This is a genomic window from Streptomyces sp. F63 (genome assembly GCF_018070345.1).
Lineage (GTDB): Bacteria > Actinomycetota > Actinomycetes > Streptomycetales > Streptomycetaceae > Streptomyces.
Window position 1 is genome coordinate 6,168 of sequence record NZ_JAGPXX010000025.1, and the last position, 57,671, is coordinate 63,838.

Below are 57,671 nucleotides of genomic sequence, written 5' to 3' on the forward strand. Positions count from 1 at the left end.
CGGTGCGGCGGTGCGGCGGTGCGGCGGTGCGGCGGTGCGGCGGTGCGGCGGTGCGGCGGTGCGGCGGTGCGGCGGTGCGGCGGTGCGGCGGTGCGGCGGTGCGGCGGTGCGGCGGTGCGGCGGTGCGGCGGTGCGAACGTACTGGGCGAGCTGGTCGCCCGGAACCAGTGCGCCGGCGAACGTTCGGCCGGTGAACAGGCCCCGCAGCGCCACCTGTTGGCGGCGTGTGGTGACGGGCGGCGCATCAGCCGTGGGGCCGGAGCGAGGGGACCGGCCCCCCGGAGCTCAGCGGCCCCGAAGGGGCCCCGGGCCGAGGCCCCGGGCCGGAAACCCCGCCCCCGGAACCGGTGGTGTCACCCGGGGTCCCCGGGGCCGGGCCCCGGCGGGATCAGTGCCCACCTCCGTCCGGGAGTTCGCTGATCCTGATGTTGCGGAACGACACCTCGTCGCCGTCCCCGTGGTTCTGGATGCCGATGTGGCCCTCGGTGAGACTGCGCGCCGGGTCGGTGTTGGTGAAGTCGTTGACCGGGACGCCGTTCAGCCGGACCCGCAGCCGTTCGCCCTCCACCCGGATCTCGAAGGTGTTCCACTCCCCTGGCGGGTTGAGCGCCGCGTCCCGGGCGGCGATGTCGGCGGACTGCACTCCGTAGACGGCTCCGGTGGTCCGGTCGGGTGCGTCGCTCGCGTCGATCTGGATCTCGTATCCCCGCTCCACGGCCGTCCAGGGGTCGTCGGAGGCCGGGAAGCCGACGAAGACACCGGAGTTGTCGTCGTCGGCCATGCGCCAGTCGAGCTTGAGCGAGTACGAGCGGAACGGGCGCTCCGCGTACCAGAGGAGGCCCATGCCGCCGGAGGAGGTGATCGTGGCGCCGCCGTCGGCCTCGTCGCGGGTGAAGGAGCCCGGGCCGGCCTGGCGCCAGGCGTCGAGGCCGCCTCCGGTGCGGTCGAGAAGCGGGGTGTAGCCGGTCTCGGGGCGGCAGTCGGCCCGCACGGCACCGGTGGCGTAGCGGATGCCGCCCAGGAGGTGGGTGAGGAAGGCCGGTTCGGCGTAGGACTCCCGGGTGTGGCCGAGGCCGGTGTAGAAGGCGCGGCCGCCCTCGTACTCCTGGCACCAGGCGATGGGGTGGTCCCCGTCCATGGTGCCGCCGCTGTACGAGGACTCGTCCAGGCTCGCCAGCACCCGGGCGGTGTTCCGGGGGTTGGTGCGGTAGTTGTACCACTCGTCGGTGCGGTCCCAGGCGGGGCCGAGGTGGGCGGTGGCGGGGTGGGCGCGGTCCTCGACGAGGACGGTGGCGGGCTGGATCTGCGGGTGGCTCGCGAAGTAGGCGCCGGCCAGGCCGCCGTAGAAGGGCCAGTCGTACTCGGTGTCGGCGGCCGCGTGGATGCCCACGTAGCCGCCGCCGTCGCCGATGTAGTCCTCGAACGCCCGCTGCTGCTCCGCGTCGAGGACGTCGCCGGTGGTGGAGAGGAAGACGACGGCGCCGTAGCGGTCGAGGTTCCCGGGGGTGAAGGCGGTGGCGTCCTCGGTGGCGTCGACGAGGAAGTCGTTCCGGGCGCCGAGGTCCCGGAGGGCGGCGATGCCGTCGGGGATGGAGTCGTGGCGGAACCCGGCCGTCTTGGAGAAGACCAGGATCCGCGTGCTGTCGTTGTCGGCGGCGCGCTGCGGCGCCGCGCTGCCGGGAAGGGCCATGGCGCCGAGCATAAGCACGGCGGAGAGCAGAAGCGCGGCGCAGCGGCCGGGGGTGGCCCGGCGCACTCCGGTGGGCGGCATGGCGTGGAGCAGGGCGGTGCGGGGGCCGGCGGGACGCCGCGGGACGGCGTACCGCAGGGCGGTGATGACGCGGCGGACGGCGGCGCGGGAGAGGACGCGGGCGCGGGCGCGGGAGAGGGCGGTGGCACGGACGGGGGCGGGGGCGGGGGGACGTGAGCGCCGGTCTCGGGGGGTGCGCATGGGGGGTGCTCCTTCCTCCGGGCGTCCGGGAAAGCGGGGGCCGGCGCGCGGCCCGGGGCGTTCCCGGGCCGGTGGCCGGGCCGTCCTCCCGGAGCGCGGGGTCGGCCGGTGGTGCGGTCGGCGGCCCGCCTCCGGAGGGACGGCGGACCGGATCGTCGGGTCGGGTCGGGTCGGCGGTACGACGCTGCGGGCCGTGCGGTGGTGCCGGTGCCGTGCGGTGGTGCGGTGGTGCCGGTGCCGTGCGGTGGTGCGGTGGTACCGGTGCCGGGTGCCGTGGTGCCGGGTGCCGTGGTGCCGGGTGCCGTGCGGTGGTGCCGGTTCTCCTGGGCGGCCCCGCCGGCCCCGCCGGCCCCGCCAGCCCCGCCGGCCCCGCCGGCACGCCGGGACTGGCCGGCCGGGCCCGGGGCACCCGGGGGCCGCCCGGCCGGCCCGCCCGGTCAGCCGGTGCTGAAGGTGAAGTCGTCCACCTCGAACAGCGGTCCGTCACCGGAGCCGGAGCCGGAGCCCTTGGCGACCAGGTAGAGCGTCGTGGTCGTGTCCGGTGCTCCCGACAGTTCGGCGGTGACGTCCTCGAAGCTCTCCCAGCCGCCGGTCGCCGGGACCTCCGCCGAGCCGAGGAGAGTGCCCGCCGGTGAGCCGCTGCGGATCTCCAGCGTGCCGCCCGCGCCGCCGGAGGCGACCCGCGCGGTGAGGGCGGTGGCGTCGGCGAGGAGATACGGCTCGAAGGAGATCCAGTCGCCGTCGTCCAGCGAGCCGGCGGTGCGGCCGCCGTGGGCTCCCTCGCGTTCGGTGGCCTCGGCGCCCTGTGTGTCGCCGTAGTGCTCGGCCTGGCGGTTCCTCGGCTGGACGACGTTGCTGTCGCTGCCGGTCAGCGCGGGCTGGCCGCCTCCGCCGTTGTCGGTGTACTCGGCGTTGAAGACCCCGAAGATGTTGGCGTTGGGGTCGTGCTCGCCGTCCGCCGTGGTCTTGAGGGTGCCGGAGCAGCCAGTGGCCGAGGTGATGGGGTGGCCGTGGTTGTCGTGGCCGAGGACGTAGGTGACCTCGACCTTGGAGCAGTCGATCTCGCCGTCCTCGGGGTCGGTCACCGTCACCTCGAACGGGATCTCGTCACCGAAGGCGAACAGCCGCCCGTCGCCCGGGAGTTCGAGGGTGACGGTCGGGGCCGTGTTGCCGACGGTGAGGTGGACGCTCGCGGAGCCCGTGCGGCCGGAGGGGTCGGTCGCGGTGACGGTGGCGGTGTAGGTGCCGTTCTCGCGGTAGGTGTGGGTGGGATCGGCGTAGTCCGAGGTGGTGCCGTCGCCGAAGTCCCAGTGGTAGGTCAGCTCGTCGCCGTCGGCGTCGGTGGTGCCCTCGGCGGAGAACGTCACCTTCAGCGGTGCCTGGCCGGAGGTGCGGTCGGCGGCGGCCTCGGCGACCGGTGAGTGGCCGTCGGTGGCGTTCTCGATGCGGTAGAGGGCGGAGTTCTCGTCGCCGCCGAACCAGGAGAGGCCGTAGTCGAGGACGTACAGGGCGCCGTCCGGGCCGAAGGCCATGTCCATGATCTGGGTGCCGGACCAGGGGAAGTCGTTGATCGACTGGACGGTGCCGTCCGCGCCGTGCTCGATCCGCTTGATCCACTGGCGGCCGAACTCCCCGGCGAAGAAGTCCCCGTCATAGGCTTCCGGGAACTTGACCGGCGAGTCGAGGTCCGCGTCGTAGCGGTAGACGGGGCCGCCCATCGGGGACTCGGAGCCGTAGCCGAACTCCGGTACGGAGCCGTTGTCGTACGGGATCCAGGCGGGCTGCGCGGCGGGCAGCTCGGTGAGGCCCGTGTTGTGCCGGGAGGTGTTGCGGGGCGCGGAGCAGTCGAAGCTCCCGCCGGGGGTCCGGGTGGCGAAGTCGTAGTCGCGGTAGGGCTCGTTGTCGCCGACGCAGTACGGCCAGCCGAAGTTGCCGGGGGCGGTGACGCGGGTGAACTCGACCATGCCGGCCGGTCCGCGGTCCGGGTCGGCGGCGCCCGCGTCGGGGCCGTAGTCGCCGACGTAGACGGTGCCGGTGGGCTGGTCGACGCTCATCCGGAAGGGGTTGCGGAAGCCCATCGCGTAGATCTCGGGACGGGTCTTCTCCGTACCGGGGGCGAAGAGGTTGCCGTCCGGGATCGTGTACGAGCCGTCGTCCGCGACCTTGATGCGGAGGATCTTGCCGCGCAGGTCGTTGCTGTTGCCGGAGGTGCGGCGGGCGTCGTAGGCCGGGTTGCGGCGCTCGCGGTCGTCCAGGGGCGCGTAGCCGTCGGAGGCGAAGGGGTTGGAGTCGTCGCCGGTGGAGAGGTAGAGGTTCCCCTCGGCGTCGAAGTCGATGTCGCCGCCGACGTGGCAGCAGATGCCGCGGGTGGCGGGGACGTCGAGGACCTTCTTCTCGCTGCCGGTGTCCAGTGTGCCGTCCTCGTTGAGGACGAAGCGGGAGAGCCGGTTGACGCCCTCGTACGGGGCGAAGTCCTCGGGGTCGCCGCTGTTGGGGGCGTCACCGCCGGGGGTGTCGAGCTTGGGCGCGTAGTAGAGGTAGACCGCGCGGTTGTCCGCGAAGTCCGGGTCGATGGCGACGCCTTGGAGGCCTTCCTCGTCGTGCGAGTAGACGGGGAGCTTCCCGGAGACCTTGGTGTTCCCGGCGGCGTCGGTGATGCGTAACGTGCCGTCGCGCGAGGTGTGCAGGACCGAGCGGTCGGGCAGCACGGCGAGGGTCATGGGCTCGCCGGTCTCGGCCGCGCCCTTGGCGAGGGTGACCTGCTGGAAGTCCTCGGCGGCGGGGGCCTGCGGGGCGCGCTCACCGGAGGCGGAGGCCGGAGCCGCGGCCGGGGCGGGGGCGGCGCCCGAGGGCGGGGCGGTGAGGGCGAGGGTGGCTCCGGCGAGCAGCGAACTCGTCAGCAGCGCGAGGGACTTGCGGAGTCTGAGCCGTTTCCTGTGCACGGATGTCCTCCGGAGGATGACGGTGTGTGACAGGCGCGCGCCGTCGCGCCGTGGGGGGCTGCGGTGCAAGTGCGGGCTGGTGCGGTGCGGTGCGAAAGCGGTCGGGCGTCGGCAAAGTGCCGGCCCGGGGGCCGCGTCGCACCACCGGGATCACCGTGACCGATACACCTCAAGGACCGTAGCTTTGTTCGTCTTTTTCGGAAACCCCTTCGACACACATCAGCCATGTCTTCTTCCTGACGCTGGACAAAGGGCGAGGAGGGGCGGACGGGGCCGACGCACCATCAGAATGTTCGCGGGACAGAGCATGGGCCGGCCCACCAGGAGTTCATCCGCATCATCGAGGAAGGAGAGGTGGAGCGATGAGCCACAGCCGCTGGAAGACCCTGCGTGAGCGCAAGCTCGCCGAGGGTTTGACCGAGCCGGAGGACGTGGCCGAGGCCCGTCGCGAGATCCGGCTGTCCATGGCCCTGGCGCAGGCCGTATACGACCGGCGCACCGAGCTCGGGCTCACCCGGACCGAGCTTGCCGACCGTGCGGGCCTCACCCAGGCGAAGATCTCCCGGATCGAGGGCTCCGACACCGTCCCCACGCTGCCGCTCCTCGCCAAGCTCGCCAAGGCCCTGAACGCCACCCTCAACATCGCCCTCGACAATGACGACACCCGGGTGAGCTTCACCGGGCACCACACCGACGCGGCCTGAGCCGGGCAGGCATCCTCCCCTGCGTCATCCGCCGGCCTCGCTCCCGCTCCGGTCAGCCTCTCCTCCGGACCCGAGGTGCGAGGGGGCCATCGCTCCAGTGCCGAGGACAACGGCGCCCCCGGCGACCGGTGAGGAAACAGACGCCGGGGTGCGGGCGGCCGAGTCGTGGTCCCGGCACCCTCATTGACGTTTCAGCACCCCACGAACCGGCACCCGAACCAGCCGCTTCGCAGTACTTCGCCCCGCCGGTCCTCAGACCGACGGGGCGAGGCAGACGGGCCCCAATGGCCCAGCAGCGTCCGGTGCTCGGGCTGCCGGGCCGCTCGCGAGGCCGGATACTCAGGGCAGCCGGCGCCCCATCCTGGCCGACTGCCGGTTGTGGGCCTTGGTGTCCCACCACTCCTCGAGCAGGGCGCGCACCACGTGGACGAGTTGCTGGAGTCGAACGGGATCAGGGGCGGGCGAAGTGAGCACATCGACAAAGGACTTGTCGTCCCAGGGCAGGGTGACCGCCCACGCCTCGTCCTGGTGGCCACGACGCGCCACAGTGAGCCGGTACGTCAACGTCGCACTACGGTCGGGATGATGCTCGACCGACAGGCCAGTGACATTGAACCTCGTCCCGCCGTCACCGGTGGTGTACGAACGGGCCAGTTCCCGCTCGGCAGGTGTCCTGGCCGCCATGTCCGCCATACGTACCATCCGCCCTCTCATCTCGTCCGCGCCTGCGCCGCATTTTCTAGCACCTGACGGCGGCGGCAGCAGTGGTGTTGACCTTGTACGCGGTCAGGAGGTCATTGGATCCGGCGGGAGTTCCGATGATGGTGCGGAATTTCTCGATGCGCGGGCATGAATTGGTGTAGGTGGAAAATCCGCCGCGGCCATTGGAGTCTCCGGACCAGATGGCTGATTTTATCTTCCTGTCCATCGTGTTGTTCCAGCCGTGGCGTTGCTTGATGTGCTTCCAGCCCCACGTCCTGGTGCCACAGCGCAGGGTGTACTTGGCGGGCCCCCGGAAGTACTGCCGTACCACGTAGTTGCGGCTGTGGTTCCTGCACTTCGCAGCGATGCTCTCAGCGGCGGCCTCAACGGCTGTGCCACTCGAACGGGCCGCGGCAGACGCAGAACCGGCTGTCGGTAAGACCAGAGCGGACGCGACGACGGCGGTGGTCAGCACCGCGTTAACGGTGCGGGATGTGTCGAGACGCAAGAGTTCCCCCTATCATGCATCCCCCGTGGTCGGCGGGGGCGTGAAGCGGCAGCCTCTTCTCCGAGGCCCTGATGACCACACCATGTCCGCCAATCCACGGTCAACGGAATAAGGCCGTTTCTCCCTCATCGCCGGGAAGAGGCAACCGGCCTTCCGTTTCTCACCGCGCTGTTCGGACGGCGCCCCACGGTGGGACCGCCCCGCCGGGCCCGGTTGGCGTCACGCGGCAACCAGGCCGGGTCGGAGCGCCGTTCAGTCGTCGCCGCCGAACGCCGCGTCGAACGAAGCGGACGGCGGGTCGAAGTCGTACGCCCTGAGCCGGCGCAGGGCCTCGGGGGCGCCGGTGAGACGGTCCATGCCGGCGTCCTCCCACTCGACGGATATCGGGCCGTCGTAGCCGATGGAGCGGAGCATCCGGAAGACGTCCTCCCAGGGCACGTCGCCGTGGCCGGCGGAGACGAAGTCCCAGCCGCGGCGCGGATCGCCCCAGGGGAGGTGGGAGCCGAGGCGGCCGTTGCGGCCGTCGAGGCGCTTGCGGGCCTCCTTGCAGTCGACGTGGTGGATCCGGTCCCGGAAGTCCCAGAGGAAGCCGACCGGGTCGAGGTCCTGCCAGACGAAGTGGCTGGGGTCGAAGTTGAGGCCGAAGGCGGGACGGTGGTCCACGGCCTCCAGGGCGCGGTGGGTGGTCCAGTAGTCGTAGGCGATCTCGCCGGGGTGGACCTCGTGGGCGAAGCGGACGCCCTCCGCGTCGTAGACGTCGAGGACGGGGTTCCAGCGTTCCGCGAAGTCCTCGTAGCCGCGTTCGATCATCCGGGCCGGGGCGGGCGGGAACATCGCCACCAGATGCCAGATGGCGGAGCCGGTGAAGCCGATGACGGTGCGGACGCCGAACGCGGCGGCCGCCCGGGCGGTGTCGGCCATCTCGGCGGCAGCCCGGCGCCGCACGCCCTCCGGTTCGCCGTCGCCCCAGATACGGGCGGGGAGGATCGCGCGGTGGCGCTCGTCGATGATGGCGTCGCAGACGGCCTGGCCGACGAGATGGTTGGAGATCGCGTGGCAGGTGAGGCCGTACTTCTCCAGCAGGGCGTGGCGGCCGGCTAGGTAGTCCGGCTCGGCGAGGGCCCGGTCGACCTCGAAGTGGTCGCCCCAGCAGGCGAGTTCGAGGCCGTCGTAGCCGAAGTCGCGGGCGTGCCGGCAGACCTCCTCCAGGGGCAGGTCGGCCCACTGGCCGGTGAAGAGGGTGAACGGTCGGGGCATCGGGGCCTCCGGAAGTCGTCGGGCGGCCCGGGAGGGCCGGATGTGGCGGGTCGGATGTGGCGGGTCGGATGTGGCGGGTCGGATGTGGCGGGTCGGATGGTGCCTGCGGTGGCTTCTGGGGAGCGGACGTCCGGCTCTCCGGGGCGCCCCGTCGGCTGCGGGAGGCTCCTCACGCGGGGGCGGTGACGACGGGTGCGGGTTCGACGGGGGTGTAGCGGCTGTCGTGCCCGGCGCTGTCCTCGACGGCGGCGAGGACCCGCTGTACCTGCAGCCCGTCGGCGAACGACGGCCGGGGGTCGGTGCCCGTGGCGATGGCGTGCACCAGGTCGCGGGCCTGGTGCACGAAGGTGTGCTCGTAGCCGAGGCCGTGGCCGGGCGGCCACCACGCCTCCAGGTAGGGGTGTTCGGGTTCGGTGACGAGGATGCGGCGGAAGCCGGAGACCGCGGCCTCCTCGGTGTGGTCGTGGAAACCGAGCTCATTGAGGCGTTCGAGGTCGAAGGAGAGGGAGCCGAGGGAGCCGTTGAGCTCGATGCGGAGGGCGTTCTTGCGGCCGGCGGCGACGCGGGTGACCTCGAAGGACGCCAGTGCTCCGGAGGCCAGCCGACCGGTGAACAGGGCGGCGTCGTCCACGGTGACCGGGCCGCGCCCCGCGCCGTCCGCCGCCGCGGACAGGCCGTGGGCGGCGCCCGGCAGCGGCCGCTCCTTCACGAACGTCTCGGTGAGCGCGGAGACACCGGCCAGCTGCTCGCCCGCCAGATGCTGTGCCAGGTCGACGATGTGCGCGCCGAGGTCGCCCAGCGCGCCGGAGCCCGCCCGCTCCTTCCGCAGCCGCCAGACGAGGGGGAACTCCGGATCGGTGATCCAGTCCTGGAGGTACGTGACGCGGACGTGCCGCAGGGTGCCGAGCCGGCCGGAGGCGACCAGCCGCCGCGCGAACGCCAGGGCCGGCACCCGCCGGTAGTTGAAGCCGACCATGGCGAGCTGCCCGCGCTCCCGGGCCCGGCGGGCCGCCTCCGTCATGGCCTCGGCCTCGGCGACCGTGTTGGCGAGCGGCTTCTCGCACAGCACGTGCTTGCCGGCCTCCAGCGCGGCGATCGCGATCTCCGCGTGGCTGTCGCCCGGGGTGCAGATGTCGACGAGCTGCACGTCGTCGCGGGCGATCAGGGCGCGCCAGTCCGTCTCGGCGGCGGCCCAGCCGTGCCGGCGGGCCGCCGCCCGCACGGCGTCCGGGTCGCGCCCGCAGACGGCGGCCATCACCGGCCGCAGCGGCAGGTCGAACACCCGGCCGGCGGTGCGCCACCCCTGGGAGTGGGCGGCGCCCATGAAGGCGTAGCCGACCATGCCCACCCCGAGGGTCGGCGGGGTGGCGGCCGGGTCCGGGGTGGCGGGCGCGGGGCCCGGGGTCGCGTCCGGATCGGGGCCCGGGGCGGCGAGGGCGGGGCCCGGGATCGCACCCGGTGCGGGGTGCGCGGGTTGCGGGCCGGGGCGCGCCGAGGTGTGCGGGCCGGTGTGCGGGGCCGAGCCCGTGCCCGGGTGCCGGTTTGTGCCCGGGGCCGCGTCCGTGCCGGTGTCCGCGCCCGGACCGGCGTCCGCGTCCGTGCCGGTGTCCACGTCCGTGCCGGTGTCCACGTCCGTGCCGGTGCGCGGGGCCGTGCCGGTGTCCACGTCCGTGCCGGTGCGCGGGGCCGTGCCGGTCTGCCGGTCCGGACCGGTGTGCGCGGCCGTGCCCGTGTCCGCGTTCGTGCCCGGGTGCGCGTCCGTGCCGGTGCCGGTCTCGCTCTCGTCCATCGATCGCTCCTCCTCGTCGTCGTCGCGCTGCTGGCGGGGCGCCCTCTCCCGGTGTGCGGGGCGGGGGCGGCGGGGCGTCAGCTGAAGCCGGTCGGCAGGTACTCGTCGACGTTCTCCTGGGTGACGACGGCCGAGTAGAGGGTGAGCGAGGCGGGGATCTCCTGTTCGGCGAGCCCGCCGACGCCCTTGCCCTGGCCGAGGGCGCGGGCGAGGTCGATCGCGGAGGCGGCCATGGTCGGCGGGTAGAGCACGGTGGCCTTGAGGACGGTGTTGTCCGCTTTGATGGCGTCCATGGCGTGCTTCGAGCCGGCGCCGCCGACCATCAGGAACTCGTCACGCCCGGCCTGCTTGATGGCGCGCTCGGCGCCCACGCCCTGGTCGTCGTCGTGGTTCCACAGCGCGTCGAAGGACGACTGGGCCTGGAGCAGTTGCGCCATCTTGGCCTGCCCGGACTCGACGGTGAACTCGGCCGCCTGCCGGGCCACTTTGCGGATGTTCGGATAGTTCTTGAGGGCGTCGTCGAAGCCCTTGGTGCGCTGCCGGGTGAGCTCCAGGTTGTCCATGCCGGCGAGTTCGACGACCTTGGCGTTCCGCTGGTCCTTGAGCTGCTCGCCGATGTAGCGGCCGGCGTTGAGGCCCATGCCGTAGTTGTCGCCGCCGATCCAGCAGCGGTACGCCTGCTGGGAGTCGAAGACGCGGTCGAGGTTGACGACGGGGATGCCCGCCCGCATGGCTTTCAGTCCGACCTGGGTGAGGGCCTTGCCGTCGGCCGGCAGGATCACCAGCACGTCGACCTTCTTGTTGATCAGGGTCTCGATCTGGCCGATCTGCTGGGCGGTGTCGTTGGAGCCCTCGGTGGTCTCCAGCGTCACGTCCTCGTACGCCTCCGCGCGGGACTTCGCCTGCTCGTTGATGGCGTTGAGCCAGCCGTGGTCGGCCTGCGGGCCGGCGAAGCCGATGGTGACGGCCTTGCCGGGCTTGTCGTCGGTGCCGCCCGCGGGCTCCTGCGCGCCGCCCTTGTCGTTGCTCTCGTTGCTGGTGCAGGCGGTGAGGAACGCGCCGGCCGAGACGGCGGCGGTGCCGAAGAGGAGACCTCTGCGGCTGGGGACCGGTGGTGTCATACGGGCGGACCTCCATGGTGAACGGACGCCGGGTCGCGGCCGGTTGTGGGCGGACGGGCTGCGGCGGGTCCGGATGGGTTGGTACGGGCGGGGTGGTACGGGCGGGGTGGTACGGGCGTGCGAGGCGCGGGCGCGGGCGCGCGGTGACGGGGGGGCACAGCGGCGGCGTGCGCGGAACGCGAACACCTGCGCGGTGGCGCGCCCCGCTACGCACTTCCGCCGCGCGCCGTGCGGTGCTGGACCAGGACGGCGGCGACGATGATCGCGCCCTTGGCGATCTGCTGGACGTCGCTCTGCAGATTGTTGAGGGCGAACAGATTGGTGATCACGGTGAAGACGAGGACGCCGAGCACCGAGCCGGTGATGGTGCCCCGGCCGCCGCTGAGCAGGGTGCCGCCGATGATCGCGGCGGCGATGGCGTCGAGTTCGTAGAGGTTGCCGTTGGTGTTCTGGCCGGAGCCGGTGAGGACGATGAGCAGGAACGCGGCGATGCCGCAGCACAGCCCGGAGATCAGATAGAGCATCAGCCGCTGCCGCCGCACGTCGATGCCGGCGAGGCGGGCGGCCTCCGCGTTGCCGCCGACGGCCACGGTGCGGCGGCCGAAGGTGGTGCGGTTGAGCACCAGCCAGCCGGCGGCGGTGACGGCGGCGAACACCAGCACGAGCGGCGGTATGCCCAGCACATAGGCGTCGGGCAGGCCGAGTTCGAGCACCGGGTCGACGGTGACGACCTGCGTCCTGCCGTCGCTGATCTGGAGCGCCAGCCCGCGGGCGGAGGCGAGCATCGCCAGGGTGGCGATGAACGGCACCATGCCGCCGTAGGCGATCAGTGCCCCGTTGACCAGGCCGCAGCCCAGGCCGACCAGGACCGCGCAGAGCAGCATGCCGCCCAGCCCGTACTCCTGGGTGGCGAGGGTCGTCGCCCACACGGAGGCGAGCGCGACGATCGCCCCGACGGACAGGTCGATGCCGCCGCCGATGATGACGAGGGTGACGCCGACGGTCACGACCCCGATCACCGAGGCCTGGGTGAGGACGAGCTGGAGGTTGTCCCCGGAGAGGAACTGCTCGGGCCGGGTGACCGCGCCGACGACCACGAGGGCGGCGAGCACCCCCAGCAGGGAGAGATTGCGCAGATCGGCGAACGCGGCCGGGACGGCCCGGCGCCCGGGACCCCCGCGCGCTCCGGGGGGCGGGGACGGCTCCTTGCCCGGCGGCGGCCCCTGCGTCCCCGGCCCGGGAGCCGGCGGGGAGGCGGCGGACGGCGCCGGGGACGGCGGGGGCCCGGCGGGCCCGGGGCTGGCACCCGTGCTCATCGCGACGGGCTCCCTTCCATGACGAGGTCGAGGACACGGTGCTCGTCGAGCTCCCCGGCGGGCGCCGTGTGCACGACGCGGCCCTCGCGGAGGACGAGCACCCGGTCGGCGAGGCCCAGCACTTCGGGCACCTCGCTGGAGACCAGGAGGACGGCCACGCCGTCGTCGGCGAGCCGCCGGATCAGGGCGTACAGCTCGGCCCGCGCTCCGACGTCCACGCCGCGGGTCGGCTCGTCCAGCAGCAGCACCTTGCAGCCGCGCAGCAGCCAGCGGGCCAGGACAACCTTCTGCTGGTTGCCGCCGGAGAGGGTGCGGACGGGGACGGACGGGTCGTCGGGCCGCAGCGACAGCTCGCGGGTGGAGCGGTGCGCGGCGGCCCGCTCACGCGCCCGGTCGAGCCAGCCGCCGCGGGCGAAGCGTGCGAGGGAGGAGACGGAGACGTTGCGGACGACGGACTCCAGCATCAGCAGCCCCTGCGTCTTGCGCTCCTCCGGGGCGAGCCCGATCCCGGCCCGGACGGCCGCCCGGACGCTGCCCGGTGGGAGCGGGCGGCCGCCGGCCAGCACCCGGCCGGCGTCGGGCCTCCGCGCGCCGAAGACCGTCTCCAGGATCTCCGAGCGGCCGGAGCCCACCAGCCCGGCCAGGCCGACGATCTCGCCGGGGCGCAGTTCCAGGTCCACCGGCTCGAACTCGCCCTTCCGCGCGAGTCCTTCGACCGCGAGGACGGGGGCGGGGGCGGCCGGCGGGGGCTCCTGCGGTGCGGTCGCGGTCCCGGCGGGCTCCGGCGGGGCCGACCGCTCGGGAAACGCGTACTCGACATCCCGTCCGGTCATCAGCGCCACGACCTCCCGGGTGGGGGTGGTGCGCGCCGGCAGGCCGCGGGCGGCGGCGCGGCCGTCCTTGAGGACGGTGACCCGGTCGCCGATCCGGCGGATCTCCTCCAGCCGGTGGGAGATGTAGACGACGGCGACCCCGGCGGCGGTGAGATCGCCGACGATGCGGAAGAGGTTGTCCACCTCGTCCGGGTCGAGGACGGCCGAGGGCTCGTCCATCACGATCAGCCGCACGTCGTGCGAGAGGGCGCGGGCCATGGAGACGATCTGCCGGCCGGCCGCGGACAGGTCACGCACCAGGGTGCCGGGGGCGATCTCGGGATGGCCGAGCCGGGCGAGGAGCCCGGCCGTGGCGGCGCGGGCGGCGCGGGAGCGGACGAAGCCGGCGGTGGCCGGCTCATGGCCGAGATGGACGTTCTCGGTGACCGACAGGCCGTCCACCAGGTCCAGTTCCTGGTAGATGGTGGCGATGCCGAGGTCCATGGCGGCCGTCGGGGAGGTGAGGTGGACGCGTTCGCCGCGCCAGCGGATCTCACCCGCGTCGGGGCGGTGGGCGCCGGACAGCACCTTGATCAGGGTGGACTTCCCGGCCCCGTTCTGGCCGAGGAGGCAGTGCACCTCGCCCGGCAGGACGTCGAGATCGACGCCGTCGAGGGCCCGGACCCCCGGGAAGGACTTGGTGATGCCCGTCATGGCGAGCAGCGGGGCGCCGTCCGGCGCGGGGCCCCCGTCCGGCGGTGCGGCGGACGGGTCCGGTGAGGAGACCGGTGACGGGTCCGCGGACGGCGGCGGTGACGGCGGCGGATGATCGGGCACAGGTGCCATGGCAGGGCCTCCTCGGCGGGTGCGCCGGCGGCGGGCAGGGCGGAACGGCGGTACGGGCGTGCGGAGGTGCGGCCGGGCCGCGGTTCGGGGCGGCCACGGTTCGGTACGGCGGTGCGGTGCGGTGGGGCGCTGTGTGCGGTCCGGTGCGGCGGTGCCTGCGTACGGGTGGTGCGGGGCGGTACGGGCGGTGCGGCTCGGCCGTGCCCGGTGTTCTCCGGGCGGCCGCGGCATCGCGGTCGCGCTGGTCCTCGGCGTCCCGCGCGTTCGGGGACGGTGCTGCCGTCACCGCACCGCGCCGGCCGGGGGCGCGGCGCGGTCCGGTCGTCCGGTCCGGCGTCGTGCCGCGCCGGGCGCGGTGCGCCGGTCCCGGCGGCGCCGCGGCTGCGGTCGGCCCGGGGCCGTGGGCGAGCTCGGCGGAGCTGCCGTCGCGGGCGGCGGCCTCGGCGTCCCGGGCGAGCGCGGAGCCGCTGAAGTACGCCTCCAGACAGCCCCGGTTGCCGCAGGCGCAGGGTCGGCCGTCGGGCTCGACGCGGATGTGGCCGATGTCGCCGGCGCTGCCGGTCGTCCCCCGGTGGACCTCGCCCCCGGCGACGATGCCGCAGCCGATACCCGTGCCGATCTTGACGCAGAGGAAGTCCTGCACGGAGTTGGCGACCCCGGCGTGCTGCTCCCCCATCGCCATCAGGTTGACGTCGTTGTCGACCATGACGGGGCAGCCGAGTTCCTGGCTCAGCACCTCGCGCACGGGGAAGCCGTCCCAGCCCGGCATGATCGGCGGCGCGACGGGGACGCCCTCGGGGAAGCGGACCGGCCCGGGGACGCCGACGCCCGCGCCGTCGAAGCCGTCCGGCGCGACGCCGGTGGCGCGCAGCTTGCCGGTCATGGCGAGGACCTGCTCGAAGACGGCCACCGGTCCGTCGCGCACGTCCAGCGGCTGGTTGAGGTGGCCGAGGATCTCCAGCTCGGCGTTGGTGACGGCCACGTCGACCGAGGTGGCGCCGATGTCCACGCCGAGGAAGCGCAGCGCGGGCGCCAGCCGGATGTTGTGCGAGCGGCGGCCGCCGCGCGAGGCGGCGAGCCCGTCGGCGACGATCAGACCGGTCTCCAGCAGCCGGTCGACCTCGACGGCGAGCTTGGACCGTGACAGGTCCACCCGGTCGCCGAGCTGCGCGCGGGAGTGGGGGCCGCCGTCGCGCAGCAGCCGGAGCAGCCGCGCCTGGTGCGCGTTCGCGGGTCGTGCCGTCATGCGCCTCACGCCACCCCAACCTCCCCTCGCCCACGGCATGGGAAGACACTGGAAGACACCGTCTTCGCCGGTCATCGGCCTCACCCGGCGGTCCGTCTCCGGCGCGCCGGGCTTTAACGGGGAAGTTAGCAGCGGTCGTTGGGACTGGGAAGAAGTTCGGCAGGAATCAACGGCAACTTTCTCCTGACCGTGGACAAAGGATCGGCCCGGAAGATGAGAACGCGAAGAGGAGGACGGGCGGTTGCCCTTCGCTCTCCCCCGGACGGAAGGCGCTGCGGTGTCCGCCCCCAGGGATGCCGCTGCCGGCGGAGCGGAGTCGGCCGAGCGACCTGGGGTCGGTACGCGCGCCCAAACTGTCCGCCGGGCCGGAGGCTGCCGCCGGGCCGAAGTCTGCCGCCGGGCCGGAGGCTGCCGTCACGGAGGGCCCGCACCCACGGGATCGACGGCCACCCCGCGCTCCGTTGGCAGCACCGCCTTCTCCGGCGCGACGCAGTTCCAGGCCCCGGGTGCCCGACCGTTCCCGGCAGCCCCGGACGTTCAGGGGCGCCGCCCCGCCGCCCGCGCGAGACCGCGGTCCCGCCGCTGTCACGAAGTTGCAGCCCCCCGTGCAGCAAGCTGACATCCATCCGCCTGTTCGAGCCCCCGGGCGGCTGGCATCGTCTCCTGCACCGCAGAGATCAGCAGGACCTTCAGCGAGGCACCGCTGAACAGCTCGTCCAAGGGGGAAGCCATGTCCGGGAATCGCCGTGAGAGAACGCCCGTCCGCCGGCGGAGGACCGCCGCCGTGTTCGGGCTCGCCCTGGTGCTCTCGCTTCCGGCCGGAGTGGCGGCGGCCGCCTCCCCCCAGAGCTACTCCCCGGGCTCCGCCCAGACCTCCGCCGCGGCCGCCCGGAACAACCCGGCGGCCCACGGGACCGGCGCCCCCGGCCTCGGCGGGCTGCCGTCCGTCGTCGTCGACACCGTCTGCGCCCAGTGGGAGCGGATCGCCGCCGCGGTGCCCGTGCCATCGGAGCCGCCGGAGGTCTGCAAGCTGGTCAACGGCTGGGACTAGGCAGCCCGGTGCGGTTTCAGCTGCTCGGGCCGCTCAGTGTCACCGACGGCGCCGACGCCGTCGTCCTCCCTCCCTCCAAGCCGACGATCCTCCTCGCCGTGCTGCTGCTGCACGCCAACTCCGTGGTGTCCGCGGAACATCTCCAGCGGGCCGTCTGGGGCGAGGCGCGGCCGGCCACCGCGAAGGCCGCGCTGCAGACCTGTGTGCTGCGGCTGCGGCGGCTGCTGCCCCGGCACGGGGTCACCGAGACGCCCATCGAGGCGGTTCCCGGCGGCTACCGGATCACCGCCGGGCCGCAGACCCTCGATCTGCTCGGTTTCCGGGCCGCCGTGCGCCGCGCCGCCGCCGTGCCGGCGCACGCCCCGGAAACCGAGCTCTCCACCCTCAAGGAGGGGCTGTCGCTGTGGCAGGGCCCGCTGCTGGCCAACGTGCGGTCCGACACGCTGCACCGGGACGAGGTGCCGCGGCTGGCGGAGGAGCGGCTGCGCGCCGTGGAGCGGGCCTGCGACCTGGAACTGGCCCTGGGGCGCTGCGGGGAGGCGCTGGCCGAGCTGTGGGCGGTGACCCGCGCGCACCCCGGGCACGAGCGGTTCCACGAGCAGCTGATGGAGGCGCTGTACCGCACGGGACGGCAGGCGGAGGCGCTGGCCGAGTACCGGCGGGTCAAGCAGTACCTGCGGGAGGAACTGGGCGTGGACCCGTCCCCGACGCTCCGCCGGCTGGAGCTGGCCATCCTGCGCGGCGAGGACCTGCGCGGCGAGGAGCCGGCGGCGTCCGGACCGGGGCGGGGGCATCCGCCGGCCGGGCCGGTGATCCGCGTCGACCGGGAGTCCCCGGGAGCGGGGCCCGCGGAGCCGGGGCCCGCGGCACCCGCCGCCCTGGCCGCCGCTCCTCCCCCACCGGCCGCGCTCACCGCGCGGCCCGCAGACCGGCGGTCCGCCACGGCCGCCGCGACCTCGGAGCCGCCCGGCACCCCCGCCGTGCCCTCCTTCACGGGCCGGGCGGCCGAGGTCGGAACCATGAGGGAGAGCCTGGCCCGTTACGCGGAGCACGGCGGCGAACCCCCGCTGATCCTGCTGTGCGGCGCCCCCGGGATCGGCAAGTCGGCCCTGGCCCGGCACGTCGCGCAGCTCGTCGGGGCCGCCTACCCCGGCGGGCCGCTGCTGCTGCCGATGACGAACCCGGACGGCGCCCCGCGCGAACCGGCCGATGCCGCCGCCGCGTTGGCGACCCGCCTGCGGGAGCGCGGAGACGGCGGGAACCGTGAGCGGACGCTGCTGATCCTCGACGACGTGGCCGACGCCGCGCAGGTCCGGCCGCTGCTGCCGGCCGGGGCGGGCGGCGCGGCGGTCGTCACCAGCCGGATGGGGCTGGCGGGACTCGTCGCGACGCACGGCGGGCGGGTGCACCGGCTCTCCGTCTTCGACGAGGACGAGTCATACCGGCTGCTGTGCGCGGTCCTGGGCACCGGGCGGGTGGAGGCCGAACCGGAGGCGGCCCGCCGGCTGGCCGCCGTCTGCGGTCACCATCCGCTGGCCCTGCGCATCCTGACGGCCCGTCTGCTGACCCGCCCCGGGCTGCGGCTGACCGACGCCGCCGGCTGGCTGGCCGGGGACCCGCTCGGCCGGCTCTCGCTGGCCGACTCCCCCGGCATGTCCGTCCCGGAGGTGTTCGGCGGCGCCCTCGACCGGCTCGACCCCCGGCTCGCCGAAGCCTTCCTGCGGCTCGGGGCACTGCCCGGGGCGGCGGCGTTCCGGGCCGCGGACAGCGCCCCGGCGCTCGGCATGGACGGTGCCGAGGCGGAGGCCGTCCTGGAGCGGCTGGCCGACGCCGGGCTGCTGGAGGAGGGGCCGCCCGGCCCGTACCGGATGCATCCGCTGCTCCAGCTCTACGCGCGCGCAGCCGCGACCCGAACCCGACCCACAGAGAAGGTGTGACCGATGGCAGCAGACGTGACCGGCACCGCGCCCACGACCGGGACCGCGACCGCACCCGCGACCGGCACCTTCGAGGCGCTCGCCGGCACCCGGCCGCGGGTGCGGCGGGACGTGCTCTTCACCGAGACCCCGGGCGGGGTGCTCTTCCACAACGCCGACGGCGGGTTCCACCTCACCGGCCGCGCCGCCTACCGCTTCGCCGCGCTGATGGTGCCGCACCTGGCCGGGCGGAACCGGCTCGGCGAGATCTGCGAGGGCTTCGGGCCCGCCCAGCGCGCCATGGCCGCCGAGCTGGTCAAGACGCTGTACGAGCGCGGCTTCGCCCGCGATGTGCCGGACGCCGACGCCGACGGCCCGGAACCCGGCGATGTCTCCCGCCGGTTCGCCGCCCAGATCGCCTACGTCGATCACTACACCGACGGCGCGCCCCGCCGCTTCGCCCGTTTCCGCGCCACCCGCGTCGCCGTGCTGGGCGAGGACGAGACGGCCCGCTGGTGCGCGCTGAGCCTGGTCCGCAACGGCTGCGGCCACATCGCGACCACGGCCGCCTTCCCCGAGGTGGAGGCCGAGGCGGCCGAAGCGGCGGCCGACGGCTGCCCGGTGCGGACCGGCCGCCTGGACGGCGGCGGCACGGCGGGCGGCACGGCGGGCGGCGCCGCGGGCTGGGCCGCGGGCTGGGCCGCGCTCGACGGCTACGACGTCGTGGTCGTCACCGGCCCCGGAGCCGAGGCCCGCGCCCACCGGCTGCTGTGCGAGGGCGTGCCCGAGGGCCGCGTCCTCATCCCCGCCTGGACCTTCGGCGGCCGCGCCGTCACCGGCCCGCTGTCCACCGCCACGTCCACCGGCTGCCTGCACTGCGCCCTGCTGCGGCTCGGCGGCAGCACGGACGCCGCCGCGGCGGCCGAGATCTGGAGCGGCCTGGCCGGCGGTTCCGCCGCCCCGGCGCCGGGGGCCGGCGGGCCGCTCACCGGACCCGTCGCCGCGATGGCCGGGAACCTGCTGGGCTACGAGATCTTCCGGCTGCGCACCGGGGCGCTGCCCGCCGAGACCGCCGGCCAGGTCCTCGTCCAGGACCTGGAGTCGCTGGACGTCATGGCCGAGCCCCTGCACCCCCATCCGCGCTGCCGCCGCTGCGCCGCGCCACCGGCCGGTGCGGCGTCCGGCGCGCCGGGGCTGCCCGAGGTGCCGGAGCGGCTGGTGCTTCCCGTCACCCCGACCGTGGAGACCGCCCGGGAGGCGGAGGACCTGGTCGAGGAGCTCAACCGGATCAGCGGCGCGCTCGTCCGCCCGTACACCGGGGTGTTCCGCCGGTACGACGACGAGGAGCTGACCCAGACCCCGCTGAAGATCAGCCGGGTGGAGGCCGCCCTCGGCCACGGTGCGCGGCGCGCGATCGCCGCGTTCGACGTGCACCATCTGGCGGGCGCGCGGATGCGGGCGCTGTACGCGGCCGCCGAGGCGTACGTGGAGCATGTGGTCCCCGTCGTCCCGGCCTCTCCCGCCCCGGCCGGGGACGGGCCCGGGGCCGCGCCGGTGCCGGCCCTCGCCCCCGACGCCCTGACGACGGGCGGCGGCACCGGGCGGGGCACGGAGGAGGTCACGGCGTGGGTGACGGCCGTGTCGCTGCTCACCCGGGAGCCGGTCCGGGTGCCGGCCGCGGCGGTGCGGCCCTTCGGCCCGTACAACCGTGACCGGCTGCACCAGGCGAGCAGCGCGGGAGCCGGGGCGGGCGGCGGGCCGGGCGAGGCCGCCGGGCGCGGGCTGCTGTCGGCGCTGGCGCACGACGCGCTGCTGCGGGCGGTGCGCGGCACGACGGAGGTGACCCCGCTCGGGGCGGCCGAGGACCCGGAACTGGTCTTCCTGCTGAAGTCGGCGGGGAATCTGGACCTGACGGTGGAACTGCTCGACCTCGGGGAGGACGCCCGCTCCTCGGCCCGGGTCGTGCTGGCGCGGGAACCGGAGGGCCGCTGGGCGGTCGCCGCCGGCCTGTCGCGCTCGGCGGCGGCCTGCGCGGCGCTGCGCGATCTGCTGGGTCAGGCCCAACTGGCCGCCGAGGAGCCGGAGAAGACCGTCGACCAGGGCGATCCGCTGCTGGCCGACCTGGCCCCCGCGGCCATCGCGGTGACGGCCGGCGGCGCGGCGGACGGCGGCGGGAACGGATCCGGGTCCGGGTCCGGATCGATGGCACCGGACGCGGAGGCCACGACCTTCGAGGCGGTGCTGGACCGGCTCCGCGCGGCCGGACGGGACGTCCTGTACGCCGACACCACCCCGGCCGACCTGCCCGCGGGCGGCATCAGCACCGCCCGGGTGCTGCTGACCACCGGCGCCGCGGCGGGCGCCGCACCCGGCGCCACCACCGCTGCCCGCGCCGGCTCGGGCGGTGGCGCGGATGACCACTGAGACCCCCACCGGGAGCACGGACCGGGCCGCCACCGTGACCGGGTCCGCCGCGGCCGGGAGCACCGGGCAGCCGGCCCCCGGGGCGGCAGCGCCGGCCGGCCCTGTTGCCGGCCCGGGGCCCACGGGCGGAGCCGCCCCCGCCGCCGGCACCGGAACCGCCGCGGCGGCCCCGGGCGCGCACGGCCCGGGCACGCCCCCCGGCGCGGCGGCCACCGGGCCCGGCGCGCCCTGGGAGCGGACCTGCCGCGAGCTGGCGGTGCTGCTGCACCGCGGCCTCGCCGCCCACGGCACCCCGGCACCGCTGGACGTCGCCGCGCTGGGCGTCACCGACGCCTTCACCGCGCCGGAGCCCGGGCCGTCCGGCGGGTCCGGCCGGACCCGGCCCTCCGGCTCCGCCAACCCGCCGCATTCACCCGGCGGTTCGGGGGCAGCGGTGGACGCCGCTGCCGCACCCGGCGCGGCGGGGGCCGGCGCACCGGCCTCTCCCGCCGCGCCGGGCACCCCCGCCCTGCCGACCGGGGTTCCGGGCGGAACCGGCGCCGGCGGCCCGGGCGGCACGGCCGACGCGGCCGCCCCGGAGGCCGCGCAGGGCGCCCCCGGCCCGGCGCCAACCCCCGCGCCCGCCGCCCCCGGTGGGGCCGACGTCCCCGCCGGGCCCGTCCCCGTACGGTTCTACGGGCATCTCGCCGTCGTCGGCCCCCTCCCCCCGGGGGCCGGCGACTCCCCCCGCGCGGCCCCGGCGGCGGGCCCCTGCGCCCGCTGCCTCGACCGCCGGTGGCAGGCCGTGCGCTCCGTCGCGCTGCGCGAGGCGCTGGAGCTGGGTTCCGGCACCCGGGCCGCCGGGGCGTGGCCGTATCTCACCCCGTTCGCGGCGGACGCGCTGGCCGCTCTGACGGCCGCCCGGCTCGGCGGGGCGGGGCCGGACACCGGAGCGTTCCCGGCCGTCCACCTGGTCGATCTGCGCACGCTGGCCGTCCGGCACTACCCGCTGGTGCCGGACCCGGAGTGCCCGCGCTGCGGCCGCGCCGAGGAGGACACACCGGAGGCGGCCGTGCTCACCCTCCGCCCCGCGCCCAAGCACCGGCCCGGGTCCTTCCGCATCCGCGACATCCACGACTACGAGCTGCCGGCCGAGCCGTACGCCAACCCGGTGTGCGGGTCGCTGGGCCCGTCCGTGGTGCACGACATCGCGTCCCCCTCCACCTCCGCGACCATCGGCTGCTTCTCCCTGCGTTCCGGGGAGTACCTCCGCGAGACCTTCTGGGGCGGCCACGCCGACAGTTACGCGCAGAGCGTGCGGATCGGCGTCCTGGAGGGCCTGGAGCGGTACGCGGGGATGCGCTCGCGCGCCAAGCGGGCCGAGGTGCGGGACTCCCTGGACGGGCTGCGGGCGCGCGGTGTCCGCGCGCTCGACCCGCGTGTCTGCGGCCTGTACTCGGAGGAGTTCCACCGCGCCAACCCGCGCGTCACGCCGTTCTCCCCCGGCCGGGAGATCCCCTGGGTGTGGGGGTACTCGCTGCGCGACAGCGCGCCCGTCCTCGTCCCCGAGGTGCTGACGTACTATCACGCGCCGGGCCTGGAGAACCGGTTCGTACAGGAGAGCTCCAACGGCTGCGCTTCGGGCGGCTGCCTGGAGGAAGCCGTCTACTGCGGGCTGATGGAGGTCGTCGAGCGCGACGCCTTCCTGCTCACCTGGTACGGGCAGGCGGCCCTCCCGGAGATCGACCCGCGCGGCAGCGCCCGGGCCGCCACCCGGGAGATGGTGGACCGGCTGGAGATGTACGGCTACGAGGCCCGCTTCTTCGACACCCGGATCAGCTTCCCCATCCCCGTGGTGACCGGGGTCGCCGTCCGGCCCGACGGCGGGATCGGGCGGATGTGCTTCGGCGCGGGCGCCGGTCTCGACCCGGAGGCGGCACTGGCCGGCGCCCTGTGCGAGATCGCCACCGACGCGGTCAACCTCCAGGGGCGCACCGAGCGCGACTGGGAGCGGCTGAGCGCCATGGCGCGCGACTTCGCGAAGGTCGAGGCGCTGCACGACCATCCGCTGGCCTACGGCGTCCCGGAGATGGGCGAACACGCCCGTTTCCTCCTCGGCGAACCGGGCGCGCCCCGGCCGCCGCTGCGTTCGCTGACGGATCTTCAGCGGGAGGTGCCGCCGGTCTCCGGCGATCTCCTCGACGATCTGCGGACCTGCGTGGACGCGGTGACGGGTGCCGGGTTCGACGTGATCGTGGTCGACCAGACCATGCCCGAGCAGCGCGGTCTCGGCCTGACGACGGTCTCCGTCCTCGTGCCGGGGCTGCTGCCGATCGACTTCGGCTGGACCCGGCAGCGGGCGCTGGGGATGCCGCGGCTGCGCACCGCCCTGCGGGAGGCGGGGCTGCGCGACCGCGACCTCGTACCGGCCGACTTCAACCCGGCGCCGCACCCGTTCCCCTGACCGTCCTCCTCCGCCGACCACGACCGACGATCACGCACCCCGTGCACCACCGCCCACCACCGCGCGCACCACGGCGCACCGTGACCGGCGGACGACCGGGCCCGACAGCTCCAGAGGCAGCAGGAAAGGCAGGGCACACCATGGGATACGCCCATGAGTACGCCACCGCGATCATGCACCGCGGGCGGGTCCCGATGGATCCCGCCGATTTCGTCCCGGACTGGGCCGACGGCCCGCGCAAGGCCAAGTTCTACCCCGGCGTGGACAGCCTGCCGCTGCCCGCTTCCGGCTATCCGGCGGAAGCCACCCTGGACGGGGCTCTCGCCGCTCTCGGCGGGGCGGGCGGCACGGCCGGCGCGGACGGTGCGGCGGCCGGGCGGCCGTTCGACCTCGCCGCCCTGTCGGGCCTGCTGCGCGACTCCTACGGCCTGACGGGCCGGCGCCTCGGCGTCCAGGCCAACACGGACCTGAGCGCCCTGCCGTACTACCCGCTCGCCAACTGGTCGCGCGGCTCGGCCTCCGGCGGCGGCCTCTACCCGGTCAGCGTCTACTGGGTGTCCGGGCGCGGCGGTCCGGTGCCGCCCGGGGTGCACTACTACTCCACCCGCCACCACGCCCTGCAGCGGCTGCTCACCGGTGACGTCTCCGGCGAGGTGCGGGCCGCGCTGGGCGCCGGGGCCCCGGGACCGGACACCGACCAGTACCTCGTCCTCGGGATCAAGTACTGGCAGAACGCCTTCAAGTACAACAGCTTCTCCTTCCACGCCGTGTCCATGGACCTCGGCGCCGCCCTGCAGACCTGGCGGCTGTGGGCCGGGGCGCGCGGGCTCGCCGTCGAGCCGGCGTTCTGGTTCGACGAGGAGCGGCTGGCGCGGCTGCTCGGGGTGCGGACCGAGGAGGAGGGGATCTTCGCCGTCGTCCCGCTGCGCTGGGAGGGCGCCCCGGCCGGCCCGCCGGCCGCACCGGCCCCGGCCGCCCCGGTGTCCGTGCGCCACCGGGACGTCGAGCGGTCCCGCACCGTGCTCACCTTCGACGCCCTGCTGAAGATGCAGGCCGCCACCGCCGAGCGCGCCCCCGACCGGCCCGCGCCGGGCGCGCTCGCCCCGGCCGCCGCCCCGCCCCCGGACGCGGACCGGCCCGTCCGCCCGCTGCCCGCGCCCCGGGCGCTCGCCGCCGATGTGCGCGCGGCGCTCCGCGCGCGGCGCAGCAGCTTCGGCCGCTTCGACGCGCAACGGCCGGTGGCGGCCGACCAGTTCGCCGCCTGCCTGGCCGCCGCCTCCGCCGGCGCGGTGCTCGGCGGGGACAGCGGCACCGGGGAGACCCCGCTCACCAGGCTGTACGCGTTCGTCAACCATGTGGAGGGCCTGGAGCCGGGGGCGTACGAGTACGACCCGGCCGGGCGGTCGCTGCGGCTGGTCACGGCCGGCCGGCCCGGGGAGTTCCTGCAGAAGAACTACTTCCTGGCGAACTACAACCTGGAGCAGTCCGGCGCGGTGCTGGTGCCGGCGGTCCGCACCGCGGCCGTGCTCGACGCGGTCGGCGACCGCGGCTACCGCGTGGTCAACGCCGTCATCGGGGCGGTCGCGCAGACGCTCTACACCGCCTGCGCCGCGCTCGGCCTCGGCTGCGGTGTGGCGCTGGGCTTCGACAACATCTCGTACATCGAGGAACTCGGCCTGGCGGAGACGGGCGAGTCCCCGCTGCTGATCATGATGATCGGTCATGAGCGGCCCGCCCCGGCCGACTTCCGGTACGAGATCGCCTGAGCGCGGCATGAGCACCGGAGGAGGGACCAGCGACATGCCGAACCCGGCACCGGCACCCGGCGAGCCCGTCGAAGCCATCGAAGCCGTCGAAGCCGTCGAAGCCAGCGGCACCGAAGGCCCGTTCGTCCTGCGGATCGCGGGGCTGCCCGTGGAGACGCTGCGGGAGCTGCGCTGCCCCGGCAGCCGCCGCTGGGCGGACGCCGTGCTGCGGGAGACCGAGCGGCTGCGGGCGGCGGGCGAGGCCGTCGGCGACCGGCTGCACGACCTCGTCGGCGGCCACCCGGCCGCGGAGAGCGACACCGTGCGCCGCGGGCTGCTGAAGCTGCGCCGCGAGGTCTACAACAACCGGCTGCCCCGGGACGGCGACGCCGCCCTCGCCCTGGTGCGCGGAGTGGACGAGGCCACCGGCGAGGCCCTCGCCGGCTGGCTGCGCGACCGGCGCCGGCTGGCGGAGGAGCACCGCCGGGGCGCGGCGCTGCTCGCGGAGGAGACCGCCCGCGGCCGGGCCGCGCTGCGCCGGCTCGCGGGGGAGGAACGGCTGCGCAAGGGCCTGCTGCTGGCCTCGCCCGCCCTGGACGGGCAGCTCGACGGCCATCTGCGGACGGCGGCGGACGGCCGTTCCGGGAGCGGCTCCCACGGCGGCCCCCCGGGCAAGAAGCAGCGGAAGATCGAGCGTTCCCTGCTGTCGTACCTCTACCGGACGGTCTGCAAGACGAGCCCGTTCTCGACCTTCACCGGGGTCGCCCTCGGTGAACTGGCCGACGGGGGCGGGAACACCGGCGCGGGCGGCGCCGGGGACGGGATCACCGGCGCGGGCGGCAGCCCGCTCACCGTGCGCGCCGACGCCCCCTGGACGGGCCACGCCCGGCTCAACGTCGCGGCCCTGGGGCGGCTCGCCGAGACCGTGCTCGCCGACCCGGCCCGCCGCGCCGATCTGCCCGTCTCCCCCGCCTCCGGCTGGGGCCGGGAGGAGGACCGGGTGCGCTATGTGCGGCGCTGGGTGACCGAGGGCGAGGAGGACACGGCCGTCACCTTCGACGCCGTGAAGGACCGGCTGTTCTTCCTGCGCCGCACCGGCACCCTGGAGCGGCTGCTCGGCCTCTTCGAGGAGCGCGGCACCGTCCGCTACGGCGAACTGTCGGCGTGGCTGGCCGCCGACCGGGGCGCCCCGGCGGAGGAGTGCGACCGGTATCTGGAGGCGCTGCTGCACCTCGGCATGGTGCAGGTGCCGTGCCTGCGCACGGAGGTGCACGACACCGACCCGCTGCGGGCGTTCCAGCGGTCCCTGCGGGGCCTGGACCGCCCGTGGGCGGCGCGGCTGGCGGACCGGCTCGACGGGCCCGTCTCCCTCGTCGACCGCTTCGCCGCCGCCGAACCGGCCGGGCGCCGCGCTCTCCTCGCCGAGCTGCGCCGCGAACTGGCCGCCCTGCAGGAAGAGCTGGGGGCCGAGCGGGCCAAGGTGCCGCAGACGGTGCTCTACGAGGACGCGGCGGCGGGCCGGACCACCGCCCTGGACGCGGCCGCCTGGACGGAGCTGGCCGCCGGGCCGCTGGGCGCGGTGGAGCGGATCCTGCCCGCGTTCGACCTCACCCTGCCGCAGCGGATCACCTTCAAGGGCTTCTTCCTCGCCCGCTTCGGGCAGGGCGGCCGCTGCGACGACCTGCTGAAGCTGGTCCACGACTTCCACGAGGACTTCTTCGACCAGTACATGACCTTCACCGCCGGCCACACCTCCTACGACGCGGACGGCCGCTACGTACCGGAGGTCAACTGGCTGGGCCTGCCGCAGCTCAAGGCCCTGGACACGGCCCGGCAGACCTTCGCCGAGCGGATGCGGGCCCTGTGGGCGGCGCGGGACGGGGACGCGGAGGGAAGGGGGAACGGCGCGGCGGCCGCCGGGGGCGAGATCGTCCTCGACGCGGCCCTCATCGACGAGGTCGCCGCCGAACTGGTGCCGGTGGCCCCGGCGTTCGCGCCCATGAGCCACCACGTCCAGATCGCCGACCGCCCGGCGGACGCCGGCGGCCCGCTCCTCGTCCTCAACCGCTCCTACGGCGGGCTGTCCTTCCCGTTCAGCCGCTTCACCCACTGCTTCGACGGGCTGGAGCAGCGGCTGCTGCGCGCCGCCGGGGAGATCTGCCCGGAGGGCGCGGTGTTCGCGGAGGTCACCGGCGGCCCGGTGACGAGCAACCTCAATCTGCACGGGCGGCTCACCGAGTACGAGATCGTCTGCCCCGGTGAGACCGGGACCCTGCCGGAGGAGTTCCGGATCGGCCTGGACGACCTGTCCATCGAGCACGACGAGAGCGCCGACCGGCTCGTGCTGCGCTCGGCGCGCCTCGGCCGCGAGGTGATCCCGGTCTACCTCGGCTATCTGGTGCCGCTCGCGCTGCCCGAACTGCCACGCACCCTGCTGCTGTTGTCGCCGACCTCCATGGCCCCGCTCAACGTCTGGGGCGGCGTCCCGGAGAGCGAGCCCGTGGACGGCGTGACCGCCCGGCCCCGGGTGCGGCACGGCGGCGTCGTGCTCAGCCGGCGCAGCTGGAGCGCCCCCGCCTCCGCCCTGCCGGAGCGCCCGCCGGGGCAGCCGGAGGCGGAGCGCTTCCTGGACTGGCACCGCTTCCGCCGCGCGCACGGGCTGCCGGACCGGGTGTTCGCCACCGTGTCCGACAGCGGGGCGCGCGGCGCGACCGGCGCCAAGCCGCAGTACCTGGACTTCGACAGCCCGCTGTCCCTGGCGGCGTTCGAGGCGCTGGTGAAGTCGCCGGAGGCGCGGGTGGTGTTCCGGGAGGCACTGCCCGACGAGGACGAGCTGCACACCGTCTCCGGGCGGGGCCGCCACGTCGCCGAGCTGGCCGTGGAGACCACCGCCGCCCCCGCCCGTACCCGACCGAGGAGCAGCACCGGATGACGGCCACGACACCCACCACGACCGGCCCCGCCACCGGTACCGGGGCCTGGCAGGCCACGCACGTCTTCTACGCCGCCAACCCGCGCCCCCTGCTGCTCCAGTGCGTCCGCCCGCTGGTGGACGCGCTGGCGGCGGAGGGGCTGCTGGCCAACTGGTTCTTCATCAACTACTGGCTGGAGGGCCCGCACGTCCGCCTCCGCGTCAAACCCTCCTCGCCGGAGGCGGCGGAGGAGGTACGGCGCCGCACCGAGGCGGCGATCGACGCGTTCCTCGCCGAGCGGCCCGCGCTGTACGAGGTGGACTCCGGTTTCCTCAACGACTTCTACAACACCCTCTTCGAGATCGAGTTCCCCGGCGGGGAGCGCGCCCCGTACCTGGACGGCGACGGCCGGATGCGGCTGCGGCCCAACAACTCCCGGCACGCGGAGCCCTACGAGCCGGAGTACGGCAAATACGGCGGCCCGGCCGGGATCGAGCTGGCCGAGTGGCACTTCCGGCACTCCAGCGAGCTGGTCACCGACGCCTTCCGCACCAAGAACCTGCATCTGCGGACGGTGCTGCTCGGCACCTCGGCGCAGCTGATGATGGTGATGTCCGGCTGCTTCCTCCCGGGCGACGCGGAACTGGCCGACTACCTGGACAGCTACTACGCGTTCTGGCACCGGGCCTTCCCCGACACCGGCTTCATCGGCACCGAGGAGTACGACCGCAACTACGCGGCGACCGCGCCGGCCCTGACCGCGCAGTTCGCGCGGATCCGCGCCGCCGTCGCCGGGGCCGGGGCCGGGGCCGGGGCCGCCGCGGCGAGGGACGGCGCTCCCCGGCTGCCCGCCTTCCTCGCCGGCTGGGCCGGGCACTGCGCGGAGCTGCGCGACCGGGCGGTGCGGCTGGCCGCGGACGGCGACCTGGTGTTCCGCTCCTGGGACGGCGAGCGGGACGAACAGGTGACCGACCCGGCCGTGGCGCTGCCGCTGCTGCTCTCCCCGTATATGCACATGACCAACAACCGCCTCCACGTGACCATCCGGGACGAGGCGTACCTCTCGCACGTCCTGGGCCGCTGCCTGCGCGAGTCCCGTCCCGGACCGGCGGGAACGGAACCGGCCGGGGCGGCGGCGACCGCTCCGGCGGCGGCCGAGACGCCGGCGGGAGCCGGGTCGTGACGGCCCCGGCGGCCGTCCCCGGGCAGTACCGGCCCGAGTTGCGGGACGGGGTGCTGGTCGGCGGCGCCCTGCTGCACGGGCCGGCCACCGTCCATCTGATCAAGAACACCGGGAGCGGGCTGTCCTTCAAGGTCGGGGAGAAGGAGCACTTCCTGATCTCCCGGATGGACGGCTCGCGCAGCCTGGAGGAGCTCGGCGCGGAGTACGCGGCCCGCTACGGGCGCCGGCTGGCCGACGCCAACTGGCGGCAGCTGCTGGGCATGCTGGGTGCCCGGGGGCTGCTGGCCGGGGCGCCGGCAGCGGGTCCCGAGGCGCGGTCCGGCCCGCCCGGCGCGCCCGGCCCGCAGGGCCCGGGGACCAGCCCGGAGGCCGCCCCGGGGACCAGCCCGGAGGGCCGCGGCGCCCCCTCGGCGGCCGGCCCCCGGGCGCACCCGGAGCGGAAGCTGCTGAGCGGCAGCGTCCGGCTCGTCGCCGACGCGGACGCGACCACCGGCCGCCTCCACCGCGCCCTGGGCTTTCTGCTGCGGCCGCTGTGGACGGTGCCGCTGCTGTGCCTGGTCGTCGCGATGGAGGCCGTCCTCGCGAGCCGCCTCGGCGAACTGGTGCTCGGCGTGCGGGCGTTGTTCCTCAACCCGGTGCTGCTGACCGCCGCGGGCACCCTGCTGTGGCTGAGCACCGCCCTGCACGAGCTGGCCCACGGCGTGGTCGCGCGCCACTACGGCGGCCGGGTCTCGGAGATCGGGCTGCGCTGGCGGCTCCCCGTGGTGATCATGTACTGCACGGTGGACGACTTCCTTCACCTGGGCGACCGCGCGGCCCGGATCGCCACCGCCGCCGCCGGAGCGGTGATGAACCTGCTGTTCCTGCTGCCGTTCTGGGCGGTGTGGCTGCTGGCCCCGGTGGACGAGGCCACCGGCGACGCGCTCGCGGGGCTGCTGTTCCTCGGCAGCGTCCAGGCCCTCGCCATGCTGATCCCCGTCCCGCCCCTCGACGGCTACAAGATCGTGAGCCAGGTGCTGGGCGCCACCGGTCTGGCCGCCTCCAGCAAGGAGTACCTGCGGCTGGCCGTGCGCCGCGACCCGGCCGCGGCGGCCTATCCGCGCCGGGCCAGAGCCGCCTATCTTCTCTACGGCCTGGGCGCCCCGCTCGTCCTCGCGGCCCTCGCCGCGGCCCTCGCCGTCCTCGTCCACTTCCTGTTGACGGCACCGTGAACGCCCGGCCGGGCCGCAGCCGCCTCCCGACCACCGCGCCGTCCGCCGCGGATCCCGCGGCGTCCGCGCCGGCACCACCCGCGACCCACGCGACCCTCGCGACCAAGGAGCACCCCATGTCCCCCATCCCCTCCCCGGACGGCCCGGCCGTCGTCCTCGACGAGGTGCGCAAGACGTACGGCGCCACCCGCGCCGTCGACGGCATCTCGCTCACCGTGGCGCGCGGGGAGTTCTTCGGGCTGCTCGGGCCCAACGGCGCGGGCAAGACGACCCTCATCGAGATCATGGAGGGCCAGCGCCGGGCCGACTCCGGCACCGTCACCGTCCTCGGCGAGCACCCCTGGCCGCGCAACACGGCGCTGCTGCCCAGGCTGGGCGTGCAGACGCAGAGTTCGGCGTTCTTCGTCCGGCTGACGGCCCGTGAGCACCTGGAGACGATGGCCGCCCTGTACGGCGCCGGCCGGGAGGCCGCCGGGCGTGCCCTGGCCACCGTCGGGCTGACCGACGACGGCTCCACCCGCGTCGACGACCTGTCCGGCGGCCGGCGGCAGCGGCTGGCCATCGCCTCCGCCCTCGTCCACGACCCCGAACTGATCTTCCTGGACGAGCCGACCGCCGCCCTCGACCCGCAGGCGCGCCGCGATCTGTGGCAGGTGCTGCGCGACCTGAAGAGCGCCGGGCGCACCATCGTCTACACCACGCACCACCTCGACGAGGCGGAGGCGCTGTGCGACCGGGTGGCGATCGTCGTCAAGGGGCGGATCAGCGCCCTGGACTCCCCCGGCCGGCTCATCGCCGCGGGCAGCCCCGTCACCCGGCTGGTGGTCCCGGCGGGCCGGCTGGCCCCGGAGACGGCGCGGAACATCCCCGGCGTCGACCGGGTCAGCGAGGAGGGGGACGGCCTGGTACTGGAGACGCTGGACTCCGGCCCGGTGCTGGCCGCGGTCGCCGAACTCGCCGGTCTCCAGGGGGTGCAGACGCGCACCGCGAGCCTGGAGGACGTCTACCTCGAACTGACCGGCACCGGCACCCCGCAGCCGTGAACCCACGGCCGTGACACCGCACCGCCTGGCACCGCACCGGATACGGAGACCACCACCCACATGAGCGCCTACGCCGCCCTGAGCACCGCGGGCTACCGGGCCTACGTCCGCGACAAGACCACCCTCTTCTTCACCTTCGCCTTCCCGCTGCTCTTCCTCGTCGTCTTCGGGCTGATCTTCCACGGCAAGACCGTGGAGGAGAGCGGCAAGCCGTACATCAACTACATCGCCCCGGGCGTGCTGTCCTGGGGCGTCGCCAACGCCGCCGTGTTCGGGGTCGGCTTCGTGCTGATGCAGTGGCGCCGCGACGACATCCTGCGGCTGATCCGGATGACGCCCGCCCGGCTGCCGGCCGTGCTGGGCTCCCGCTACGTCCTGGCCATCGGCATCGGCATCGTGCAGGCGGTGCTGTTCGTCGCGGTGGCGCTGCTGCCGTCGTTCGGGCTGAGCCTGGCGGGCGGCTGGCCGCTCGCCCTGCCGGTGCTGGTGCTCGGGATCACGGCGTTCCTGGCGATCGGCGTGATCGTCGGCTCGTACGCCCGGACACCGGAGGCGGTCGCGGCCGTCGCCAACTGCCTGATGATCCCGATGGCGTTCCTCTCCGGCTCCTTCTTCCCGCTGGACGCCATGCCGGACTGGATGCGCTCGCTGTCGCTGGTGCTGCCGCTGCGCTACCTCAACGACGGGGTGTCCGCCGCGCTCACCGGCTCCGGGCCCGCCGGGGACATCGCCACGGCCTGCGCCGTGCTCGCCGGCTTCGCCGTCGTCTTCGGCGCCGTGGCCCTGAAGACCTTCCGCTGGAGCGACCGCATATGACGACGACCGCACCTCCGGCGCCGGACGTCCCGGCGGCGCCCCTGGAGACGGGCCGGGACCTGCTGCAGCGCGCGCTCACCGAGCGGTACGAGCGCGAGGGGAGCGGCGAGCGCGGGGCCCGTGAGGCGCGTGGGGCCGGGGCGTCCGAGGGAGCCGCCGGGGCCGGGCAACCGCTGCCCGCGCCGCTGGTGGTGCCGCTCGGCGCCGCCGACACCCTCGGCTTCGGCCGGCCGGACCCGTACGGCCTGCTGCGCCCCCGCGCCACCGTGCAGCTCACCGCGCGGGCCGCGCTGATCGGCCCCTGGGGCGGCGCGGAGGGCACGGCCGCGTGCGGGCAGTGCCTGGCCATGCGCTGGCAGCGGCTGCGCAGCCGCTCCGAGCGCGAGGCGCTCGAACTGGGCCACGCGCCGCACGGCGCCACCGGCTGGCCCGTCCTCACCGGCTACGCCCTCGACGCCGTCTGGTCGGTCTACCGGGCCGTCATGCCCGGCGGGCGCGCCGCCCCGTCGGCGGTGCCGGCCGACGGGGTGCTGCCGCAGGTGACCCGGGTCGATCTGGGCACGCTCGCCACCGCCACCTTCCCGCTGCTGCCGGAGCCGCTGTGCCCGGCCTGCGTGCCGCTGCGGCCCGACACGGCGGAGGACGCCCGGATGGCCCTCGGCCCGGTGCCCAAGCCGGATCCGGACGGCTACCGCTCGCGGTCCCTGGACGCGTATCCGCTGCCGGTGTCCGCACTCGCCAACCCCGTCTGCGGGGCGCTGGGTTCGGACACCTGGATCAACCCCGTCTCCACCACGACCTCGCCGGTGGCCGGCACCCACTTCGTGCGCGGCTACGCCGGGCTCAACGACGTCACGTGGAGCGGGCAGGCCGACGCCTACGGCACCAGCCGCCGGCTGGCGTTCCTGGAGGGCCTGGAACGGTACGCCGGGACCCACCGGCGGCGCGGCACCTCGCCCGTCACCGCCTCGTACCACCGGCTCCTCGCGCGCGGGGAGCCGGTCCTGGACCCGGCCGCGTGCGGCTTCTACGCGCCGGAGACCTACCAACGGGACCATCTCGTCAGCCCGTTCGACCCAGACCGGGACATCCCCTGGGTGTGGGGCCACTCGCTGCGCGACGACCGGCCCGTCCTCGTGCCGGCCCGGCTGGCGCACTACAGCGCGGGCGTCGACGCCGACAACTTCGTCTTCGAGTGCTCGAACGGCTGCGCCACCGGCGGGACGCTGGAGGAGGCCATCCTCTTCGGGCTGCTGGAGCTCGTCGAGCGGGACGCCTTCCTCCTCGCCTGGTACGGGCGGGCCCGGCTGACCGAGATCGACCTCGGCTCCTGCCGGGGCGGCGCCGTCCGCACCCTGCTCGACCGGGCCGCGCTGCACGGCTACGACGTCCGGGCGTTCGACACCCGGATGGACACCGCGGTGCCCGTCGTCACCGCCCTGGCGGTGCGCCGCGACGGCGGCCCGGGCACGCTCTCCTTCAGCGCCGCCGCCGGCTTCGACCCGGAGGGGACCGTCGACGCCGCCCTGTCGGAGGTGCTGACGTACATCCCGCACCTGCCCTACCAGGTGGCCGAGCGGCGGGCAGAACTGGAGGCGATGGCACGGGACTACGGCAGGGTGCTGCACCTGAAGGACCACGCCCAGCTCTACGGGCTGCCGGAGATGGCCCGCCACGCCCGGGAGTACCTGGAGCCGGAGGCCGTCGTGCCGCTCGGCGAGGCGTTCCCCGGCTGGCGGGACCTGCGGCCGCGCACCGGCGATCTGCTGGACGATCTGCGGCTGCTCCGCGACGAGCTGGTGCGCGCCGGGCACGACGTCATCGCCGTGGACCAGACGACGCCGGAGCAGCGCGCCATGGGCCTGCACACCGTCGGCACCACCGTTCCCGGGCTGCTGCCGCTGGACTTCGGCTGGAGCCGGCAGCGGGCGCTGCTGATGCCGCGGCTGCGCACCGGTCTGCGGGCGGCGGGACGGCGGGACACCGACCTGGGCGAGGCGGAGATCAAGGCCGTGCCGCACCCGTTCCCGTGAGCGCCGTCCCATGAGGCCCCCCGCCCGCGTCCGTGCCGGCACGGCGCACCACGGCAGGAAGCAGCCCCCTCCGGTTCGGGAGATCCCGCTCCGGAGGGGGCTGCCGGGCCCGTGGCGCCGTGGATCAGGCGCTGCAGGAGGTGGTGGAGGTGGTGGAGGAGCAGGTGGACGTCGAGGAGGAGGACGTCGAACCCGCGAGCACGACCTCGACGGCGTCGGAGTAGTCCGAGATCTCGAAGGTCTCCGACTCCAGCTCCAGGATGTCGTTGGCGAGGGTGGCGAGCTCGGTCTTGGCGTCCATGGTGTTCTCCCTTGGCCTGCCGGGGCCCGCCGGCGGATCCGGCGGCGCTCCCGTGCGCTGGTCCCATTGGAGCGGGAGCCGCTGTCGGATCGGCCCGGCTTCCGCTGTCAGATCGCTGACACCCCGTGAGAGCGGGGGGTGCGGCACGTGAGGCGACGGGACCGCACACTGGCCGGCGGGCCCTCCGGCGGCCGGAGGCCCGGCATCCCGTTCGGCCGGGCGGGCGAGGGGAACGCGCGGAGAGCGGGGGCGGCCCGGCGGCAGCCGTGCCGCCCAGGACACCGGCGATGCCGGGACCACGCGGAACACGCACGACACGGGTAACACGCGGAAGGCACCGGGCACCCGGAACGCACGGGAGAACGGCACCGTCCGGGGGCGGCGGTGACGTCCGGGGCACGCCGTCCGCTGGATGCACAGACGGCACTCATCCGGAGCGGAGGGTCCGCGCACACCGGGGGACGGAGCGGGGGCGGGCCCGGGACCGGCACCGTCGCGGCCGTCCGGCCGGCGGCCGCCGGGGGAAGCCGAAGGCGGGCGGCGGGGGCGAGGGGAGAGAGGTGATCCATTGACCGGGACAGCGCGGGCCGTACCGGAGAACGGACCGCAAGCAGGGCAGGGGGCCGGGCCGCGGGCCGGGCGGGCGGCCACGCCACCGGAGAAGCCGCGGGCCGCCGCGCAGGAGGCCCCGCCGCCCGGCGCGCCGCCCACCGTGCCGCGGGAGGTGCCCCTCGGCATCCTGCGTCCGTCCGTCGAGCTGTACGTCGATCTGCACGCCCGCCCCGAACTCTCCGGCGCCGAGGCCCGCACCGCCGAGCGGTTCGCCGCCGCGCTGGAGCGGCACGGCGCCGAGGCCACGCGCGGTGTCGGCGGGCACGGTGTCGTCGGGGTGCTGGCCAACGGACCGGGGCCGGTGGTCCTGCTGCGCGCCGAGCTCGACGCGCTCCCGGTCGCCGAGCGCACCGGCCTGCCGTACGCCAGTACCACCGCGGGCGTCATGCACGCCTGCGGGCACGACCTCCATCTGGCCGCCGCGGCGGGGGCGCTGGGGCTGCTGGCACGGGCCCGGGACGCCTGGAGCGGCACGGTGCTGGTCGTCGGGCAGCCCGCCGAGGAGACCCTGGAGGGCGCGCGGGCGATGCTGGCGGACGGCCTGTACGAGCGCTTCGGCACCCCGGACGCGGTCCTCGCCCAGCACACGGCCCCGCTGCCGGCCGGCACGGTCGCCCACGCCCGGGGCGGGCCGCTGATGGCGGGCAGCGCGGCTCTGGACGTGGTGATCCACGGACGGGGCGGCCACGCGGGCGCGCCACAGCTCGCCGTCGACCCGGTGCTGACGGCCGCCGCCACGGTGCTGCGGCTGCAGTCCGTGGTGGCGCGCGAGACCGCCCCCGCGGAGCAGGTCGTGCTGACCGTCGGTGCCCTGCACGCCGGGGAGCGCGGCAACGTCATCCCGGACCGGGCCGAACTGAGCCTGTCCGTCCGGGCGTTCGACGAGGCCGCGCTCGACCGGGTGACGGCCGCCGTCGAGCGGATCGTCCGGGCCGAGTGCGCGGCGTCCGGCTGCCCCCGGGAGCCGGAGTTCACTCTCACGTCGCGGTCCCCGGCGCTGCTGCCCGATCCGGACACCACGGCCGCCGTGCGCCGCGTCCACGAGGAGCTGTTCGGCCCGCACCGGGTGACCGACTGGCCGCCCGCCACCGCCACCGAGGACTTCCCGCGCTACGGCGCCGCCGGCACCGGAATCCGCACGGCGTACTGGATGCTGGGCGTGACCGGTGCCCGGCAGTGGCGGGCCGCGCGCGCGAGCGCCGTGCCGCCCCCGGCCAACCACGCGCCGGACTTCGCCCCGGATGTACGGACCGCCCTGCCGGCCGGCATCACGGCGATGGCCGGCGCCGCCCTGCACATCCTGCGGTCCGCCGAGGAGGAAGCGCGATGACGGACGACGACGCCCCCGGCCGGGACCAGCTGCTCGTCACCGTCCGCCGGAACGGCCGGGGGGCCGCGGCGGCGACGACGGTGGTACGGCTGCTGGGCCTACTCCCGGCGGACCGGGTCTGCACGGCCGAGCTGGCGCACGGCGCGATCCGGCTCCGGGTGGAGCTGGACGGCACGGCCGCCGACCGTGCGGCGGCGCACGGCACCGTGCGGCGGGTCCTGGCCGACCGGGCGCTGGACGGCTGGGCGCTGGACGGCTGGGCGGAGGAGGACTGAGCGGAGGCGGTCCCGTCAGATCCAGCCGCGCTCGCGGGCCAGCAGCGCCGCCTGGGCCCGGCTGGCCGCGCCGAGCGTCTGCAGCAGATCGGCGACGTACCGCCGGTAGGTGCGGACGGAGACACCCAGGTCCCGGGCGCCCGCCTCGTCCTTCCCGACCGAGCACATCGACACCAGCACCCGCCGCTCGAAGTCGGAGAGCCCGGTCCCGGCCCCGTCGCCGTCCTCCCCCGGGCCGGTGAACTCCACGGCCTGCTGCCAGATCTTCTCGAAGAGGGCGACGATGTTGGCGACCAGCCCCCTCTTGCGGGCGAGCAGCGCGCCGCGCGCGGTGTCGGCCGGGTCGAGCGGCACCAGGGCGGCCCGCCGGTCGTAGACGAGCATCCGCTCGGTGATGTCGCGGGCCACCCGGATCTTGGCCCCGTGGGCGACCAGTTCCCGCAGGTAGTCCGCGGTCGGGGTGTCGTCCAGGGCCCGGCGCAGCACCACACTGCGGATCTCGACGCCGCGGCGCAGGCAGCGGTGGTCGAGCGGCCGGGAACGGGCGATGTTCTCCGGGGAGAGCCGGGTGTACGGTTCCACGGACAGGATCTCGTCGCGGGCGAAGAAGGCCAGGTCGTCGATCCGGTCCCGGATCTGCTCCAGCCCCTCCAACTGCTCGATGCCCGAGCCGGCTTGGGCCCGGGGGCCCTGCTCCGCGCGTAGACCGTTGATGACGTGGCGTGACTGCGTGACCCGGCGGAGCTCCTGGTGGAGTGCCCGCAGCCGGGTGTCCGTCAGCCGGGCCAGGGCGATCTCGGGGTCCGCCGGGTCGAGCAGCCCGTCGCCGCCCGCGGGGTGGAGCAGCCCGAGTCCGCGCAGCCGGTCCAGGGAGTGCCGGACGCGTTCGCGCTCGCAGTGGAGCAGAAGGTGGATGTCGTCGGGAGAGGTCCCCGGGTTCCGCAGGAAGTGCCGGTAGATCTCCTCCTCCAGAGGAGAGACCCCGAACACGGACATCTCGTTTCCAGCCAACTGCGCCCCCATGCCGCCGGTCCACCACCGGCCGTGCGCCCACGGCGGGTCGAGCCCATGGCTGCCGGAGTGGTTCGGCACACAGTAAACGGCGGAAGTGACGTCCGTGGAAAGGGATGTGGGCGACCACCGGGCGGAATGCGGGGCTTTGTGGTATTACACGCCGCCATTGACAGAAGGTCAATAAGCTTACGGCCCCAACCCGCGCTCCACAGGGGCCGGTTGGGAAATCGCGGAAGCCCTCGCAGTTTCCCCACAGGACCGCCGCGAGCCGCACGACCTCTCCGCACCCGGCGCCTCCCCCGGCACCCGCCGCCCCTTCCCCTGCCGCACTCCCGCCCGGGGCCGCACACCCTCACGCGCGTGGAGCAGCCACCCGCCCGACCGGAGCACCTGCGGACCTTCAGGGGAAAAGCCGTATACCGAGCTAAAGCCATCAAAGACCAGTAAATAAGCTAATCTGCTCCCATCCCTTGGTTGTCCCCGCGGGCCGCGGCGCCGCCCACGGGGAGGCACCCAAGTCCACCAGGCCTCACAGGTGAGGACATGTTCAATCCGAGCGCACCGGTCGTGACCGTCGTCGCGGTCTATCTGGTCGCCGTGATCGCCGTGGGCCTCTGGGCCTACCCCCGCATCCACACCTTCGCCGACTTCGCCCTCGGCAGCCGCCGGCTCCGCCCGCTGGTCGCCGCCCTGTCCGCCGGGGCCAGCGACATGTCCGGCTGGCTGTTCCTGGCCCTCCCCGGAGCCGTGTACGCCGCCGGTGTCGGCGCCACCTGGATCGCCGTCGGCCTGGCGGTCGGCACCTACCTCAACTGGCTGTTCGTCGCCCCGCGGCTGCGCACCTACACCGAGCGGGCCGGCAACGCGGTGAGCCTGTCGGCCTACCTGGAGGAACGGTTCGAGGACCGCACCAGGATGCTCCGGATCGTCACGGCCGCCGTCACCGTCGTGTTCTTCACCCTCTACGTGGCCGGCGGACTGGTCGCCGGCGGGCTCCTCTTCGAGCAGGTCTTCGACGTCGCCTTCGGACTCGGGGTGACGCTGACCGCCCTGGTCATCGTCGTCTACTCCTGCCTCGGCGGCTTCCTCGCCGTGAGCCTGACGCACGTGGTGCAGGGCACGCTGATGGCTCTCACCCTGGTCGTCCTGCCGGTGACCGCCATCGCGCTGCTGGGCGGGTTCGGGGCGCTGGGCGACGAGCTCGGCCTCAGGACGGACTCACTCCTGGAGATGGGGTCCCGGGCGAGCTACTCCGACGGCCAGTGGTCAGCGGGCCGGCCGCTCGGCGCCGTCGCGATCGTCTCCCTGCTCGCCTGGGGGCTCGGCTACTTCGGCCAGCCGCACATCCTCGCCCGTTTCATGGGCATCCGCAGCATCCGCGCCGTCCCGGCGGCCCGGCGCATCGGCACCCTCTGGGTGCTCGTCGTGCTCACGGGCGCGTCGCTCACCGGCCTGGCGGGCATCGCCGTCCTCGACGAGCCGCTCGGCAACCCCGAGACGGTGTTCATCGCCCTGGCGGAGGACCTGTTCACCCCGTGGATCGCCGGGTTCATGCTGATCGCCGTCCTCGCCGCGATCATGTCGACCGCGGACAGCCAGCTGCTCGTGTCCTCCGTCGCCCTCACCGAGGACTTCTACCACGCCTTCCTCAGCCGCCGCGCCTCGGACCGGGCCCTGGTGTGGGCGGGCCGCAGCGCCGTGGTGGCGGTGACGCTGATCGCCTGGGTCATCGCGCTCGAGGGCGGCGGCGTACTGGACATCGTGGCCCACGCCTGGGCGGGCTTCGGCGCCTCCTTCGGCCCCGTCGTCCTCCTCTCCCTGTACTGGCCGCGCATGACCTGGGCGGGGGCCATGGCGGGCATCGTGACGGGCGCGGCCGTCGTCCTCCTCTGGGAGCGCATCAACCCGCTCCTCGGCCCGCTGGAGTCCGGCGTCTACGAGATGGTCCCCGGCGTCCTGGCCGCCACCGCCGCCGCGCTGCTCTTCGGCCGCTGGGCCGGCCGCCCCCCGCAGCGCGCCTTCTGGCGGCTGCCGGGCGGCGGGGTGAACCAGCTGATGCTGGAGCCGTCCCTCGGCCAGGCGCCGATCGGCATGGCCGTGGTCGACAGCGATCTGCGGTACGTCTGGGTGAACAAGGTGCTGGAACGCATGGCCCCGCTGGAGCGGCGGCTGGGACGGCGGGTGACGGACATCCTGCCGCAGCGGCAGGCGGAGGCGCTGGAGGAGCGCATGCGGACCGTGCTGGCCACCGGGGAACCGGTGCTGGACTACGAGTTCGGCGGCCCCGGCTTCACGGATCCGCGCCAGGAGCGGGCGTACTCGGTCTCCATCTTCGGCATGGAGAACCGGCACGGCCAGCGCGTCGGGATCTGGTACATGGTCATCGACGTCACCGACCGCTGGAAGGCCAAACAGCGCCTGGCCCTGCTGAACGACGCCAGCGCCCGGATCGGCAGCACCCTCGACGTGACGCTGACCGCCCAGGAACTGGCGGACGACACCGTGCCGTCCCTCGCCGACTTCGTCGCCGTCGACCTGCTGGAGTCGGTGGTGCGGGGGGAGGAGCCCGCCCCCGGCGCCGTCGCCGGCACCCCCGCCCTGCGGCGGGCGGGCCAGAAGCCTGCGGGCGGGCCCCGGGAGGCGGAACCGGCCGCGGGCGGGAGCGCCTCCGTCTCCCCCGTCTCCCCCGGCTCCCCCGACTCCCCCGCGGCACGCTGCCTGCTGCGGGGCAGGACCCTCGTGGAGACGGACCCCGGCCTCGCCGGCCGGCCCTGGGTGGCGGGCGATCCGGCCCTGAAGGCCCTCGCCGGCGCCCCCGGGGGCCCGCACGCGGTGATGGCCGTGCCGATGCGGGCCCGCGGCGTCTTCCTGGGAGCGGCCGTGTTCCTCCGGTCCCGGCGCCTGGGGGCCTTCGAGGAGGACGACGTCCGGCTGGCCGAGGAGCTCGTCTCCCGTGCCGCGGTGAGCGTCGACAACGCCCGCCGCTACACCCGGGAGCGCACCGCGGCCCAGACCATGCAGCGCTCCCTGCTGCCGCACGGGCTGACCGGCGGCTCCGCCCTGGAGGTGGCGTCGCGCTATCTCCCGGCCGACGCGCCCAGCGGTGTGGGCGGCGACTGGTTCGACGTGATCCCGCTCTCCGGGGCGCGGGTCGCGCTGACCGTCGGGGACGTGGTCGGCCACGGCATCAACGCCGCCACCACGATGGGGCGGCTGCGCACCGCCGTCCGCACCCTCGCCAACCTGGACCTCCCGCCGGACGAACTCCTCGCCCATCTGGACGACCTCGTGGGCGACCTGATGGGACCCGACACGGACTACGCGGAGAAACGACCGGCCGCGGACAAGGAGAACGTGGCCGCCACCTTCCTCGGCGCCACCTGCCTCTACGCCGTCTACGACCCGGTCGGCGGCCGGTGCACGCTGGCCCGTGCCGGTCATCTCCCGCCGGTGGTCGTCCGCCCGGGAGGCACCGCCGAGGTGCTGGACCTGCCCGCCGGACCACCGCTGGGCCTCGGGGCCCTGCCCTTCGAGTCGGCCGACTACACCCTGGAGGAGGGCAGCCTGATCGCGCTCTACACCGACGGCCTCGTCCGGGCGCACGACCTGGACATCGACGCCGGGCTGTCCCGGCTGTGCCGGGCGCTGGCCTCCGCACGGCCGGACCTGGAGGAGACCGGCGACCGGGTGATGGAGGCCCTGCTGGACGGCCCGCCCTCCGACGACGCCGCCCTCCTCCTCGCCCGGGCCCGGGTGCTGGACTCGACCCGGGTCGCCTCCCGGGAACTGCCCTGCGACCCCGCCGTCGTCTCCGAGGCGCGCACCTTCGTCACCCGGCAGCTGGCGGAATGGGACATGGACGAGCTGCTCTTCACCACCGAGCTGATCGTCAGCGAGCTGGTCACCAACGCCATCCGCCACGGCAGCGGGCCCATCACGCTGCGCCTGATCCGGGAACGCGCCCTGATCTGCGAGGTCTCGGACACCAGCAGCACCTCCCCCCGGCTGCGCCACGCCCGGACCACCGACGAGGGCGGCCGGGGGCTGCTGATCGTCGCGCAGCTCGCCCGCCGGTGGGGCACCCGCTACACGGCGGACGGCAAGGTCATCTGGGCGGAACAGGCGGTGGCTCCCGGTGCCACGCCGTCCGTCGCCGTCCCGGCGCTGTGAGCCGTCCGTCCGCGGGCGGGAGACGGCGCGGAACGAACGGAGCCGCGGCGCGGCCCCCGCCCCGGACCGTTCCGGCGGACCCGCCGCGGCCTCAGGGGGTGAGTTCGCTCTCCGGCGTCCACGCGCTCAGCGCCCACAGGACGACCAGGTCGATCCCGATGAGGACGATCGCCCAGACCGGGATGTACGGAAGCCACAGGAAGTTGGCGACCAGATGCAGCGCGACGAGGACGATGGCGGTGTAGCGCGCCCAGGACGCCCCCTGCACCACACCGTAGCCGGTGAAGGCCACCAGCACGCCGAGCGCCAGGTGGAGCCAGCCCCAGCCGGTCAGGTCGACCTCGAAGACGTAGTCGCCGACCTCGGCGAAGACGTCGTCGTTCGCGATGGCCGCGATCCCCTGCAGGACACCGAGGATCCCGGCGATCAGCAGGACGGCACCCGCGAAGACCGCGGGCCCGCCGGGTCCCGTGGTGGCGCGGGTGGCGGAGGAGTGCGCGCGCGCCGTGGTGTGTGAAGCCTGGTTCATGGCTGCCTCCCGGGCATGGGCCGCGTACGGCGGCGGTGCGGGGCCGGGCCGGCGGGCCGCCGGCAGAGCCGGCCGCGCCTTTCCCCAGGCTAGGCAGAGGCGTCCCCGCCCCGCATCCGGAGCCGGGGGCTGCCGCCCCGGTTCCGGCCCCGCCCCGGTTCCCGCCCCGCCCCCGTTCCCGTACCGTGCGCGGCGCCGCCGATCCGGGGCATACGGTGGCCGTCAGGACGGACGCGCAGGCGGGAGACGCACACATGGGCCGGGTCACCGAACGGCGGCGGGTGGTACGGATCCGGGACGGCGCGGTGAGCGCGCGCCCCGACACGCTCGTCGCGGAGGAACCCCTGGAGATCCGGCTGGGCGGCAGGCCGCTCGCGATCACCATGCGCACCCCCGGCGACGACTTCGCGCTCGCCGCGGGGTTCCTGGTCAGCGAGGGCGTCCTGGGGCGGGCGGAGGAACTGGCCGGCATCGCCTACTGCGCCGGGGCCACCGGTGACGGCGGCAACACGTACAACGTGGTGGACGTCCGGCTCGCCGCGGGGGTGCCGCTGCCCTCCATCACGCTGGAGCGCAACGTCTATACGACCTCCTCCTGCGGGCTCTGCGGCAAGGCCAGCCTGGACGCCGTGCGGACCACGGCCCGCTGGCCGGTCGCCGACGAGCCGCCGGTCCGCGTCACGCCCGCGGTGCTGGCCGCCCTGCCGGAGCGGCTGCGCGCCGCCCAGCGGGTGTTCGACCGGACGGGCGGGCTGCACGCGGCCGGGCTGTTCTCGCCCGAGGGCGAGTTGCTGGACCTGCGGGAGGACGTCGGCCGGCACAACGCCGTCGACAAGCTGGTGGGGCGGGCGCTGCAGGACGGGCGGCTGCCGCTGTCGCGGTGCGTGCTGCTGGTCTCCGGGCGGGCCTCGTTCGAGCTGGCGCAGAAGGCGGTGATGGCCGGGATTCCCGTGCTGGCGGCCGTCTCCGCGCCGTCCTCCCTCGCCGTGGACCTCGCCGAGGAGGCCGGGCTGACCCTCGTCGGCTTCCTCCGCGGCGCGTCGATGAACGTCTACGCGGGCGCGGAGCGGGTCACCGTGTGAGGAACGGCACCGGGGACGGAGACGGCTGCCCCGCGCCCCATGGGGGCATACTCCTCCTGGCGCGGCACACCGCGCGGCGCCCCCCGTGAAGCAACGGTGCGGGACCGGCGGGGATTGCGTGGAGACGGCGCACGGCGACCTTACCCCCGGGTCAGCAATCGGCCGAGGTCAGCGCACGGCTCCGCCATTCCCCCACCTGACCTGCACATTTACCGCACCCTACGGTCGCGGTGCGCGCCTCACGCCGATCGGGATCCATCGGGTACCGTCACCGCGCTGTGCGAAGTCCCGAGGAGCGATGCGTTGCACGACATCTCCACCCCCGCCGTCACGGCGGCCCCCCAGGCCGGCGGCCTGGCCGACGCCGTCTTCGACCGCGCCGCCCGGGAACCGGACAAGGTCGTCCTGGGCCGCAAGCCGGACGGGGTGTGGCGGGACGTCACCGCGGCGGAGTTCCGGGACGAGGTGCTGGCGCTCGCCAAAGGGCTGATAGCCCAGGGCATCCGCTTCGCCGACCGCGTCGCCATCATGTCCCGCACCCGCTACGAGTGGACCCTCTTCGACTTCGCCCTGTGGAGCATCGGCGCCCAGCCCATCCCGATCTACCCGACCTCCTCCGCCGAGCAGGTGCTGTGGATCCTCCACGACGCGGACGTCTCGGCCTGCATCGTCGAGCACGAGGACCACGCCATGACGGTCGGCTCCGTGATCGACCGGCTGCCGCGGATGGGCCGGCTGTGGCAGCTCAACGCCGACGCCGTCGGGCGGCTCACCGCCGCCGGCGCGCACATCGAGGACGACGTGGTGCACCGGCACCGGCGCGCCGTCACCCCGGAGTCGCCCGCCACGGTGATCTACACCTCCGGCACCACCGGCCGCCCCAAGGGCTGTGTGCTGACCCACGCCAACTTCCTCTTCGAGACGGACACGATGGTGACCCGCTGGGAGCCGGTCTTCCACTCCCGGCCCGGCGACGAGCCGTCCACGCTGCTCTTCCTGCCGATCTCCCACGTCTTCGGCCGGATGGTGGAGGTCGCGGCGATCCGGCACGGCGTGAAACTGGGCCACCAGCCGAACCTCGCGGCGAGCGAACTCCTCCCCGACCTGGCCGTGTTCCGGCCCACGTTCATCCTCGCCGTGCCGTACGTCTTCGAGAAGATCTTCCACGCGGCCCGGCGGAAGGCGGAGGGCGAGGGCAGGGTGGGGCCCTTCGACAGGGCGGTGGAGATCGCGGTGCGCTACGCCGAGGCACAGGAGGACCGGGCCTTCGGGAACGGTTCCGGGCCCGGCGCCGGCCTGCGGCTCCAGCACCAGCTCTTCGACAAGCTGGTCTACGGCAAGCTGCGCGCGGCCATGGGCGGCCGCATCCGGCACGCCATGTCGGGCGGTTCGGCGATGGAGCGCCGGCTCGGGCTGTTCTTCGCGGGCGCCGGCGTCACCGTCTACGAGGGCTACGGACTGACCGAGTCGACCGCCGCCGCCACCGCCAACCCCCCGGAGCGCACCCGCTACGGCACCGTCGGCCCGCCCATCCCCGGCACGTCCGTGCACATCGCGGAGGACGGCGAGATCTGGCTGTACGGACCGAACGTCTTCGGCGGCTACCTCAACGAGCCCAAGGCGACGCACGAGACCCTGCGCGACGGCTGGCTGGCCACCGGGGACCTCGGCGCGCTCGACGAGGAGGGCTACCTCACCATCACCGGGCGGAAGAAGGAGATCCTGGTGACCTCGGGCGGCAAGAGCGTCTCGCCCGCCCCGCTGGAGGAGCGGGTCCGCCTGCACCCGCTGATCGCCCAGTGCATCGTCGTCGGCAACGACCGGCCCTACGTCGCCGCGCTCGTCACCCTGGACCCGGAGGCGGTGGACCACTGGCTGAAGATGCGCGGCAAACCGCGGCTCCCGGCCTCCGAACTGGTGCGGGACAAGGAGCTGGAGACCGAGATCCGCCGCGCGGTCGTGGCCGCCAACACCATGGTGTCGAAGGCCGAGTCGATCCGCACCTTCCGCATCCTGGCCGCCCAGTTCTCCGAGGAACACGGGCTGCTCACGCCCTCGATGAAGCTCAAGCGCAAGGCCATCGAGTCCGCCTACGCCGGCGAGATCGAAGCCCTGTACCGCGGGTGAGCCCGGCGCGGAAACGGCCCCGGGAGCTCCGCCGTTCCCGCGCCCGGCCTGCCCCGGGAACGGGGACTCGCGGAATATCCTTACCGGAACGCGGAATACGCGGCCGTCATCGAACGTCCGATCAGGGGCAGGAGCCGCCGTAGCACCGCGGTATCCGAAGGACCGCACCACGACCGACCGCACCACGACCGACCGCACGACGACGCGAAGGACCGACCGCCTGTGAGCCACGTCCCCTCAGTCACCCTCAACAACGGCGTCCGCATGCCCCAGCTCGGCTACGGCGTCTGGCAGATCCCGGACGACGAGGCCGCCGCCGCCGTGACGGCCGCGCTCGAAGCGGGCTACCGCAGCATCGACACCGCGGCCGTCTACGGCAACGAGGCCGGCACCGGCGCGGGCATCACCCGCTCCGGCCTCCCCCGCGAGGACGTCTTCGTCACCACGAAGGTCTGGAACAGCGACCAGGGATACGACGCCACGCTGCGCGCCTTCGACACCTCGCTGGAGAAGCTCGGCCTGGACTACGTGGACCTGTATCTCGTCCACTGGCCGCTGCCCCGGCGCGACCGCTACGTCGAGACCTACCGCGCCCTGGAGAAGATCCGGGAGGACGGCCGCGCCCGGGCGATCGGCGTCTCCAACTTCCTGCCCGAGCACCTCACCCGGCTGATGGACGAGACGTCCGTCGTGCCCGCCGTCAACCAGATCGAACTGCACCCCTGGTTCCAGCAAGCCGGATCCCGCGCCTTCCACGCCGAGCACGGCATCGCCACCGAGGCGTGGTCCCCGCTCGGCCAGGGCAAGGGCCTGCTCGACGAGCCCGTCATCACCCGGCTCGCGGCGCGGCACGACCGCACCCCCGCGCAGATCGTGCTCCGCTGGCATCTGCGGCTCGGCCATGTGGTGATCCCCAAGTCCGCGACACCGGCCCGGATCAGGGAGAACTTCGACGTCTTCGGCTTCGAGCTGGACGAGGACGACATGGCGGCCCTCGCCGGCCTGGACTCCACCAGGCGCCTGGGCCCCGACCCGGCCGCGGCCGACTTCGTCTGATCCGCTGCCCGGCCGGCGGCACCCCCGGACGCCTCCGGCAACGCGGCCGCGCCGCCGCCCCGCCGCGGGGCGGCGGCGGGGCGGCGGAACCCCCGCGTCCGCGCCCGGCGACGGCCCGTCCTCCGCACCAGCCGTTGACCTCATGTCGGCTTGAGCTTCTACGGTTGCGGCCATGGACATGGAAGTCACCGCGTGGACCTCGCTCCACCATGCCGCCAACGCCACCCGCAAGGACGACGGGCGGCCCTTCTCCCGGGCCACCGTCCGCCGCATCGGCGCCTTCGCCCGCCCCCACCGCACGCGGCTGGCCTGGTTCCTGCTGCTGAGCGTCGTCACGGCGGCCCTGGCCGTCGCCACGCCCGTACTCGCCGGGCGCGTCGTCGACTCCATCGTGAAGAGCGCGCCCGTGGGCACCGTCACCTCGCTGGCCGTGCTCATCGCCGTGATCGCGGTGGCCGAGGCCGGGCTCGGGCTGCTGGCCCGCCGGCTCTCCGCGGGCATCGGCGAGGGGCTCATCCTGGACCTGCGCGCGGCCGTCTTCGACCATGTGCAGCGGATGCCCGTCGCCTTCTTCACCCGCACCCGCACCGGCGCCCTGGTGAGCCGGCTCAACAACGACGTCATCGGCGCGCAGCGCGCCTTCAGCGACACCCTCTCCGGGGTCGTCGGCAATCTCGTCACCCTGGCGCTCACCCTGGCGGTGATGGTCGGCCTCTCCTGGCGGATCACCCTGCTCGCGCTGCTCCTGCTGCCGGTGTTCGTGCTGCCCGCGCGCCGCATGGGCGCGCGGCTGGCCCGGCTGCGGCGGGAGGCCGCGCGGTACAACTCCGAGATGAGCACGCAGATGACGGAACGCTTCTCCGCGCCCGGCGCGACCCTCGTGAAGCTCTTCGGGCGGCCCGCGGAGGAGTCGGCCGAATTCGCCGCCCGGGCCCGCCGGGTACGGGACATCGGCATCCGCACCGCCATGACCCAGACGGTCTTCATCACGGCCCTCACCCTGGTCTCCGCCCTCGCCCTGGCCCTCGTCTACGGCCTCGGCGGCTTCTACGCACTGCGCGGCAGCCTGGAGCCGGGCGCCGTCGTCGCGCTGGCCCTGCTGCTCACCCGGCTCTACGCCCCGCTGACCGCCCTGGCCGGGGCCCGGGTCGAGGTGATGAGCGCCATGGTGAGCTTCGAGCGGGTCTTCGAGGTGCTGGACCTGAAGCCGCTCATCGAGGAGAAGCCGGACGCGGTGCGGGTGCCGGACGGACCGGTGTCCGTGGAGTTCGCCCGGGTGTCCTTCGGCTACCCGTCGGCGGACAGGGTGTCCCTGGCCTCCCTGGAGGAGGTCGCCGTGCTCGACACCCGGGGCGGCACCGAGGTGCTGCACGAGGTGTCGTTCCGCGTGGAGCCCGGCCGCATGGTCGCGCTCGTCGGCTCCTCGGGCGCCGGCAAGTCCACCATCGCGCAGCTGCTGCCCCGGCTGTACGACGTGGACAGCGGGGCGGTGCGGCTCTCCGGCACGGACATCCGGGACCTGACGGCCGAGTCGGTGCGGGAGACGGTCGGCCTCGTCACCCAGGACGGGCATCTCTTCCACGAGTCGGTGCGGGCCAACCTGCTGCTGGCCCGCCCGGAGGCCGGCGAGGAGGAGCTGTGGGAGGTGCTGCGCCGCGCCCGGCTCGACGGGCTGGTCGCCGAACTCCCCGACGGCCTGGACACCATCGTCGGCGAGCGCGGCTACCGGCTCTCCGGCGGCGAACGCCAGCGGCTGACCATCGCCCGGCTGCTGCTGGCCCGGCAGCGGGTGGTCGTCCTGGACGAGGCCACCGCGCATCTGGACTCCACCTCGGAGGCGGCGGTGCAGGAGGCCCTGGCCGAGGCGCTGTCCGGGCGGACGGCCGTGGTCATCGCGCACCGGCTGTCGACGGTACGGGCGGCGGACGAGATCCTCGTCGTCGAGGACGGCCGGATCGCCGAACGCGGCACCCACGAACAACTGCTGGCCCGGGGCGGCCGCTACGAGGAGCTGTACCGCACCCAGTTCGACGAGCCCGGCGCCGGAACGGCGGGCGGCCCCCCGGCGGCCGGGACCGTCTCCGGCACGGCCGTCGGGGCGGCCGGGGCGGCCACGGTCTGAGCCCGGCGCGGGGCGGCCGGACGGAAACCGCTGGCCGCCGTGCCCGCCGCGGGGACAGAATGGCCCGCGCCGGGCGGCGGTGGCGGGTGAGCCCGCCCCCCCGGCGCGCACGGCCCGCGGGGCGCGGCTCCGGGGCGGCAACCACGGCGGACGGAGCGGACACACCATGACGGCACCCCCTGGCGGAACACCCCGGGCCGGTTCCCGGAGCGCCCCCCCGGGCCCGGCGGCCGGCCGGCGGGCCGGCGCGGACGGGGAGCCGGGCAGGGAGCCGGGCGCGACGGCCGCGGGCCGGCACGGAGCCGGCGCCCGGGGCCCGCTGGCGGCCGGCTCCCGGGTGACCGTACGGCTGGTGAAGTCGCCCCGGCCGGACGTGCGGTACCCGGCGACCGTGGTGGAGGACGACGGCACACGGGTCGTCGTCCGGGCGCCCTGGGCGGGCGCGGCGGTGCGCGACTTCGGCTTCGTCCGGTTCGAGGCGGGCGACGTGTTCACCGAGTACTTCTGGCGCGACCGCTGGTACGCGGTCAAGGAGGTACGGGCGGCGGACGGCACGCTGAAGGGCTGGTACTGCGACGTGACCCGGCCGGCGCGGGTGACGGACGAGGACGGCGGCACCCTCGTCGTCGCCGACCTCGACCTCGACCTGTGGCGGTCGGCCGACGGCCGCCTCGTCCTCCGCCTCGACGAGGACGAATTCGCCGCGAGCGGCCTCGCCGAACGCGACCCGAACGCGGCCGAACGGGCGGCCGCGGCCCTGGACGAGCTCGAAGAGCTGGCCCGCCACGGCGGTTTCCCGGGGCTGACCGCTTAGCGCCGCCCCCGCCCGTGCTCCCGCTCCGGGGCCGGCGGCAGCGCGGAGGGCGCCAGGCCGAACATGGCGATCTTCCGCACCGCGATCACGGCGGCCACGACCAGGATGCTGTCCCAGGACAGGTCGTGGGACAGCCGCAGCAGGCCGGCCGCGGTGAGGAAGTCCAGCAGCACCTGCAGGGCGAGACGCGGCCTGCGGGTGCCCGCCCAAGCGGCGGCGGCGGAGAGCAGACCGGCCGCGGTGACCAGCAGCGCGGCCGTCTCCAGCAGGGAGCCCGTCACCCGCGTGCCCCCGCGGAGGGCGGCCCGGTCTGCTCCGTGCCCTCCGGCAGATCGTCGCCGCGTTCGATCTCCGCGCGCTCATGCGCGATCTCCCGGGCGAGGAAGAAGTTGAGCGCGGTCCGGATGGCGGCGATCGCGGCGAGCTGCCCGATCTCGGTGAAGCTGGGCGCCACCGCCGTCCGCAGCACGTCACCGGCGAGCTGGAACTCCAGGCCGAGCGCGAGGAACCGGCCCAGGGTCAGCCGGATCCGGTTGAACCCCCGCGACCGGCCGCCCCGCCGGACCAGAGCCGTCATGAAACGGGCGAAGGCCCAGACGGCGCCGGTGAAGATGACCAGGGCACCGGCCGCCTCCACCAGGCGGACCAGCAGCTCCACGGCATCGCGCAGCCAGGACTGCGGGAGGAGCTCGACGGAAAGGATCACGCCCACGCGGTACCCGCCGGCCGGGCGTTCTACCGTCCCGGCCGGCCCGCCGGCCCCGCTTGGACCCGAACGGCCGCCCGGCCGGGCCGCGCCGTCCGGGTCCGGTCCCGGCGGCCCTGCCTGCCGTCGCAGGGGCGGGCCCCCGCGGTCCCGGCGGTCCCGGCGGCCCCTCGGTGGCTCCCGGTGGCTCCCGGTGGCTCCCATCCTGGGAGAGGTCTCGCACCGCCGCTGCCGACCAGCCCGCTCGGGCGCGGGCGCGGGCACGCACCCGGAACGGTCCGGCACGGCGTGCTTCTCCTCCGTTCCGGCACGCGTGCGCCGCGGGCCCGCCGCTGCCGCAGCGCGAGAGGTCACGGAAACCGGGCGGACCGGTCCGGCGGACGACCGAGTACATCGCCCGCCGTCTCCGTACTGTCCTGCATGCGCTGTCCGGTCATCAGATTCCTGCCCGCGGCCGCCGGTGCCCGGCCGCTGCCACGGCAGCGCGGGGGCCCCGGCCGCGCCGGCCCCGGCCCGGGCGCGGGCGCGGGCGCGGGGTGCCCGGCCGGTCCCGCGGTTCTCCGGCTTTCCGGCCCATCCGCGCGGCGTCCGGCTCCGAATGACGGACGGGGCCGGGTATCCGCACCCGGTCCCCCCGCCCGTCCCCGCGCCCGCCCCGCCGCGCGCACCACGGCGGCACGACGGCACGACGGCCGGTACTTCCCCCGGCCGGCCCCTGCTCTCTGGAGGTCGACATGACGTCAGCCCGCACCGGCCGCCCCGGGCCCGGCGCCCCGCCGGCGTCCGGGTCCCGGCGCCGGAGAACCGGAGGTGCCGCGGCGTGAGAGAAGCCGTCTTCATGGGCGAGGTCTCCGCCCCCGGCCCCGATCTCGGGGCCCTGCTGGGCCGGGTCGCGCGAGGCGACCAGGAGGCCTTCGGGGCGGTGTACGACGTGGTGGCCGGACCGGTGCTCGGTCTGGTGCGCCGTGTGCTGCGCGACCCCGCGCAGTCCGAGGAGGTCACTCAGGAGGTGCTGGTGGAGATATGGCGCGGCGCGGCCCGCTTCCGGCCGGACCGTGGCAGTGCCATGGCCTGGGTGATGACCCTCGCGCACCGGCGCGCGGTGGACCGGGTGCGGTCCGTGCAGGCCAGTTCCGACCGGGAGCACCGGGCGGCGCTGCTGGACCGGACTCCGGCGTTCGACGAGGTGACCGAGCAGGTCGAGGCCCGGCTGGAGCGCGAGCAGGTGCGGCGCTGTCTGCGCGGCCTGACCGAGCTGCAGCGGCACGCGGTGACGCTCGCCTACTACCGCGGCCTCACCTACCGCGAGGTCGCCGAGTTGCTGGGAGCCCCGCTGGGCACCGTGAAGACACGCATGCGCGACGGGCTCATCCGGCTGCGCGACTGCCTGGGGGTGACGGTGTGAGCAGGCGCAGAGGCCGCGGGGACCGCGGCCGGCCGGGTCCCGGCGGGCCGGCCGGCACCGGCTGGCCCGCCGGCCCCGGCGGGTGGCCGGGAGGCGCTGACGGACCGGGCGGACCGGGCGGGTTCGGCGGGGGCGGCCGGTACGGCGGACCGGGCGGGTTCGGCGGGGCCGGTGAGGGCGAGGGCTCCGGGGCCGGGGACGGCTCCGATCTGCACACCCTCACCGGCGCCTACGCCCTGCACGCACTGCCGGAGGACGAACGGGCGCGGTTCGAGCGGCACTTGGCGGTCTGCCCGGCCTGCGAACAGGAGGTCCTGGAGCTGTCCGCGACCGCCGGACGGCTGGGGTCGGCCGTGTCGGTGGAGCCGCCCCCGGAGATGCGGGACCAGGTGCTGGCCCGGATCGCCTCCGTCCGTCAGGACCCGCCGGGTGTGCCCCGGCCGGCACGGCCGGAGGGCTCCCCGCCGCACGGTGCCCGGACGCACAGCGCCGGACCGCGCGGTGCCCGGCCGGACGGCGGAGGCGGAGAGGACGGCGGCGGACGCACCCGTGCGGCCGGCGGCGGACGGCGCGGCTCGCGCGGGACCTCGTACTTCGTCCTGGCGGCGTGCCTCGCCGTCCTGGCCGGCGGGCTCGGCGGAGTGGCCGTGTGGCAGCGGCAGGAGGCGCGCGACGCCCGGGCCGAGGCGCAGGCCGCGGAGCGGCGCTCGGAGCAGCTGGCCCGGGTCCTGACGGCGCCGGACGCCCGCACCGGTTCGGCGTCGCTCGGTGACGGCGCCGAGGGGACGGTCGTGGTGTCGCGCTCCGAGGACCGGGCGGCGTTCCTCGCCTCGGGGCTGCCGGCACTGCCGGGCGGCAAGGTGTACCAGCTGTGGTTCGACGACGGCGGGACGATGCGCTCCGCCGGCCTGCTCACGCTCGCGGCCGGGGAGGACACCGGCTCCGCGGCGGGGGCGGTACTGATGGAGGGCCGGGTCGGCGAGGCCGGCGGCGTGGGCATCACGGTGGAACCGGCGGGCGGTTCACCGCAGCCGACCACCGACCCCCTGGCGCTGATGGAACTCCCGGCGGTCTGATCCCCGGCCCCCGCCGGGACGGGCCGGACCGGGACGGAGCGGGACGGAGCGGGACGGGCCACAGGGGGGCCGGAGCGGAGCAGCCGGCCATCCCGCGATCCGGCGCCGGGCCCGGCCGGTTCGCGTCCGGCCCGGTGCCTTCTCGGGGGTGCCCGGCCGCGGCCACCGTCCGGCCCCGCGGCTGCCCGGTTCCGTCCAGGCGCCCGGCCGTCCGGGTGCTCCGCCCGTCCACGGCCCCGACGGGTCGCCGGGGGCGCCTGAGGCCGTCCGGGCGCGGCCGGGACGGCCGCGGCGGCGGTACGGCCCGGCCGGGCCCGGATCGTCAGGCCACCCGGTGTTCCACCGCGATCTGCTCGATGCGGTGGGCCAGTTCGGTGTCCAGTTCGGTCACCTTCCCGCCCGCGCTGTGGGTGTTCACCGACACCGTCAGCTTGTCGTAGCTGAGCGTCAGGTCGGCGTGGTGGTTCAGGCTCTCCTGGACCCGGGCGATCTCGGTGACGATCGCCGCCGCGGCCAGATGGCCCGCGAAGGTGTACGTGCGCTCCAGGCGGTCGCCGGTGGACGACCAGCCCGGCAGCTCGGTGAGAGCGTCCCGGATCTCCTGGGGCGAGAGCGGTTGGGGTGCCACGGGTCTTCCCTCCGTCGGATACCGTTCCTCGGCCTGCCACCGTGGCACGCCGCGTCCACCGCGCGCCACGGCCCCGGGGCGCTGTCACTCTCCTCGGCTACCGTCGGACGGCATGACGACGCATGCGGGGGACACCGGAACACCCACCCGGAACGACGCGGGGGCGCTGCTGCGGGGCTGGCGTGAGCTGCGCCGGATCAGCCAGCTGGAGCTGGCGCTGCGCGCGGACTCCTCGGCCCGGCACATCAGCTTCATCGAGACCGGCCGGTCCCGGCCGAGCCGGGAGCTGCTGCTGCGGCTGGCGGAGCGGCTCGACGTCCCCGTGCGGGAACGCAACGCCCTGCTGGTGGCTGCCGGTTACGCCCCGCGGTTCCCGGAGCGGCCGCTGGACGACCCGGCGCTGGAGCCGCTCCGCGCGGAGCTGGAGCGGCTGCTCGCGGGCTACGAGCCGTATCCGGCGTTCGTGGTCGACGGCCAGTACACGGTGGTCGCCGCCAACCGCGGGCTGGCCGCGCTGCTGGAGGGCGTCGCCGCCCCGCTGCTGCAGCCCCCGCTGAACGCCCTGCGCATCGCGCTCCACCCGGACGGCCTGGCCCCGCGCATCCGGAACTACGCCGAGTGGCGCGGCCATCTGCTGTCCCGGCTGGAGCGGCAGCTGCCGCTGGTCCGCTCCGCGCCGCTGCGCGCGCTGTACGAGGAGCTGCGCGGCTATCCGGCACCGCCCGCGCCCGGAGCGCCCGGCCCGGCGGCCGCGGCCGTCTCCGCCGCCTCTTCCCCGGCCGGATCCGCTGCCGCGGGTTCCGCCGCCCCCGGATCGGCCGCCGCCGGCGAGCGGGAACCGGTCGCGCTGCCGATGCGGCTGGAGCACGGCGGGCGGGTGCTCTCGTTCGTCTCGGCCATCGCGACCTTCAACACCCCCATGGACGTGACCGTTTCGGAGCTGGCCATCGAGACGCTGCTGCCGGCCGACGGTGAGACCGGAGCCTACCTGCGGTCGGCGGCGCCCTGAGGCCCGCGCCCCCGAGCCCGGTGTCTCCCCGCGCCTCGCGCTCCAGGGTGTCGCACCCCACGGGCCCCGCCCGCGCACCGGGCCGAGGGCCGGCGGGCGCCGGGAGCCCGGCACCGCGGGGGTGGCTCCCCCGGGCACGCTCCCCCCTCTCGTCACCGGGGAATCCGGCAGGGCCACCACCGGCCGGCTCGGCGCATCGCCACCCGCGCGCGTCGGCGGGCCGCTCGGGGCGGGCCGCCGCTCCCGTCGCCCGGACCGCGTGGCCGGCGGCTGCGGCAGCGGTGACGGCAGCGGTGGCCGGTGGCCGCGTCAGCCGACGCGTTCGCCCGGGCCGTCCGCCGGGGGCGGCAGCGGCGTCCCGGGGGCGCCGCGCCCCGGCGCGCCGGTGTCCCGGACTCCGGCCCCGGGCCCCGTCCCGGCCGCGTCCGTCCCGGAACCGGCCGCACGGACCCGGCTCGCACCGGCGCCGGATCCGGGCGCCCCCGTCCCTGCCGGAGGCGTCCCCGCCGCACCCGCCCCGGCCTCGCCGGTCTCGGCCAGCCAGCGGCGCAGTACCCGGTGCAGCGCCTCCGCGCCGGTGAGGATCTCGCCCTCCGGGACCGGCGGCGACAGCTCGGCGGGCCGGAGCAGGAAGGCGTGGCCCTGGGCTCCGCCGAGGCCGCCGTGCGAGCCGATCTGGGCCTCGAAGGCGTGCACCCGTCCGGTCGTCGGGTCGTAGGCGGAGTTGACCATGATGTCCGCGGCGTGCGGGAAGGCGTCGGTGCGCCGGACCGCGTCCTCGGCCTCCGGGCCGAAGGGCGCCAGCGGGTCCGGGCCGATGACGACGCGCTGGTCGAGCCGGTGCTCGCCGCCGTGCGGGCCCAGGACCACCGCCCCGTACTCCTCACTGCGCACCAGGACGAAGCCGATACCGGGGTGCTCGGCCAGCGTGCTCAGCAGCGCGGGGTGGCGGCGTTCGACCTCCTCCCGGCTGACCCTGCCGGGCAGTTCGGGGAAGCTGATCAGGCCCAGGTTGCCGGAGCCGAGCACGATCGGCCCCGTGCCGCGCCCGCGCCGGGTCTCCCGTTCCTCCTCGTCGGCGCGGTGCAGCGCGGCCCTGGCCACCGCCCGCGCCTCGGCGCCGGTCACCTCGCGGTCGGCGCGCCGCCCGGTCAGCGGCCGGGAGCCGGCCGGGCCGCCGCTCCGGCAGCCGATGCGGACCAGTTCCTCCAGGGTGATCCCGAAGGCGTCGGCGAAGGTCCGGCCGGGGCTCTGCCCGTGGTCGGAGAGCAGCACGATGCGGTAGGGGCGGGGCGCGTGGGCGGCGGCCTTGGCGATGAGCCGGACGCTGCGGTCGAGCCGGGCCAGCACCTGCTGGGCGTCCCGGCTGTGCGGGCCCGAGTGGTGGGCCACCTCGTCGTAGGCGACGAGGTCGGCGTAGACCACCGAGCGCCCGGCGAACAGGTCGCCGATGACGGCGGCGACGACCACGTCCCGGGACACGACGGTCGCGAAGGCGCGGATGAACGGGTAGAGCCCGCCCCGCTTGACGCGCGGCTCGTCCCCCCGCATCCGGGCCCGCACGGACTGCACGAGCTCGCGGAACACCTCGGCGGTGTAGGACAGGGCGGTGCGGGTGGCGTTGGCCGGGTCGGAGAAGTACGCGAAGTAGCCGGCCCGGGAGCGGGTGCCCCGGCCGCGCCGGGCGGCCACGGAGAGCACCAGGGCGAGCTGCTGCGCGCCGCCGCCGAAGAGGTTGCCGCGGCTGGCTCCGTCCTCGGCGAGCAGCCCCCGGTCGCCGGTGCGTTCGACGGCGCGGCGCTGGAGTTCGGCGACGCTGCGCGGCGAGGAGCACACCATGACGCGGCCGGTGTCCTTCTCGTACCAGCGGAAGGCGGGGACGTCGTGGTTGGTGCCGTGCAGGATGCCGAGCTGGCTGGCGCCGGTCTGGCTGGACCAGTCGGTGCGCCACAGCGACAGCACGTGGCTGCCGCCCTCGACCCAGGAGGCGACGGTCTCCATGACGGGCGGCAGCACCCGGCCGGTGCCGGGCAGGGTGCGGGGGCCGGCGGCCTCGCTGAGGACGTCGAAGCCCACCCCGTCGAGCTGGAGGAAGAGAGTGCCCGGCCGGCCGGGGGAGCCGCCCTCACCGCCGCGCCGGGGGCGGCCGGGCCGGTGCCGGTGGGCGAGCCGGCGGAGCCGCCGCCGGTAGGCGCCGTCGTCGCGGACCGCGAGGGCGGTGCTCGTGGCGGAGGCGACGGCGGACATGATGGCGGCCACCGCCACGGCCGTCTCCGGCCCGGCCTCGCTTCCGCCGTCGGGAACCAGCCGGAGGGCGAGCAGCAGCATCGAGCCGTTGAGGAAGAACACCAGGACGCCGAGGACGAGCGCCGGCACCAGCAGCAGCGCCCGCACCAGCAGCGGCCAGACCAGCGCGCTCAGCAGGCCGAAGGCGCCGGCGCCGATGGCGGCCGTGCGTGCGATGGTCGTCGGGCTGTCGCCGCCGGGCGACTGGATGCGGAAGTCCGGCAGGATGCCGGCGAGGATCAGCATGGTGAGCGTGCTGACCGCCCACACCGCGAGCACCCGGAACACCGCGCCGCCGACGGCCCGCCATCTGCCTCGTACCACGCACGTTCCCATCTCGCCGGTCCGCCTGCCCCTTCCGGGCGTGCCCGCACCCTGCGGCCGTGCGGGCGGGTCCCAGCCTGTCACAGCGCGGGGCCCGGTACGGGCGGGCTCGGGCGGGGTCGCGGAGCCGGGCCGCCCGGTTCGGCCGCCCGGCCGTCAGGGCGGGACGGCCGGGTCCGCGCGGCCGGCGGCGTGGAGGGCTGCGGGGAAGGAGGACGGCGCGCCCGGGCGGCGGCCGCGGACGGACCGGCCGCACCGGTCACCGCACCGCACCGCGCCGCACCGCGCCGCACCGCGCCGTCCGGCGTCCGGCGTCCGGCGGCGCCCGGCACGGCCGGGATCCGCCGGGCGCCGGACCGGGAGACCGCTCACCGCCCGGTGCGCTCCCGCAGCTCCGTGACGATCTCCGCGGTGAGCGGGGCCGGCAGGCCGAGGCGATCGGCGGCGCGGAGCACCGAGCCGCCGATCGCGTCGAGCTCCAGGGGCCGGCCCGCCTCGGCGTCGCGCTGCATCGAGGACTTCATGGAGCCGGGGGCGGCCTCCAGGAAGCCGAGGACCTCCGCCGGCTCCGCGGTGGCGCCCGCGGCGCGCGCGACGGCGCCGATCTCGTCGAGCAGGGCGAGCAGTTCGGTCCGCCGCTGCTCACGGACCGCGCCGACCGTGCTCGCGTAGCGGGTGGTGAGCAGCGCCATCGGGGCGAGGAAGACCAGCTTGTCCCAGAGCAGGGCGGTCTCGTCGTCCCGTACGGTCGCGCCGAGCCCGGCCTCGCGCAGGAGTGCGGCGGTGTGGTCGAGGCGGTCGCGGGGCACGGTGCGGCCGGCGAGTTCGACGGCG

General features: G+C 75.3%; 40 protein-coding genes and 2 pseudogenes (1 of these 42 only partly in view). 23 read left to right on the plus strand and 19 right to left on the minus strand.

Annotated features, from left to right (window positions below; translation table 11 throughout):
* The 3 genes and pseudogenes from KBZ10_RS21730 to KBZ10_RS21740 all read right to left on the minus strand — a co-directional run.
* A pseudogene (locus tag KBZ10_RS21730) lies at nt 1-213 on the minus strand (hypothetical protein); the annotation flags it as partial.
* Nucleotides 214-388: 175 nt separating this feature from the next.
* A complete protein-coding gene (locus KBZ10_RS21735; RefSeq protein WP_247702768.1) occupies nt 389-1,702 on the minus strand; it encodes a ThuA domain-containing protein in 1,314 nt (437 codons plus the stop codon).
* A gap of 686 nt (nt 1,703-2,388) precedes the next feature.
* Nucleotides 2,389-4,893, minus strand: a complete 2,505-nt coding sequence (locus KBZ10_RS21740; protein WP_210989369.1) for a PQQ-dependent sugar dehydrogenase — start codon at nt 4,891-4,893, stop codon at nt 2,389-2,391.
* A 362-nt stretch (nt 4,894-5,255) separates the two neighbouring features.
* Between KBZ10_RS21740 and KBZ10_RS21745 the strand changes: the two genes are divergently transcribed.
* Entirely contained in the window at nt 5,256-5,597 is a 342-nt protein-coding gene (locus KBZ10_RS21745) for a helix-turn-helix domain-containing protein (protein WP_210989370.1), read from the plus strand.
* 339 nt (nt 5,598-5,936) lie between these two features.
* On the opposite strand, the gene KBZ10_RS21750 is transcribed toward KBZ10_RS21745, so the two are convergent.
* The 8 genes and pseudogenes from KBZ10_RS21750 to KBZ10_RS21785 all read right to left on the minus strand — a co-directional run.
* Nucleotides 5,937-6,143, minus strand: a complete 207-nt coding sequence (locus KBZ10_RS21750) for a hypothetical protein (RefSeq protein WP_210989371.1) — start codon at nt 6,141-6,143, stop codon at nt 5,937-5,939.
* 193 nt (nt 6,144-6,336) lie between these two features.
* Nucleotides 6,337-6,774, minus strand: a complete 438-nt coding sequence (locus KBZ10_RS29665; RefSeq protein ID WP_247702761.1) for a hypothetical protein — start codon at nt 6,772-6,774, stop codon at nt 6,337-6,339.
* A gap of 285 nt (nt 6,775-7,059) precedes the next feature.
* The gene (locus KBZ10_RS21760) at nt 7,060-8,064 is read right to left on the minus strand and encodes a sugar phosphate isomerase/epimerase (RefSeq protein ID WP_210989372.1); all 1,005 of its coding nucleotides are present in this window, start codon (nt 8,062-8,064) and stop codon (nt 7,060-7,062) included.
* A gap of 169 nt (nt 8,065-8,233) precedes the next feature.
* Complete coding sequence (locus tag KBZ10_RS21765; protein ID WP_210989423.1) at nt 8,234-9,406, minus strand: Gfo/Idh/MocA family protein; 1,173 nt, start codon at nt 9,404-9,406, stop codon at nt 8,234-8,236.
* Between the two features lie 524 nt (nt 9,407-9,930).
* Nucleotides 9,931-10,974, minus strand: a complete 1,044-nt coding sequence (locus KBZ10_RS21770; RefSeq protein ID WP_210989373.1) for a substrate-binding domain-containing protein — start codon at nt 10,972-10,974, stop codon at nt 9,931-9,933.
* 206 nt (nt 10,975-11,180) lie between these two features.
* Nucleotides 11,181-12,290 carry an ABC transporter permease gene (locus tag KBZ10_RS21775; RefSeq protein WP_210989374.1) on the minus strand — a complete coding sequence of 370 codons (1,110 nt, stop codon included), beginning with the start codon at nt 12,288-12,290 and terminating at the stop codon, nt 11,181-11,183.
* Nucleotides 12,287-13,816, minus strand: a complete 1,530-nt coding sequence (locus tag KBZ10_RS21780; RefSeq protein WP_210989424.1) for a sugar ABC transporter ATP-binding protein — start codon at nt 13,814-13,816, stop codon at nt 12,287-12,289. Before KBZ10_RS21780 ends, KBZ10_RS21775 begins: the two co-directional genes overlap by 4 nt.
* A 535-nt stretch (nt 13,817-14,351) precedes the next feature.
* A pseudogene (locus KBZ10_RS21785) lies at nt 14,352-15,194 on the minus strand (ROK family protein); the annotation flags it as partial.
* 784 nt (nt 15,195-15,978) lie between these two features.
* Between KBZ10_RS21785 and KBZ10_RS21790 the strand changes: the two are divergent.
* The 11 genes from KBZ10_RS21790 (at nt 15,979) to KBZ10_RS21840 (ending at nt 33,971) form a co-directional block, all read left to right on the plus strand.
* Complete coding sequence (locus KBZ10_RS21790) at nt 15,979-16,245, plus strand: hypothetical protein (protein WP_210989375.1); 267 nt, start codon at nt 15,979-15,981, stop codon at nt 16,243-16,245.
* An 8-nt stretch (nt 16,246-16,253) separates the two neighbouring features.
* Nucleotides 16,254-18,182: a BTAD domain-containing putative transcriptional regulator gene (locus KBZ10_RS21795; RefSeq protein ID WP_210989376.1), complete on the plus strand. Its 1,929-nt coding sequence runs from the start codon at nt 16,254-16,256 to the stop codon at nt 18,180-18,182.
* Nucleotides 18,183-18,185: 3 nt separating this feature from the next.
* Entirely contained in the window at nt 18,186-20,585 is a 2,400-nt protein-coding gene (locus KBZ10_RS21800) for a TOMM precursor leader peptide-binding protein (protein WP_210989377.1), read from the plus strand.
* Between the two features lie 508 nt (nt 20,586-21,093).
* Complete coding sequence (locus KBZ10_RS21805) at nt 21,094-23,028, plus strand: TOMM precursor leader peptide-binding protein (protein ID WP_210989425.1); 1,935 nt, start codon at nt 21,094-21,096, stop codon at nt 23,026-23,028.
* 140 nt (nt 23,029-23,168) lie between these two features.
* The gene (locus KBZ10_RS21810) at nt 23,169-24,794 is read left to right on the plus strand and encodes a SagB family peptide dehydrogenase (RefSeq protein ID WP_210989378.1); all 1,626 of its coding nucleotides are present in this window, start codon (nt 23,169-23,171) and stop codon (nt 24,792-24,794) included.
* Between the two features lie 34 nt (nt 24,795-24,828).
* Complete coding sequence (locus KBZ10_RS21815; protein ID WP_374223396.1) at nt 24,829-27,705, plus strand: lantibiotic dehydratase; 2,877 nt, start codon at nt 24,829-24,831, stop codon at nt 27,703-27,705.
* Nucleotides 27,702-28,868 carry a lantibiotic dehydratase C-terminal domain-containing protein gene (locus KBZ10_RS21820; protein ID WP_210989380.1) on the plus strand — a complete coding sequence of 389 codons (1,167 nt, stop codon included), beginning with the start codon at nt 27,702-27,704 and terminating at the stop codon, nt 28,866-28,868. Before KBZ10_RS21815 ends, KBZ10_RS21820 begins: the two co-directional genes overlap by 4 nt.
* Nucleotides 28,865-30,079, plus strand: a complete 1,215-nt coding sequence (locus tag KBZ10_RS21825) for a peptidase M50 (protein WP_210989381.1) — start codon at nt 28,865-28,867, stop codon at nt 30,077-30,079. Before KBZ10_RS21820 ends, KBZ10_RS21825 begins: the two co-directional genes overlap by 4 nt.
* A 116-nt stretch (nt 30,080-30,195) precedes the next feature.
* Nucleotides 30,196-31,122 carry an ABC transporter ATP-binding protein gene (locus KBZ10_RS21830; RefSeq protein ID WP_210989382.1) on the plus strand — a complete coding sequence of 309 codons (927 nt, stop codon included), beginning with the start codon at nt 30,196-30,198 and terminating at the stop codon, nt 31,120-31,122.
* 60 nt (nt 31,123-31,182) lie between these two features.
* Nucleotides 31,183-31,938, plus strand: coding sequence for an ABC transporter permease (locus tag KBZ10_RS21835; protein ID WP_210989383.1), 756 nt, complete (start codon nt 31,183-31,185; stop codon nt 31,936-31,938).
* Nucleotides 31,935-33,971: a TOMM precursor leader peptide-binding protein gene (locus KBZ10_RS21840; RefSeq protein WP_210989384.1), complete on the plus strand. Its 2,037-nt coding sequence runs from the start codon at nt 31,935-31,937 to the stop codon at nt 33,969-33,971. Before KBZ10_RS21835 ends, KBZ10_RS21840 begins: the two co-directional genes overlap by 4 nt.
* A 124-nt stretch (nt 33,972-34,095) precedes the next feature.
* On the opposite strand, the gene KBZ10_RS21845 is transcribed toward KBZ10_RS21840, so the two are convergent.
* The gene (locus KBZ10_RS21845) at nt 34,096-34,272 is read right to left on the minus strand and encodes a thiazolylpeptide-type bacteriocin (protein WP_019710917.1); all 177 of its coding nucleotides are present in this window, start codon (nt 34,270-34,272) and stop codon (nt 34,096-34,098) included.
* A 712-nt stretch (nt 34,273-34,984) separates the two neighbouring features.
* Here KBZ10_RS21845 and KBZ10_RS21850 point away from each other — a divergent pair.
* Nucleotides 34,985-36,214 carry an amidohydrolase gene (locus tag KBZ10_RS21850; protein ID WP_307847556.1) on the plus strand — a complete coding sequence of 410 codons (1,230 nt, stop codon included), beginning with the start codon at nt 34,985-34,987 and terminating at the stop codon, nt 36,212-36,214.
* Entirely contained in the window at nt 36,211-36,489 is a 279-nt protein-coding gene (locus KBZ10_RS21855; RefSeq protein WP_210989386.1) for a hypothetical protein, read from the plus strand. Before KBZ10_RS21850 ends, KBZ10_RS21855 begins: the two co-directional genes overlap by 4 nt.
* A gap of 15 nt (nt 36,490-36,504) precedes the next feature.
* On the opposite strand, the gene KBZ10_RS21860 is transcribed toward KBZ10_RS21855, so the two are convergent.
* The gene (locus tag KBZ10_RS21860; protein WP_374223398.1) at nt 36,505-37,500 is read right to left on the minus strand and encodes a helix-turn-helix transcriptional regulator; all 996 of its coding nucleotides are present in this window, start codon (nt 37,498-37,500) and stop codon (nt 36,505-36,507) included.
* 546 nt (nt 37,501-38,046) lie between these two features.
* Between KBZ10_RS21860 and putP the strand changes: the two genes are divergently transcribed.
* Complete coding sequence (gene putP / locus KBZ10_RS30365) at nt 38,047-41,673, plus strand: sodium/proline symporter PutP (RefSeq protein WP_210989387.1); 3,627 nt, start codon at nt 38,047-38,049, stop codon at nt 41,671-41,673.
* A gap of 91 nt (nt 41,674-41,764) precedes the next feature.
* On the opposite strand, the gene KBZ10_RS21870 is transcribed toward putP, so the two are convergent.
* Nucleotides 41,765-42,202 (minus strand): hypothetical protein, encoded by a 438-nt coding sequence (locus KBZ10_RS21870; protein ID WP_247702762.1) that lies wholly within the window; start codon nt 42,200-42,202, stop codon nt 41,765-41,767.
* 254 nt (nt 42,203-42,456) lie between these two features.
* Between KBZ10_RS21870 and fdhD the strand changes: the two genes are divergently transcribed.
* The 5 genes from fdhD (at nt 42,457) to KBZ10_RS21895 (ending at nt 49,403) form a co-directional block, all read left to right on the plus strand.
* Nucleotides 42,457-43,284 carry a formate dehydrogenase accessory sulfurtransferase FdhD gene (gene fdhD / locus KBZ10_RS21875; RefSeq protein ID WP_210989388.1) on the plus strand — a complete coding sequence of 276 codons (828 nt, stop codon included), beginning with the start codon at nt 42,457-42,459 and terminating at the stop codon, nt 43,282-43,284.
* A gap of 303 nt (nt 43,285-43,587) precedes the next feature.
* Nucleotides 43,588-45,411 (plus strand): long-chain fatty acid--CoA ligase, encoded by a 1,824-nt coding sequence (locus KBZ10_RS21880; protein ID WP_210989389.1) that lies wholly within the window; start codon nt 43,588-43,590, stop codon nt 45,409-45,411.
* 222 nt (nt 45,412-45,633) lie between these two features.
* Nucleotides 45,634-46,467 (plus strand): aldo/keto reductase, encoded by an 834-nt coding sequence (locus tag KBZ10_RS21885; protein ID WP_307847545.1) that lies wholly within the window; start codon nt 45,634-45,636, stop codon nt 46,465-46,467.
* Nucleotides 46,468-46,639: 172 nt separating this feature from the next.
* Complete coding sequence (locus tag KBZ10_RS21890) at nt 46,640-48,589, plus strand: ABC transporter ATP-binding protein (protein WP_210989390.1); 1,950 nt, start codon at nt 46,640-46,642, stop codon at nt 48,587-48,589.
* 352 nt (nt 48,590-48,941) lie between these two features.
* A complete protein-coding gene (locus KBZ10_RS21895) occupies nt 48,942-49,403 on the plus strand; it encodes a DUF402 domain-containing protein (protein WP_307847546.1) in 462 nt (153 codons plus the stop codon).
* Here KBZ10_RS21895 and KBZ10_RS21900 read toward each other — a convergent pair.
* Nucleotides 49,400-49,684: a hypothetical protein gene (locus KBZ10_RS21900; protein ID WP_210989392.1), complete on the minus strand. Its 285-nt coding sequence runs from the start codon at nt 49,682-49,684 to the stop codon at nt 49,400-49,402. The genes KBZ10_RS21895 and KBZ10_RS21900 overlap by 4 nt on opposite strands.
* Nucleotides 49,681-50,109, minus strand: coding sequence for a DUF1622 domain-containing protein (locus tag KBZ10_RS29680; protein WP_307847547.1), 429 nt, complete (start codon nt 50,107-50,109; stop codon nt 49,681-49,683). The genes KBZ10_RS21900 and KBZ10_RS29680 overlap by 4 nt, the downstream gene beginning before the upstream one ends.
* A gap of 838 nt (nt 50,110-50,947) precedes the next feature.
* Here KBZ10_RS29680 and KBZ10_RS21910 point away from each other — a divergent pair.
* Both KBZ10_RS21910 and KBZ10_RS21915 read left to right on the plus strand, forming a co-directional pair.
* Nucleotides 50,948-51,514, plus strand: coding sequence for a sigma-70 family RNA polymerase sigma factor (locus tag KBZ10_RS21910; protein ID WP_210989429.1), 567 nt, complete (start codon nt 50,948-50,950; stop codon nt 51,512-51,514).
* A gap of 209 nt (nt 51,515-51,723) precedes the next feature.
* The gene (locus KBZ10_RS21915) at nt 51,724-52,590 is read left to right on the plus strand and encodes an anti-sigma factor domain-containing protein (RefSeq protein ID WP_210989430.1); all 867 of its coding nucleotides are present in this window, start codon (nt 51,724-51,726) and stop codon (nt 52,588-52,590) included.
* Nucleotides 52,591-52,912: 322 nt separating this feature from the next.
* On the opposite strand, the gene KBZ10_RS21920 is transcribed toward KBZ10_RS21915, so the two are convergent.
* Entirely contained in the window at nt 52,913-53,218 is a 306-nt protein-coding gene (locus tag KBZ10_RS21920; RefSeq protein ID WP_210989394.1) for a 4a-hydroxytetrahydrobiopterin dehydratase, read from the minus strand.
* Between the two features lie 112 nt (nt 53,219-53,330).
* Between KBZ10_RS21920 and KBZ10_RS21925 the strand changes: the two genes are divergently transcribed.
* Nucleotides 53,331-54,227: a helix-turn-helix domain-containing protein gene (locus KBZ10_RS21925; RefSeq protein WP_210989395.1), complete on the plus strand. Its 897-nt coding sequence runs from the start codon at nt 53,331-53,333 to the stop codon at nt 54,225-54,227.
* 309 nt (nt 54,228-54,536) lie between these two features.
* On the opposite strand, the gene KBZ10_RS21930 is transcribed toward KBZ10_RS21925, so the two are convergent.
* Nucleotides 54,537-56,849, minus strand: coding sequence for a phage holin family protein (locus tag KBZ10_RS21930; RefSeq protein ID WP_210989396.1), 2,313 nt, complete (start codon nt 56,847-56,849; stop codon nt 54,537-54,539).
* 356 nt (nt 56,850-57,205) lie between these two features.
* Nucleotides 57,206-57,671, minus strand: the 3' portion of a protein-coding gene (locus tag KBZ10_RS21935; RefSeq protein WP_307847551.1) for a 2-dehydropantoate 2-reductase. It continues 434 nt past the right edge of the window; 466 of the gene's 900 nt are visible here — the last part of the coding sequence; the start codon falls outside the window, past its right edge — the gene reads right to left on this strand; it ends in the stop codon at nt 57,206-57,208.

Bases quoted from the DNA above. Each gene is read 5' to 3' on its own strand.
- KBZ10_RS21780 (WP_210989424.1), bottom strand. From the start codon at position 13,816: ATGACGGGCATCACCAAGTCCTTCCCGGGGGTCCGGGCCCTCGACGGC.
- KBZ10_RS21845 (WP_019710917.1), bottom strand. From the start codon at position 34,272: ATGGACGCCAAGACCGAGCTCGCCACCCTCGCCAACGACATCCTGGAG.
- KBZ10_RS21765 (WP_210989423.1), bottom strand. From the start codon at position 9,406: ATGGTCGGCTACGCCTTCATGGGCGCCGCCCACTCCCAGGGGTGGCGC.
- KBZ10_RS21770 (WP_210989373.1), bottom strand. From the start codon at position 10,974: ATGACACCACCGGTCCCCAGCCGCAGAGGTCTCCTCTTCGGCACCGCC.
- KBZ10_RS21910 (WP_210989429.1), top strand. From the start codon at position 50,948: ATGGGCGAGGTCTCCGCCCCCGGCCCCGATCTCGGGGCCCTGCTGGGC.
- KBZ10_RS21830 (WP_210989382.1), top strand. From the start codon at position 30,196: ATGTCCCCCATCCCCTCCCCGGACGGCCCGGCCGTCGTCCTCGACGAG.
- KBZ10_RS21760 (WP_210989372.1), bottom strand. From the start codon at position 8,064: ATGCCCCGACCGTTCACCCTCTTCACCGGCCAGTGGGCCGACCTGCCC.
- KBZ10_RS21925 (WP_210989395.1), top strand. From the start codon at position 53,331: ATGACGACGCATGCGGGGGACACCGGAACACCCACCCGGAACGACGCG.
- KBZ10_RS21930 (WP_210989396.1), bottom strand. From the start codon at position 56,849: ATGGGAACGTGCGTGGTACGAGGCAGATGGCGGGCCGTCGGCGGCGCG.
- KBZ10_RS21735 (WP_247702768.1), bottom strand. From the start codon at position 1,702: ATGCTCGGCGCCATGGCCCTTCCCGGCAGCGCGGCGCCGCAGCGCGCC.
- KBZ10_RS21810 (WP_210989378.1), top strand. From the start codon at position 23,169: ATGGGATACGCCCATGAGTACGCCACCGCGATCATGCACCGCGGGCGG.
- KBZ10_RS21840 (WP_210989384.1), top strand. From the start codon at position 31,935: ATGACGACGACCGCACCTCCGGCGCCGGACGTCCCGGCGGCGCCCCTG.
- KBZ10_RS21890 (WP_210989390.1), top strand. From the start codon at position 46,640: ATGGACATGGAAGTCACCGCGTGGACCTCGCTCCACCATGCCGCCAAC.
- fdhD (WP_210989388.1), top strand. From the start codon at position 42,457: ATGGGCCGGGTCACCGAACGGCGGCGGGTGGTACGGATCCGGGACGGC.
- KBZ10_RS21745 (WP_210989370.1), top strand. From the start codon at position 5,256: ATGAGCCACAGCCGCTGGAAGACCCTGCGTGAGCGCAAGCTCGCCGAG.
- KBZ10_RS21835 (WP_210989383.1), top strand. From the start codon at position 31,183: ATGAGCGCCTACGCCGCCCTGAGCACCGCGGGCTACCGGGCCTACGTC.
- KBZ10_RS21870 (WP_247702762.1), bottom strand. From the start codon at position 42,202: ATGAACCAGGCTTCACACACCACGGCGCGCGCGCACTCCTCCGCCACC.
- KBZ10_RS21775 (WP_210989374.1), bottom strand. From the start codon at position 12,290: ATGAGCACGGGTGCCAGCCCCGGGCCCGCCGGGCCCCCGCCGTCCCCG.
- KBZ10_RS21800 (WP_210989377.1), top strand. From the start codon at position 18,186: ATGGCAGCAGACGTGACCGGCACCGCGCCCACGACCGGGACCGCGACC.
- KBZ10_RS21820 (WP_210989380.1), top strand. From the start codon at position 27,702: ATGACGGCCACGACACCCACCACGACCGGCCCCGCCACCGGTACCGGG.
- KBZ10_RS21855 (WP_210989386.1), top strand. From the start codon at position 36,211: ATGACGGACGACGACGCCCCCGGCCGGGACCAGCTGCTCGTCACCGTC.
- putP (WP_210989387.1), top strand. From the start codon at position 38,047: ATGTTCAATCCGAGCGCACCGGTCGTGACCGTCGTCGCGGTCTATCTG.
- KBZ10_RS21815 (WP_374223396.1), top strand. From the start codon at position 24,829: ATGCCGAACCCGGCACCGGCACCCGGCGAGCCCGTCGAAGCCATCGAA.